At 62.4% G+C, this 45,180-nt stretch carries 38 protein-coding genes, 2 tRNA genes and 4 pseudogenes; 23 read left to right on the top strand and 21 right to left on the bottom strand.

Annotated elements, in window-relative coordinates; all coding sequences use genetic code 11:
* The first annotated feature begins 432 nt into the window (after positions 1-432).
* The 3 genes from IEX32_RS16620 to IEX32_RS16610 are packed head-to-tail and all read left to right on the top strand — an operon-like array spanning position 433 to position 2,728.
* Complete coding sequence (locus IEX32_RS16620) at positions 433-885, top strand: VOC family protein (RefSeq protein WP_229736434.1); 453 nt, start codon at positions 433-435, stop codon at positions 883-885.
* Positions 882-1,295, top strand: a complete 414-nt coding sequence (locus tag IEX32_RS16615) for an ester cyclase (protein WP_188772668.1) — start codon at positions 882-884, stop codon at positions 1,293-1,295. Before IEX32_RS16620 ends, IEX32_RS16615 begins: the two co-directional genes overlap by 4 nt.
* A 35-nt stretch (positions 1,296-1,330) precedes the next feature.
* Positions 1,331-2,728 (top strand): amidohydrolase family protein, encoded by a 1,398-nt coding sequence (locus IEX32_RS16610; protein ID WP_188772667.1) that lies wholly within the window; start codon positions 1,331-1,333, stop codon positions 2,726-2,728.
* 137 nt (positions 2,729-2,865) lie between these two features.
* Here IEX32_RS16610 and IEX32_RS16605 read toward each other — a convergent pair.
* Positions 2,866-3,027: pseudogene (locus IEX32_RS16605) on the bottom strand (phage integrase N-terminal SAM-like domain-containing protein); the annotation flags it as partial.
* Between the two features lie 147 nt (positions 3,028-3,174).
* Positions 3,175-3,564 (bottom strand): annotated as a pseudogene (locus IEX32_RS16600) (ArdC-like ssDNA-binding domain-containing protein); the annotation flags it as partial.
* 578 nt (positions 3,565-4,142) lie between these two features.
* Between IEX32_RS16600 and IEX32_RS16595 the strand changes: the two are divergent.
* A complete protein-coding gene (locus tag IEX32_RS16595; RefSeq protein ID WP_188772666.1) occupies positions 4,143-4,361 on the top strand; it encodes a helix-turn-helix transcriptional regulator in 219 nt (72 codons plus the stop codon).
* Here IEX32_RS16595 and IEX32_RS16590 read toward each other — a convergent pair whose 3' ends face one another.
* The 6 genes from IEX32_RS16590 to IEX32_RS16565 form a co-directional block, all read right to left on the bottom strand.
* Complete coding sequence (locus tag IEX32_RS16590) at positions 4,362-7,439, bottom strand: type I restriction endonuclease subunit R (RefSeq protein ID WP_188772665.1); 3,078 nt, start codon at positions 7,437-7,439, stop codon at positions 4,362-4,364.
* A gap of 139 nt (positions 7,440-7,578) precedes the next feature.
* Positions 7,579-9,042, bottom strand: a complete 1,464-nt coding sequence (locus tag IEX32_RS16585) for an ATP-binding protein (RefSeq protein ID WP_188772664.1) — start codon at positions 9,040-9,042, stop codon at positions 7,579-7,581.
* Positions 9,039-10,940 (bottom strand): restriction endonuclease subunit S, encoded by a 1,902-nt coding sequence (locus tag IEX32_RS16580; protein ID WP_188772663.1) that lies wholly within the window; start codon positions 10,938-10,940, stop codon positions 9,039-9,041. The genes IEX32_RS16585 and IEX32_RS16580 overlap by 4 nt, the downstream gene beginning before the upstream one ends.
* A gap of 80 nt (positions 10,941-11,020) precedes the next feature.
* On the bottom strand, positions 11,021-12,841 hold the full coding sequence (locus IEX32_RS16575; RefSeq protein WP_188772662.1) for a type I restriction-modification system subunit M: 1,821 nt from the start codon (positions 12,839-12,841) through the stop codon (positions 11,021-11,023).
* 154 nt (positions 12,842-12,995) lie between these two features.
* A complete protein-coding gene (locus IEX32_RS16570) occupies positions 12,996-14,228 on the bottom strand; it encodes a tyrosine-type recombinase/integrase (protein WP_188772661.1) in 1,233 nt (410 codons plus the stop codon).
* Between the two features lie 195 nt (positions 14,229-14,423).
* Positions 14,424-14,497 (bottom strand) — tRNA-Gly (locus IEX32_RS16565).
* 380 nt (positions 14,498-14,877) lie between these two features.
* Here IEX32_RS16565 and IEX32_RS16560 point away from each other — a divergent pair.
* Positions 14,878-15,309, top strand: a pseudogene (locus tag IEX32_RS16560) (IS5 family transposase); the annotation flags it as partial.
* A gap of 318 nt (positions 15,310-15,627) precedes the next feature.
* On the opposite strand, the gene IEX32_RS16555 reads toward IEX32_RS16560, so the two are convergent.
* Positions 15,628-16,353 carry an RES family NAD+ phosphorylase gene (locus IEX32_RS16555; RefSeq protein ID WP_188772660.1) on the bottom strand — a complete coding sequence of 242 codons (726 nt, stop codon included), beginning with the start codon at positions 16,351-16,353 and terminating at the stop codon, positions 15,628-15,630.
* Positions 16,325-16,699: an MbcA/ParS/Xre antitoxin family protein gene (locus IEX32_RS16550; protein ID WP_188772659.1), complete on the bottom strand. Its 375-nt coding sequence runs from the start codon at positions 16,697-16,699 to the stop codon at positions 16,325-16,327. The genes IEX32_RS16555 and IEX32_RS16550 overlap by 29 nt, the downstream gene beginning before the upstream one ends.
* A 169-nt stretch (positions 16,700-16,868) precedes the next feature.
* Between IEX32_RS16550 and IEX32_RS20730 the strand changes: the two genes are divergently transcribed.
* The gene (locus IEX32_RS20730; protein ID WP_229736433.1) at positions 16,869-17,009 is read left to right on the top strand and encodes a hypothetical protein; all 141 of its coding nucleotides are present in this window, start codon (positions 16,869-16,871) and stop codon (positions 17,007-17,009) included.
* 180 nt (positions 17,010-17,189) lie between these two features.
* Positions 17,190-18,611: a methyl-accepting chemotaxis protein gene (locus tag IEX32_RS16545; RefSeq protein WP_188772658.1), complete on the top strand. Its 1,422-nt coding sequence runs from the start codon at positions 17,190-17,192 to the stop codon at positions 18,609-18,611.
* Positions 18,612-18,647: 36 nt separating this feature from the next.
* On the opposite strand, the gene fumC is transcribed toward IEX32_RS16545, so the two are convergent.
* From fumC to IEX32_RS16530, 3 genes are all read right to left on the bottom strand, one after another.
* A complete protein-coding gene (fumC, locus tag IEX32_RS16540) occupies positions 18,648-20,027 on the bottom strand; it encodes a class II fumarate hydratase (RefSeq protein ID WP_188772657.1) in 1,380 nt (459 codons plus the stop codon).
* Between the two features lie 72 nt (positions 20,028-20,099).
* Positions 20,100-20,864 carry an enoyl-CoA hydratase/isomerase family protein gene (locus IEX32_RS16535; RefSeq protein ID WP_188772656.1) on the bottom strand — a complete coding sequence of 255 codons (765 nt, stop codon included), beginning with the start codon at positions 20,862-20,864 and terminating at the stop codon, positions 20,100-20,102.
* A complete protein-coding gene (locus IEX32_RS16530) occupies positions 20,861-21,661 on the bottom strand; it encodes an enoyl-CoA hydratase-related protein (protein ID WP_188772655.1) in 801 nt (266 codons plus the stop codon). The genes IEX32_RS16535 and IEX32_RS16530 overlap by 4 nt, the downstream gene beginning before the upstream one ends.
* 71 nt (positions 21,662-21,732) lie before the next feature.
* On the opposite strand from IEX32_RS16530, the gene IEX32_RS16525 reads away from it, so the two are divergent.
* From IEX32_RS16525 to IEX32_RS16510, 4 genes are all read left to right on the top strand, one after another.
* Entirely contained in the window at positions 21,733-22,149 is a 417-nt protein-coding gene (locus IEX32_RS16525) for a secondary thiamine-phosphate synthase enzyme YjbQ (RefSeq protein WP_188772654.1), read from the top strand.
* Between the two features lie 24 nt (positions 22,150-22,173).
* Complete coding sequence (locus tag IEX32_RS16520) at positions 22,174-23,046, top strand: cytochrome b/b6 domain-containing protein (RefSeq protein WP_188772653.1); 873 nt, start codon at positions 22,174-22,176, stop codon at positions 23,044-23,046.
* Positions 23,043-23,810, top strand: a complete 768-nt coding sequence (locus tag IEX32_RS16515) for a molybdopterin-dependent oxidoreductase (protein ID WP_188772652.1) — start codon at positions 23,043-23,045, stop codon at positions 23,808-23,810. Before IEX32_RS16520 ends, IEX32_RS16515 begins: the two co-directional genes overlap by 4 nt.
* Before the next feature lie 117 nt (positions 23,811-23,927).
* Positions 23,928-25,439, top strand: a complete 1,512-nt coding sequence (locus IEX32_RS16510; protein WP_188772670.1) for an alanine/glycine:cation symporter family protein — start codon at positions 23,928-23,930, stop codon at positions 25,437-25,439.
* A 9-nt stretch (positions 25,440-25,448) separates the two neighbouring features.
* On the opposite strand, the gene wecC is transcribed toward IEX32_RS16510, so the two are convergent.
* Together wecC and wecB are read right to left on the bottom strand one after the other, a co-directional pair.
* On the bottom strand, positions 25,449-26,750 hold the full coding sequence (gene wecC / locus IEX32_RS16505; protein WP_188772651.1) for a UDP-N-acetyl-D-mannosamine dehydrogenase: 1,302 nt from the start codon (positions 26,748-26,750) through the stop codon (positions 25,449-25,451).
* A complete protein-coding gene (gene wecB / locus IEX32_RS16500; RefSeq protein ID WP_188772650.1) occupies positions 26,734-27,867 on the bottom strand; it encodes a non-hydrolyzing UDP-N-acetylglucosamine 2-epimerase in 1,134 nt (377 codons plus the stop codon). Before wecB ends, wecC begins: the two co-directional genes overlap by 17 nt.
* Before the next feature lie 142 nt (positions 27,868-28,009).
* On the opposite strand from wecB, the gene dcd reads away from it, so the two are divergent.
* From dcd to IEX32_RS16480, 4 genes are all read left to right on the top strand, one after another.
* Entirely contained in the window at positions 28,010-28,564 is a 555-nt protein-coding gene (gene dcd / locus IEX32_RS16495) for a dCTP deaminase (protein ID WP_188772649.1), read from the top strand.
* 78 nt (positions 28,565-28,642) lie between these two features.
* A complete protein-coding gene (locus tag IEX32_RS16490; protein ID WP_188772648.1) occupies positions 28,643-29,140 on the top strand; it encodes a nuclear transport factor 2 family protein in 498 nt (165 codons plus the stop codon).
* Complete coding sequence (locus IEX32_RS16485) at positions 29,137-29,916, top strand: SDR family NAD(P)-dependent oxidoreductase (RefSeq protein WP_188772647.1); 780 nt, start codon at positions 29,137-29,139, stop codon at positions 29,914-29,916. The genes IEX32_RS16490 and IEX32_RS16485 overlap by 4 nt, the downstream gene beginning before the upstream one ends.
* Positions 29,913-30,383, top strand: a complete 471-nt coding sequence (locus IEX32_RS16480; RefSeq protein ID WP_188772646.1) for a nuclear transport factor 2 family protein — start codon at positions 29,913-29,915, stop codon at positions 30,381-30,383. The genes IEX32_RS16485 and IEX32_RS16480 overlap by 4 nt, the downstream gene beginning before the upstream one ends.
* A gap of 31 nt (positions 30,384-30,414) precedes the next feature.
* Here IEX32_RS16480 and IEX32_RS16475 read toward each other — a convergent pair whose 3' ends face one another.
* On the bottom strand, positions 30,415-30,687 hold the full coding sequence (locus tag IEX32_RS16475) for a LexA family protein (protein WP_188772645.1): 273 nt from the start codon (positions 30,685-30,687) through the stop codon (positions 30,415-30,417).
* Positions 30,688-33,958: 3,271 nt separating this feature from the next.
* Between IEX32_RS16475 and IEX32_RS16470 the strand changes: the two genes are divergently transcribed.
* A complete protein-coding gene (locus IEX32_RS16470; protein ID WP_188772644.1) occupies positions 33,959-34,816 on the top strand; it encodes a hypothetical protein in 858 nt (285 codons plus the stop codon).
* Positions 34,817-34,893: 77 nt separating this feature from the next.
* On the opposite strand, the gene IEX32_RS16465 is transcribed toward IEX32_RS16470, so the two are convergent.
* Positions 34,894-35,433, bottom strand: a complete 540-nt coding sequence (locus IEX32_RS16465; protein WP_188772643.1) for a nuclear transport factor 2 family protein — start codon at positions 35,431-35,433, stop codon at positions 34,894-34,896.
* Between the two features lie 328 nt (positions 35,434-35,761).
* Here IEX32_RS16465 and IEX32_RS16460 point away from each other — a divergent pair.
* The 5 genes and pseudogenes from IEX32_RS16460 to IEX32_RS16440 all read left to right on the top strand — a co-directional run.
* Positions 35,762-35,895 (top strand): annotated as a pseudogene (locus IEX32_RS16460) (IS3 family transposase); the annotation flags it as partial.
* A gap of 371 nt (positions 35,896-36,266) precedes the next feature.
* Positions 36,267-36,342 (top strand) — tRNA-Val (locus IEX32_RS16455).
* A gap of 106 nt (positions 36,343-36,448) precedes the next feature.
* Positions 36,449-36,709: an Arm DNA-binding domain-containing protein gene (locus tag IEX32_RS16450; RefSeq protein ID WP_188772642.1), complete on the top strand. Its 261-nt coding sequence runs from the start codon at positions 36,449-36,451 to the stop codon at positions 36,707-36,709.
* A gap of 33 nt (positions 36,710-36,742) precedes the next feature.
* Complete coding sequence (locus IEX32_RS16445) at positions 36,743-37,375, top strand: DUF1326 domain-containing protein (RefSeq protein ID WP_188772641.1); 633 nt, start codon at positions 36,743-36,745, stop codon at positions 37,373-37,375.
* Between the two features lie 191 nt (positions 37,376-37,566).
* Positions 37,567-38,199, top strand: a complete 633-nt coding sequence (locus tag IEX32_RS16440) for a DUF2182 domain-containing protein (protein WP_229736431.1) — start codon at positions 37,567-37,569, stop codon at positions 38,197-38,199.
* 9 nt (positions 38,200-38,208) lie between these two features.
* Here IEX32_RS16440 and IEX32_RS16435 read toward each other — a convergent pair whose 3' ends face one another.
* Genes IEX32_RS16435 through IEX32_RS16420 form a run of 4 tightly spaced genes read right to left on the bottom strand, consistent with a single transcriptional unit; the run spans position 38,209 to position 43,958 of the window.
* Entirely contained in the window at positions 38,209-39,636 is a 1,428-nt protein-coding gene (locus IEX32_RS16435; RefSeq protein ID WP_188772639.1) for an efflux transporter outer membrane subunit, read from the bottom strand.
* 31 nt (positions 39,637-39,667) lie between these two features.
* On the bottom strand, positions 39,668-40,849 hold the full coding sequence (locus IEX32_RS16430; protein WP_188772638.1) for an efflux RND transporter periplasmic adaptor subunit: 1,182 nt from the start codon (positions 40,847-40,849) through the stop codon (positions 39,668-39,670).
* Between the two features lie 3 nt (positions 40,850-40,852).
* Positions 40,853-43,216: an ABC transporter permease gene (locus tag IEX32_RS16425; protein ID WP_229736430.1), complete on the bottom strand. Its 2,364-nt coding sequence runs from the start codon at positions 43,214-43,216 to the stop codon at positions 40,853-40,855.
* A gap of 7 nt (positions 43,217-43,223) precedes the next feature.
* Positions 43,224-43,958, bottom strand: a complete 735-nt coding sequence (locus IEX32_RS16420; RefSeq protein WP_188772636.1) for an ABC transporter ATP-binding protein — start codon at positions 43,956-43,958, stop codon at positions 43,224-43,226.
* A gap of 371 nt (positions 43,959-44,329) precedes the next feature.
* Between IEX32_RS16420 and IEX32_RS16415 the strand changes: the two genes are divergently transcribed.
* Positions 44,330-44,671 carry an ArsR/SmtB family transcription factor gene (locus tag IEX32_RS16415; protein ID WP_188772635.1) on the top strand — a complete coding sequence of 114 codons (342 nt, stop codon included), beginning with the start codon at positions 44,330-44,332 and terminating at the stop codon, positions 44,669-44,671.
* Between the two features lie 17 nt (positions 44,672-44,688).
* On the top strand, positions 44,689-45,180 hold a 492-nt coding region (locus IEX32_RS16410), incomplete at its 3' end, for an MBL fold metallo-hydrolase (RefSeq protein WP_188772634.1).

Here is a 45,180-nt window from a genome sequence, read left to right as displayed (position 1 = left end):
CGTCCAGCTACATCGGCCGGGCGCCTGATGCGCCGCTGATCGAGGATGCCGAAGTGCCGGATAACTTTTCAGGCGGGGAGATCAAGAAAGTCACCATCAGCCTGATCCCAAGAAAGCCATGAGAAGAAGCAGTTGCCCACGACACATGATGTGCGGGTGCGCACGCGGGTGCAGACCATCCTCGTGGCCGCAGAGCAGCGCCTGGTCAGGTCCATCTGAGGGTGCGTTCCAGTGGATCCTGCGCAAAGCCCCGAGACATTGTCTCCGGCAACAGGGTCCATCGGAAACGATACGGCCGTTTGGACTGCGACGCCAGAAAACTTGTTCCCAGGATCGATCGGATTGACCGCCTTACATCTGGCCACATACGCTGGCCGCAGCCGATAGCACGAAGGAGCTTCAATGATGCGATCTGGTTCCCCCGAGAGGCCGATGTGGACGCACCTTGCGTTCCAAGTATCTGACCTCGAAAGATCACTCTCATTCTACACTGACGTGGCACCGTTGGTCGTCGTCCAAAGGCGGGAAAGCGAAGGAAACAAGATCGGATGGCTATCGAACGACAAGCAGGTCGAGACACCGTTTGTTCTCGTTCTTGCCCAGTTCGGGCCTGAACTGAGCCAGCGCTTCAACTTCGAGCCCGGAAAGCCGCTCCCTACGCTGGCACCTTTCGCGCATATTGGTATCGAGCTGCCGAGCAGAGAAGAGGTCGACGCGATCTCGGAACTGGGCGCTGAACGGGGCATTTTGCGCTCCCCTGCCTCCCAGCGCGACGAAACGGTTGGTTACGCGTGCTCGATCTTCGATCCCGATGGGAACGTCGTCGAGTTCTCCTATGATCAGAAGGTCTACAGCACTATTCGAGAGTTATGGGGCAGTCCATGACCGACGAGAAGTTGACACGCGACAATGACACTCGCACCGCCGTCATTGCCTATATATCGACCTTGAATGCGGGAGATGCGGATGCCATTGCTTCCCGCGTGGCCCCTGACTTTGTTAACGAGCATATCGCCGAAGATGGCCTCAGTCTTGCAGGTCGCAATGCTTACCGCCAGCGGCTGCAGGGCTTCCTGGCCGAGTTTTCGGAGCTCCACTATGAGATCGTCGACATGATTGTCGAGGGCGATCAGGCGGCCGTGGCGTATCGAATGCGTTACAACTGGAAGGGAAAACAGCCTTTTAGGCGTATCGAAACTCGTGGCATGTTTCACTTTAAGGTGCAGGACGGATTAATCGCGCGCCGAACCGATTATCGTGACAGCGCCGTATCGCGCCGGCAGATGGAAGGTTGATCGCCGTACCACGGCGAGTCGAGGAATTGGTGTTAATGACCGAAGCCGTACCATCGCCCGCTGACCTTTTGATCGTCAACGGCGACATCGTGACGATGAATCCTGAACGCGAAGTGCTTGTCGGCGGCGCAATTGCCGTATCTGGCGATCGGATCGTAGCTGTAGGTTCAACGTCCCGATTGCGCGGGGCTTACCGCCCGGCTGTGGTCGTCGATGCTGCTGGGGGCGTCGTCACGCCCGGTTTCATTAACGGCCATCAGCATCTTACCATCGACACTCTCGTCGGTAGTTGCGTCCCAGACGCTTGGACGTCAGCGCAGGCGATCCGGGATTGGGCTATCCCGATGGGCCGCATGCATACCGGGGACGATGAGGAACTAGGCGCCACGCTGACGGCGGTCTCGAGCGCGCTTAATGGCGTGACAATGGTAGTCGAGGCCGGCTCGGTATCGAATCCTGAGCGTCTTGCGCGAGGGGTGGCGAAGGTCGGAATCCGAGCGACGACGGGCCTTTGGGGATCGAGCATCAAGGGACGACCATTCTCAGGGAGCGCAGACGAGGTACTCGCACACCAGTGCGCGGTGTTGGACGCATTCCCACCCGGCGGAATGGTCACCGGCTGGGTGACGCTGATTGGACACGGAACGGCTGACGACGATCTCATGGCGGGTGCGGCGGCGCTGGCACGATCGCGCAAAGTAGGCATGACGATGCACATGTCCCCGACCAATGCCGATCCTGAACTTTATCTGGAACGCCACGGTCGCAGGCCTATCCAGCATCTAAAGGATATCGGTGTGCTTGGTCGCCACTTGCTGATCGCTCATGGCGTCTGGCTCGACGACTCGGAAGTCGATCTGGTTCTCGATACGGGGACAGCGATTGCCTATTGCCCCTGGGCTTATTTCCGGCTCGGACAGGGAGTCAGCCGAGCGGGGCGACATGCAGAAATCTTCTTGCGTGGCGGTCGCATCAGCCTCGGTTGTGATTCCGCCAATGCTGGAGATCAAACGGACATTCTGCGCCAGGCCACGCTCGCAGCCGGGCTTGCAAAGGACACCCGAATAGATCCTTCTTGGTTCGGTGCGCATGAGGTTCTGGAAATGGCGACGATCCGCGGCGCTGAAGCTGTTGGCATGGCGCACGAGATCGGATCGATTGAGGTGGGTAAGGCTGCCGATATTGTCATTCATGACAATTCCGCGATGAACTGGTCACCGAAGGGCGATCCGGTGACCCAGCTGATCTGGGGCACCGATGGGCGTAGCGTACGCGACGTATTCGTTGCCGGCAAAGCGGTCGTACAAGCTGGCAAATGCGTGACGGTGGATGTCGATTTGCTGCAACGTGCTGTCAGCGAGGGCTCGCTCGACCTGCTTCGGCGGAGCAACTTAACCGTTCCGTATCGCTGGCCAATGATACCTTCCACCTAGCAGTGAATTAGGTGTTTGGTCGGCGAGGAAGCCGATCACGGCGGCGGTGAATTCTTCCGATTCTCGATATTGGACAAGTTCAGCGGCAGAAGCGGTTTTCCATGTCCCCGATCGCCGCGCAGCAGCCAGCATAGTGCGCCAATGCCGGTCTCGGTCTGCTCGATCTGGTAGCGGCGCAGATCCTCGTCGGTCGCGGTGTCCGGCGGCCGGCCCAGCCACGTCGCGAACCGCGACACGTCGCGCAGGTAGTTGCGCTGCGTCGCACGGGAGAGGCGGTGCAGGTTCATGTCCTCGATCATCCGCTCACGCAGAGACCGGGGCGGGAGATTGAGGGGCTGTATTTGTCATCGTTCGTCTCCTCGGTTGAAGGAGCCGAAAGAGTCTGCCTCCAGGCTGCGGCACTCAATCGTAGCGCGTCGTACGCCGGACTTTCACAACATCTGGCCGTTGAACACGGTAAAGCGCTTCAGGAACGCAATCGTCCGTGCCTCGCGATCCTCGCCCCGCGCCTTCTCTGCCTCGTCCCGAGGTGTGAAACGGTCGGCATAGCAGATGACCGTTCCCTTCTCCCCGCGCCGGACATGACCGCCTGCCTTTTCGGCCTGCCTGTAGGTAAGCCAGCGCTGCGATGCGTAACCCTGTTCGATCCCGGAGGCCCAAAGGATCAGAATATTGATGCCGGAATAGACCCGGCCCGATACCCCATTGTGCGGCATCGTGCAGGGACACCGCGTGGCATCCCACGGCTGCACCCATGGAAGCCTTCCTTCCTCCAGCTCTGCGATGATCTTGGCGGTAACCTCGCCATAGAGGCTCTGACGGTCTGACGTGCTCATGGTCCTTCACTCCTTCCTTCAACCGCCATTGACCGGCGCCAGGGTGGCGGGGGGCGGCAGGAGCGGACCAACAGCCCCGCCGGCTAAAGGCGGGGCGCACCCGAAGGGGCGGAACGAAGAGGAGCACCCGGGAGCAAAGCGGACGGGTTGCGCCCCGTCGAGGCGGGGCTACGGGTCCGTGACGCCCCCCCGCCACCTTGACGCCGAAGGCACCACGCCGCCGCGCCACCAGCGCGGCGACCGCCAAAGGGATGCAGCGCATCCCGACCGGACCGCTCAAGGCGGACCGGAACGCGTCACGCGATCGTCACGGCCATGCCGACGAGACGCCGAAGGCGGCTCGGCTGGAGCGCAGCGCAAGTAGAGCGCGGTCAGGCCGAGACGGCCTGAGACGCCTTCTTGAACTCTCGTGGAAATTTATTTTTCGCAAAGAAGGGGTCGCGTGGGTTCTCCACGGATATCCTGGCGTAAGTGCGGCTCAGAAGGGCTCATTTGGGAGCCTTGACCCTGAGAAATTTGGTCTCAATTCTTGGCTTATTGCAACAAGACGACCGATCATAACTCAGGACATTCGCATGATGACTGACCAGCCTCCCGACCGCATCCTACGCCTCAACACCGTACTCGATCGCACCGGGCTCAGCCGCGCCACCCTCTACCGGAAAATCCAGGATGGCACCTTTCCCAGACAGGTGCGCATCGCCGCCCGCTGCGCCGGATGGCGGGAGTCAGCGGTCAACGAATGGATGCGCAATCCTATGTTCTATCAGGTTGACGATGTCCGATCGTGGCCGTGATCATGCTCTGCGCAGGGTCTCATAGAGTTCGCCTGGCCCGAGGAGGATTTCCTTCAACCCATCGCGAACCTTCTGGCTGTGCAGAGCCTGGCTGCTCATTGTCTCATGCGCGACGAGGGCATCCATCACAGCGTTGAGGATTTCGTTCGACAATGTGGGCGAGGCGGAAAACTGAGCCTTTGTGTTGTTCTGTGCCTGAACCCGCAAGGCTTCGGACTCCAGCAGCTTCCCCTTGATCACGTTGTTCACGTAGATCAATTGATCGTCGTCGGTGAGTTCGCCCTCGAAGAGATCGTTTACCTTGGCGATGATTTCCGCCAGCAGGGCCTTCTCCTTGTCCTGAACGCTCCCCGAGCCGACGCCGGTGATCGGCGGCAACGGGACACGCTCACCGGTGATCGAAAGGTTCCGCTTGCCCTGATCCTTGAGGTTGTGATGTGTCAGCTTTACGCTGGACAAATCCACGCCTTCACGCTCACGACCGAATTGCAGCAGCGGAATAAGGCGCTTGTAGAACAGAAAGCGTTTTTCAATCTCGGTGCTGGCGTAATCGAAAATCTGCGACAGGAAGGTGTAGATACGAACGAACCCGCCCAGATCGTTGCGGAACAGGATCAGGGCGTTCATTTCGTCGCGGGCCTCGTCCTTTTCCGCCTTGTCCTGCGCCACCTTGTATCGCTCTTGGGCATCCTTGAACAAATGGAGGAGGCGTTGAGCCACTGGCTCAAGTGCGGCGATCAACTGGCCTTGCGTCGCGGAAGGATCGAGTTCCACCTTCACCAGCCGGTCGATCTCATATTGATCATAATGGCCAGAGGCATCCAGCTTGGCACGCAGATCGAAGATCAGATTGGGATCTGTTGCGGCCTCGATCTCGGCCGTTTCGTAGTATTGCCGGAAGGCTTGGAGCACCTCTTCCGAACTGTTCACGAAATCGAGGATATAGGTTGTATCCTTGCCCGGATGGGCGCGGTTGAGGCGCGATAGCGTCTGCACTGCCTGAATACCGGCCAGTCGCCGATCAACATACATCCCGCAAAGGAGTGGCTGGTCGAAGCCGGTCTGGAACTTGTTGGCGACGAGCAGAATCTTGCAATCTTCGTCAGTGAAGGCATCGCGGATGTCACGGCCCCTCAAGCTGGGATTGAGCTTGGCACTGGTTTTTGACAGCGCCTCCCCAGCGCCACCGGGTTCGTTGATTTCCCCGGAGAAAGCCACCAGCGTGGCCATCTTGTATCCCTGCGACTTGATATATTTCTCGATGGCCATCTGCCATCGCACAGCCTCAAGCCGGCTGCCCAGTACGATCATCGCCTTGGCCTTGCCTTCCAATAGTGATGCGACGTTCTCGCGGAAATGCTCGACGACGATCTGCACCTTCTGCGCGATGTTGTAGGGATGTAGGCGAACCCAGCGCATGATGCCTTTCATGGCCGCGCTTTTCTCGACTTCCTGCTCATCCCACTCCTCGCCGCCATTGGCCAGCTTGAAGGCCAGCCGGTAGGGGGTGTAGTTTTTGAGCACATCGAGGATGAAGCCCTCCTCGATCGCCTGACGCATCGAATAAACGTGGAACGGAGCAGGTTTGTTCGTCTCGTTAACGGGAAGCGCGGGGTCAGGTCGGCGGCCAAACAACTCGATGGTTTTCGTTTTCGGCGTCGCGGTGAAGGCAACATAGGTAACGCCGTCGGCAGAAGCGCGGGCGGCCATCTGCGCGGCCAGCAAATCCTCGGTGCTGATTTCTCCGCCGTCGGTAATATCCTCGATTTCCTCCGGCGTTAGAACGGCCTTGAGCTTGGCGGCGGTTTCGCCGGCCTGGCTGCTGTGGGCCTCGTCGGCGATCACGGCAAAGCGCTTGCCCAGCGTGGCCGCGCGTTCTCGCACTGCTTCCAGCGCGAAGGGGAATGTCTGCATGGTGCAGACGATGATCTTCTTGCCCGCGTCCAACGCCTCGGCCAACGCCGCGCTCTTGCTGCCGCTATCGCTGGTGATGGTGGCGACAACGCCCTTGATGCGCTCGAACTCGAACAGGGCCTCCTGCAACTGGGCATCGATCACGTTGCGGTCGGACACCACGATGACGCTGGAGAAGATTTTGGTGTCCTGGTCATCGTTCAGATCAGCGAGGAAATGGGCTGACCAGGCGATGGAGTTGGTCTTGCCCGATCCGGCGCTGTGCTGAATCAGGAAGCGGCCGCCAGCCCCTTCCGACTTGACCTGAGCCCGCAGTTGGCGAGTAGCGTCGAGTTGATGGTAGCGGGGGAAGATGATCCCGCTGATCTGCTTCTTCTTGTCGCGCCGAGCGATCATGTAGCGGCCAATGATTTCCAGCCAGCTATCGCGCTGCCAGACCTCCTGCCACAGATACGAGGTTGGATGGCTGGGCCCGCCCACCGGGTTACCCGCACCGCCATGGTTACCGCGATTGAAGGGCAGGAAGCGTGTGGCACCCCCGTCCAGCTTGGTGGTCATCATCACGTCGCGGTTGCTGACCGCGAAGTGGACGAGCGCACCGCTCGCAAAGGCCAGTAGCGGCTCGCCCCGAGGGGAACGGTCAAACTTGTATTGGTCGATCGCATCGCCGACTGACTGTGTGAAATCGGTTTTCAACTCGGCGGTGGCGACAGGAATTCCGTTGAGGAACAGGCCGATGTCGATGCAGTTCTCATTGGCCTTGGAATAGCGCAGTTGCCGCACCACGCGCAGGCGATTAGCCTGATAGCGCGCCACGATGTCCGGGTTCATGCCGGAGGCCGGCGCGAATTGCGCCAGGCTGACCAGCCCCTTTACCCCGATCAGTTCCACGCCATAACGCAGGACATCGAGCGTGCCACGATCGTTGAGCGACTTGCGCAGCCGATCGCACAGCACATCGATGGCCGCATGGCCGTGTGCTTTGGTCAGCGCCTCCCATGCCTGCGGCTGGGTCGTTTCCAGCCAAGTCTGCACATCTTCAGGAAACAGCGCCCGCATCCTGTCGTAGCAAACGGCCGAACCCTGATCATAAAGCCAACCCGCCGCGTCGAGGTCCGCGCAGATTTCGTCCTCGAAGCTGATTTCCCGGTGCAGCGCGTTCATGCCCATCCTTTCCTGGGAGCAGACCCGCTGCAATTGGCCGTCAAATAAATGGCGTCCCCAAAAGCCCCGGAAAACCGCGATTCCCCCCACCCCCTCCCCCCGGGGGGTGGGGGTGCAATCAAATACCCATCAAAGAAACTCACGCCCACCACGGCAGGTAGCGGGCATTCTTGTTGGCCTGCCCCTCTTCGTAGGGTTTGATCAGCCCAGCGCCGAGCGTATCCTTTATGATCCGTGAAACCGTGGCGGCATTGCCGGGAGCCACGCCGAAACGCTCTCGCAGCGAGGAATTGGTGACCAGTTCGCGCATTACATGACGCAGGCAGGCATGGAGATAACAGGCGTGTATCTTCTCCTGCCGATCCATGTCGCGCAGCGCTTTGGGTGCAAAGAGCGTAACCCGGAAAGCATGATCCTGCTGTTCCCAGACCGGCGCCGGTAGCTGGTGGACTTCTGTTTCAAAAACCACCTTGTCGATGCCGCTGCCCCGTTCCTCGCAAATGCCGATACGGCGCATGAAGCGGGCGAGCCCTTCGTTGCGCGAACGGGGCGCATGATCGAGCAGCCGATCCAGATCGATCAGGGGAGCGCCAGGATTGGTAATCTCAATCCGACCAGCGAATATCTCCACCGTAGGACCGGTGCCGTCGATGCTGAAGTCCTGATGGATCAGGGCATTCGCCACCAGTTCGCGAACGGCCAGTTCGGGATAGAGCGGCACCTCCTGGCGCAGAGCTTGTCCGATCTGTTCATTACGCGGCAATTGCCCATCTATCCATTCCATCAGACCCTCGAAGCCGGCGGCATAACCGCGACCACCTTCCTGTTCGCGCTCGGTCTGAATTCGATCCCGCCCGCGATAGACGATCACACGGACGGCTTTGCGGGAGATAGTGGGAAAATCCCCCAGCCGCCGGGCATAAAGGATCGCCCCCAGATTTGTGATGTCGAAATGCCCCGCCTCGTTAGGCGCAATCAGGCGATCTTCCGCTAGCCGATCGAGGATACGGGCGCGATCCTCGGGCAAGGGCACCTTCACGCCGTCGAAATAGGCCCGGTAATCCAGCAGATCGACCACCTGCGCGCCGTCGCAATCGGATTTGGCGATCAGCGTTTCAAATGGCCGACGATCGAATTGCCGCCAGAGTTCCGCTTCCTTGTCGCCAAGGTCACCAAGCGGCTGGTTGGTCGAGCCGACCCTGACCCATTCGCGCCCATCAAACTTGGTCGGTTCATTCGCAGCGGCGGGAATTTCCAGAAGCACCACGGAGAGGTCATCAATGGCCAGCGAATGAAAGCGGATGTTGAGGCGCGGCCTCAGGCAGCGAACCAGCCAGGCTTCAAGATTTTCATTGCCCTTCTTGGCGGTGCCTGGAACGAAATTCGTGCCGACGATGGCATGATCGGCATCGCGCACGCCCCAGACCAGATAAGCCTTGTCCTGCCCTTCCAGCGTGGCAGCGTTGGACAACGCGGAGATGGTCTTGCCGATCCTTTCGGGTTCGGCATTGTTTTCCTTGAACTCCAGCCATTCGGTTTCGGCGGGCAGGCGCGTGAGTTCGCGGACCAGCCGTTCCAGATAGCCGGGCTGTTCCTCGTTCATGCGAACAAGTCTCCTTGGTGGTGGGTGCTCGGTGCCGTGCCATCGGGCACAAAGTTATTGCGGTGCATCCACGCCAGCCAGTGATCGAGATCGGCGCGCTTGAACTTCTTGGTCTTCTCAGGGTGCCAGTCGTTGAGGACGCCGTTGCAGATGGTATCGCTATCAGCAGTTTTGCTGGCCGCGAGCAGATCGTTCCACACCGCATAGAGCGTGGCGACCGCTTCTACGCCGTCCCTGCCGATGCCCTTGAGCAAGGACAGCAACGCGAGAAATCGCCGCGCCCGGTCTTCCCCCACCAAAGCCGACAATGCGTTGAAGGGAGGCTGATAGTCCTTGGGAACATTGTAAGTGACCGGCTTGCCCTCGTCTCGGGGTTCATTGGTCAAAATGCCGTAGCTTTCCCAAGCCCCGTTCTGCATCGCCTCGATCAGGCTTGAGTCATATGGACCAGCGGCGTAGCGCTCATATCGCCCGTTCAGATCGCCAAACCCGGCGTGCCCTTCGGCAAGATAGCCCGCCTTCATCACAGCCATGCGCCCCATCGGTCCAAGTTCGCGGATGGCGTAAGCGCCAACCACGGCGCGCAATGTTGGTAAATTCGATGCTGGGCGCACGTAGTCGATGGAGATGACATTGCTCTGCGAGGTCACCCCGCGCACGTCGATCTTGCCGGTGACGGCGGCGGAGATCAGCGCGGCACGGCGTTCTTGCAGGAGGAGGATGGCGGATTGGGCTTCACCTGCAAGTTGATCGAATCGGCGTGCTAGGCGATCAAGATAAGCGATGATTTCTGTTTGTTCGTGGCGAGGAGGAAAACCAATCGCAAAATTGCGCACAAAATCATCTGGCACGCGTTTCTGCCCTCCGGCTCCATACATCGAACCCTCGCCTAGAGCGCGAAAGGGCTGAGATCTGAAAATCCAATCTAGATAGGCCGATGACATAAAATCTTGATGAGGACGGACAACGATAAGTTCGGTCGTCCCAAATCCGACCCCTTGCACCAACTGTTGCATGACCGCCCCTTTGCCGTTCTCAAAGCATGGGGTGATTTTGGCAACCGTCACATCGCCTTCGTGAAAATATGTGTAGCCGGTCAGGACATCCGCGATCGGGCGGGTTCGTTCCAGTGACAAGCCACCATCCTCGCCGATTGCTTCCATGGGGAGAAATGAAACTTCGGTTTCGGGTTCCCAATCGGCAATTTCGCTTTTGGAGGGGTTCAGGGATGCGACATGACGCAACCGCTTGACATCCCAATGGGCTGGGATTTGACCCAGCCATTCGATACCGCTGCCTTTCATCGGGGCGTGGGGGTTCAGGCCCTTGGTGACGGCGTGGGAGATGACCGCCTGCCGCTTTTCCTTCAGCAGCGCGATCAACCGCTCCTGCTCGGCCACCAACGCATCAATCTTCGCCGTTTCCCGGTCGAGGAAGGTGGCGATGGAGTTGCGTTCGGCCGATGGCGGCCATGGCACTTTGAATGAGGCAACAAACGATTCTGGAACGCGCTTCAGTCCACCTGCGCCCTGCATCTCGCCAGTCGCAGGGTCACGGAATATCCGAGACACTGTGAGCCAACGCAAGAAGTGTGCGTCGCTTGCTTGCTTGGGGCGAAGCACCGTTACTTCAGTCGTTCCAAACCCTCGGCCGCCAATGAGCCCCTGGATCAAGGCGCCTTTGCCATTCTCGAAGCAGGGTGTGACCTTCGCGAATACAACATCGCCATCCGCAAAGTACGAATAGCCATTGCTGACTTCACCAATTGGGCGTGTACGAGAGAGGTCGAGTTCGCCACGTTCGCCAATCGCCTCCATGGGCAAGAACGATAATTCCGTGTCCTCCGGCAGGTAAGTAACCTCATTCTTCGAAGGGTTCAGTTCGCACACCGCTTTCATCGGTGGGCAATCCCAATGGCTCGGCACCACACCCAGCCACGCAACCCCGCTTTCCTTGTACTCTGGATAAGCAGGCACACTCACGCCGCCAGGTCCGCCAGCATCGCCTGAATCCGCGCCGTTACCACCGCCAGCTCGCCGTCGATCTCAGCCAGAGGCCGGGGCGGCTCGAACACATAGAAATGCCGATTAAACGGGATCTCATAGCCGATCTTGGTCTTGTCGTGGTCGATCCATGCGTCGGGCGCGTGGGGTTGCACCTCGCGGGCGAAATAGGCCTCGACGTCCTCGGCCAGCGGCACATTCTCGGTATCGCGCAGGCTGCTGTCCGGCTGGGGCTTGCCCTTCGCCTTGCCGCGCTGGCCCAGCACCACCTTGCCAGCCTCATCGCGCAAGGGGCGCTCCACCGTGATAGTGCGATAGCCGAAGCTCTTGTTACCGAAGATGCGGGAGAGTGGGGCCAGCTTGACCTTGCCGCCTTCCGGTGCGGATGGGAGCTGATCACCGGCAGGGACGATCTCGCGCGCCAATTCCTTGCCATCGGCATCCAGCACGATGGCCAGGTCAGCCTCGACAAAGGAACCGAACAGGCGGGTGACATCGGCGATCTGTCCCTCGCTCATCTCCTTGCGCTTGCTGCCCAGCGATTTCCGCATCTTCCGCCAGAAGGAACTGGCGTCGATCAACTGCACCTTGCCCGCGCGTTCGGCTGGCTTCCTGTTGGACAGAATCCAGACGTAGGTGGCGATACCGGTGTTGTAGAACATGTCGGTGGGCAGGGCGATGATCGCCTCCACCAGATCGCTCTCCAACACATGGCGACGGATTTCGCTTTCCCCGCTGCCAGCCCCGCCCGTGAACAGGGGTGATCCATTCAGCACGATACCGAAGCGACAACCGCCCTCCGTCCACGGCCGCATCTTGGAAAGCAGATGCATCAGGAATAGCAACGAGCCATCGGACACACGCGGCAGGCCGGGGCCGAAGCGGCCGGCATGGCCCAGCCGCTTGTGCTCGTCCTCGACCTCCTTCTGCACCTTCTTCCATTCCACGCCGAACGGTGGATTGGAGAGCATGTAGTCGAACGTCTGACCGTGATGACCGTCGTCGGACAAGGTGTTGCCCTGAACGATCCGGGTGATGTCCTGCCCCTTGATCAGCATGTCAGCCTTGCAGATCGCGTAGGACTCGGGGTTCAGTTCCTGGCCCGACATGGTGAGCTGGGCGTCGGGGTTGTGTTCGAGCAGATATTCCTCTGCGATTGAAAGCATCCCGCCCGTGCCAGCCGTTGGATCATATATGCTCCGAACGACGCCGGGCTTTGACAGCACGTCATCATCTTCCACAAAAAGGAGGTTCACCATCAGCCGGATGACCTCGCGAGGCGTGAAGTGGTGACCGGCCGTCTCGTTCGAGATTTCGGCGAACTTGCGGATCAGTTCCTCGAATGCGAGACCCATCTGGTTGTTGCTCACCCTGGCGGGGTGGAGGTCAATCCGGGCAAAGCGCTCAGTCACCTGATAGAGCAAGCCGTTCTTGGCCAGCCGATCAATCTGCGCCGCGAATTCGAACTGTTCGAAGATGTCTCGCACCTCGGGCGAAAAGCCCTGAATGTAGGAAAGCAGGTTGGTGCCGATGTTGTCCTGATCGCCGACCAGCTTGGCGAGATCGAGCGGACTACGATTGAAAAAGTTTTGCCCGGCCGCGCGCAACAGGAACGGATCGGGACGGCCTGCCTCGGCTTCCTTGAGGACGGCGGCCTTGGTCGACTCCAGCACGCAATCCAGCCGCCGCAGGACGGTGAAGGGCAGAATTATCTTGCCGTAGTCTGACTGCTTGTAGTCACCGCGCAGCAGATCAGCGACTGACCAAATGAAAATTGAAAGCGATTGATGGTTCAAGCCGGTGACTCCCCTGAGGCCCTGATGCATCACCGAAGTTCGCCGAGCAACATTCTCGCTCACCTTTGGTGGAACGCCGAGAGCTGGGCCGGCCCGTCGGTCCAGCTACTGCTCACCCGCTAGGCTGTGAAAATGGTCGCGAGGAAAGTTCGGCTCAGCCAGCCATTACCCCCGGAAAGGGAAGGACGGTGGCTCCGCTCCGCAATGAGTCCAAGAGATCGGACCACCATTGCGCCATGGCAACCCGCTCCTTCCAATGCGCGCCGCGATGGTAGGCGGCGCGCACCTTGTCGCTGTCCCCATGCGCGAGCGCGCGTTCGATGGCATCGGGGGACCATTTGCCCGATTCGTTGAGCAGAGTGCTCGCCATCGCCCGAAAGCCGTGCCCGGTCATTTCGTTGCTGGCATAACCCAGACGGCGCAGCGCCGCGTTGAGGGTGTTTTCCGACATTGGCCGCGTTCGGGACCGCATCGACGGAAAAACGTAGCCCGAAGACCCGGTGATGGATTGGATTTCCTGCAAAATTGCGATCGATTGACGCGAGAGCGGCACATGATGCGGCTTGCGCATCTTCATCTTCTCGGCCGGGATGGTCCATAGTGCCGCTTCGAAGTTAATCTCATCCCATCGCGCATGGCGCAGCTCGCCTGGGCGCACAAACACGTGTGGTGCCAGTTGCAGTGCCCATTTCGTCATGCCCAGGCCTTCGTAGCCATCGATGGCCCTGAGCAGGTCGCCAACCTCACTGGCATCGGTGATTGCCCCGTAATGTGTAACCGTTGGGGCGGTCAGCGCCCCGCGCAAATCACGTGTGGGGTCTGACCGCAGCCGGGCTGTGGCGACGGCATAGCGGAACACGGCGCCGGCCAGTTGCAACGTGCGCCGCGCGCTTTCGAGCTTGCCCCGCTTCTCGATCTTGCGGATTGCAGCAAGGGCGTCGATCGGCTCGATCTCATGAATCGGCATCTTGCCGATCGAGTTGTCCAGCAGGCTGAGCAGATATTCGCAGCGCGCAGCGGTGGCCGGTGCCCACGCTCTATCACCATCGCGGCGCCGCTTGCGGCAATATTCGTTAGCGATGCTGGTGAAGGTGTTTTCCGCCAGCGTGCCCGCTCTGAGTTTATCGCGCCGCCGCTCAAGGGCGGGGTCCTTGCCTTCTGCGAGCAGGTCGCGTGCGTCGTCTCGCAATTTGCGCGCGTCGCGCAGGCTCACCTGGGGGTACGCGCCGAAGCTCAGCTTCTTCTCAGATCCGCCATGACGGAACTTCATTCGCCAGAGTCGGGAGCCTGACGGGGAGATCACCAGAAAGAGGCCCAGCTCATCATACAGCTTGTAGGGCTTATCACGCGTCTTGGCTCTGCGAATTGCTATATCAGTCAACGACATAGATCGGGCCTTTCATGCCGAGGCCCCCACCCTTGGGGGCCTCGTGAAATTTTTGGCCCGCTATTTTCAGAAAAGGCCCCACTTTTGCCTGAGCTTCCACGGCATGAGGCGAGATTTCACGAGCCGGTTGACCCGAAAAATACCCCAGATTTCCTAGGGTTGCAAACGCGTCTGGGATGTCGTGAGATCGAAAATTGGAGCGGGTGAAGGGAATCGAACCCTCGTCGTAAGCTTGGGAAGCTTCTGCTCTGCCATTGAGCTACACCCGCATTTCAAGCACTTATCTGGTACGAAACAACAGCTTTTACACTCGTTTTTACCGTGCTTGCGCGCGAGCGCTTTGGCACACGGCATGGAAACGGTCAATTCAGGGAATGAGCTCAAGTGCCAGCCAACCAGCTTGATGGGAGGTGGGCTGGCTGAGCACTTCCTGACCCGCAGGGAAAATATCTGCCTTGCGCCCACTTACCTGCTTTTTCGATCCCACCAACTTCCCGTTGCCCATCAGCAGACCTCCCGTGACCGCGACGGTTTCCAGTCCAAACGGCTTAGCTTGGAACACTCCGGAACAACTCCTTTGAGGAGCGATGATTGGGAAAGCGGACGCTTCTGCCCACATAACCTATCGCTTCAGCCTTATCCTTACCGCAGTCGGGTCGGTGATGCTCCCATGTTGCCTGAACTGCTGGGGCAGATCCCAAAGGATCAAGCCATTGCCACGGTCAGCGCTGACGGAGCTTACGACACAAAAGGCTGCCACGAAGCTATTGCAGCACGCGATGCCTGCGCCGTCATTCCCGCCCGTCGGAACTCCCGGTCGTGGCCGGAAAACACGCCTGGCGTCCAGGCTCGCAATGAAATCGTCCGCGCTAGCCGCCGCCTCGGCAGGACAATCTGAAAACGCTGGAGCGGCTATCACCGGCGAAGCCTCGTCGAGACCAAAATGCATTGTTTCAAGCTGCTGGGCGAGCGGGTCATGGCGCGCGAATTCGATCGCCAGGTTGCCGAACTGCAAATCCGTGCCGCCATCCTCAACCGCTTCACGGAACTCGGAAATCCCGAAACTCAACGCGTTGCGTAACCACCTACCATCAAGCGGGGACCTTAATCCCAGATCGATTTGCGCAACAACGCCTCGCTGACGACAAGGATCCACGTTGACGTGAGTTCAAGAACAGCGGGCTTGCCGAATGGCCGCCCTATTTCGCGGCGGACAAGATCGCCGAGGATGAGGTCGATGACAACGGCGACGATAAGACTGCCAAGCGCTGATGGAGTGCCGGGTGGATGCACTCCACCCGGCCCCGATCATACATGGGCTGGCTTGGCTGATGCGCCAGTCCCGGGCAGCACCTGCAGTGGCGGAAGGGCCCGGCCGATCCGGGCAACGGCGCAAGCTTCATCCACCGAGACCAAAACTGGACGCTGCGAATACGAAGCGCTCGTCCGAGGGAAAGGCAGCCAGCGCGGTCAACTGCCCCGCCTCGAATCGCAGGTGCCAGGTCTTGCCGCGTCTGGGCGCCCGTTCGGCAAAGGCGCCCGGATCAAGGACAACGACATTGCAGCCATGCGCGGGATCGCGGACCGATAAACTGCGAATGAGCTGCGTTCCGGCCTCGCGCGCAGCCCCGGCCATTTCCTGGCACGCGGTATAGTCGTCCGGGTCGTTCCAGCAATCCGCGGAAAGCGCAAAGGGAGGCCTGGTCAAGTCGAGCGCGCAATCACTGCGCAGCTGAACCGAGAAGCTCGTATACTCGCTGGTAGTCGAAGGCGGTCTGAATCCGGGCGAGCGCGAGAAGAAGCGCAGGCGCCAATAGGCCGTCTCGGCAATCGCGGTGCTTTCCCTTTCGCTGGCGTAGAAGATCCCGGGGCGCTCGCCCGCACGGCGGAACCGGCTTTCCTGCCGGTGCCCGTAGCGGAACGGTGAGGCGAGCAGAAAATCGAGGCCGCGGGCACTCTCCGGCACTTGCGGCTTCACTTCCTCCGCCAGTTGCTCAAGCAGGAACTGGTCATCCAGATTGGTCGCAAGCCGATTTGTCGAGATCCGGTGCTGCGCCTCGACCACCCGCCAGACCCGCCCGACGTAAGTGATGAGCTCAGACTCTAGCTCGGTAGAAGTCCACATAATCGCAAACCTCGATCAGGCCCCTCATCGTGTTGATCAATTCGATCGGCCGGGCGCCGAGATCGAGATTTTCCGTCGCCAGCCACTGCTTCGCCGCCGTATCGTCACTGCCCAGCAAGGCGTCCAGGCTGCGAAACAGACGGAGAAGGAATTGCCCGGCCTCGAACGACTTGCTCGTGGGATCAAGCCGGGCCTGGCCGCTGCGCAGCCTCGAAGCTGTCGCCATTGACACGCCGAGAATCGCGCCCAGCTTACCGTTGCTCAGGCTCCAGAGATCTGCAATCCGCGTGATCGCGGCGGTCAGGACCTCGGACTTGTCCCGCTTGGAATTGGCTAGTGCAACCATGGCGAACATCCTTTCAATTGATTAGATTGTCATAAAATCATTCAATTGAATAGGAAAATCTTTCAGCCGTCCGCAGGTGTGATCTTCTCTGGCAACGGGATCCTCGCATCGCGGGACTTCAAGACGCGCGCGCTTTCGAACTGGCCGCTGCGCCTTGATGAGGAAGGTGGTGCAACGACCTCAGACCTTCTTCAGGCTGACGCAGGCGGAAAATTCCATCTCGGGCAAACCGGTCCCCTTCATCAGCCCCTCCCCGATCGAGCCAGTTGACGATCTGCTCCGCGACATCGACGGCGGCACCCCTTTTTAAAGCGCATTCCCGCGTCCGCGACATGCTGAACGATGCCGAAGAGGGCGCTATGTGGTTTCACATAGTGGCCGGTCGCCAAGATTACACCGCTTCATGCTTAAGACGCCGGGAGAAGAAAACGGCTACAACGCGAGTTACCCCGGTGATTTCAGGGTAAATCCAACGCAGAGAGGCACGAAGATGCTCGAGTGGTTCGAGAAAGAGGCATCCATCCGCTCGAAGTTCACGACCCTGCTGGCCGTGCACACCGGGCTTGCCGGCGTCGGAGTGGTCACCACGACGCTCGCGCTGACGCAAGGCTTGCCGGGGGCGGTGCTGCTCGGCACCGTCGGGCTTGCCTTTGCGGGCACCATCGCCACCGTCCTGCTGGCTTCGCGCCTGATCTGCACGCCTTATGTGAACACGGTCGAGCGCATGGAGGCGCTCGCCGCCGGGGATACCCGCAGCGAGATAGCCTACACTGAATATCGCGATTGCGTCGGCCGCATGACCAAGGCCATGGCGACATTCCGCGACAACGCCGCCGAGGCCGAACAGGGCCGAGAGGATCAGCAGGCTCTGGTCGAAGTCCTCAGCCGCGGACTGAAGGCGCTTGCGAGCAACCAGCTCGACTGCCAGATCAGGGCGGCGTTCCCCGCAGCCTATGAAGAGCTGCGGCGGGATTTCAACCATGCGGTGGATTCGCTGGCGGCGGCAATGGCCGCGGTTCGCGGGAGCGCCAGCGCGGTACTTACCGGCGCCTCGGAGATTCACAGCGCCTCGGACGACCTCTCGCAGCGCAACGCACGGCAGGCGGCCAGCCTCGAAGAAACGTCCGCGACGATGGATCAGGTGACGCAGGGCGTGAACCGGTCAGCCGAAGCCGCCGTCGAAGCGCAGAAGTCGATCACCAACGCGCATGTCGAGGCGACCGAGGGCGGTGCGGTCGTCGCCAGGGCGGTCGACGCCATGGGCGCCATCGAGCGTTCGGCCGAGGAAATCAGCCAGATCATCGGCGTTATCGACGGCATCGCTTTCCAGACCAATCTGCTCGCGCTCAACGCCGGCGTGGAAGCCGCGCGGGCCGGGGATGCCGGCAAGGGCTTCGCGGTTGTCGCGAACGAAGTTCGCGCGCTGGCCCAGCGCTCGGCGGATGCCGCGAAGGACATCACCGCGCTCATCACCGCGTCGACCGAGCAGGTCAAATCGGGCGTCGGCCTCGTCGGCGAGACGGGCACGCTGCTGACCAAGATCGTCTCGCGCGTGGGCGAGATCAACGCGCTGGTTTCGGACATCGCATCGAGCGGGCAGTCGCAGGCCGCCAGCCTGCATCAGGTCAACGCCGCCGTCGCCGATCTTGACCGCGTGACGCAGCAGAACGCCGCGATGGTCGAGGAATCGACGGCCGCCGCCCGCTCGCTGACCGACGAGGCGCGCGAGCTTACCAACATCGTCAGCCGTTTCGAAACGGGCCGGCAATCGCGGTCCGCCGATATCGCCAGGCGAGTCAGCCCGCCGCCGCCCGCAAAGGCCGCGCGCCGTCCCAAGGCAGTGCCGCCGGTGAGCGTCGGGGCCACTGCCCTCAAGGTCATTGAACCTCACGAGGACTGGTCCGAGTTCTGAACGGCGGGCGGAGAGCGTGCCGACCGCGACGGCGCGTCAGTCGGGGCCGGTCATCGTCTCCGGCCTGACGATCCGGTCGAAGTCCTCGGCTGAAACGGCCCCGCTGCCTACAGCGACTTCGCGTAGCGTGCGCCCGCTTTCCTGCGCTGCCTTCGCGATCTTCGCGGCGGCTTCGTAGCCGATGTACGGGGCCAGCGCGGTGACCAGCATGAGCGAGCGCTCGACGCCGGCGGCGATATTGTCCTCGCGCGGCTCCAGCCCTTCGAGCAGGTGTTCGCGGAAACTCTGCGCGGCATCGGTGAGCAGCGTGATGGATTGCAACGCGTTATAGGCCATGAGCGGTCGGTAGACGTTGAGCTCGAACTGGCCCTGGCTGCTCGCGAATGTCAGCGCCGCGTGATTGCCGAAGACCTGCGCGCAGACCTGCGTCATCGCCTCGCACTGGGTGGGATTGACCTTGCCGGGCATGATCGAGGAACCGGGCTCGTTGGCGGGTAGCGCCAGTTCGCCGAGCCCCGCTCGCGGACCGGAGCCGAGCAGGCGGATGTCGCTCGCGATCTTGTAGAGCGAGGCGGCCAGCGTATTGAGCGCGCCGTGCATGAAGAGCAGCGCGTCCTGCGCGGCGAGTGCCTCGAACTTGTTGGGTGCGGTGGCGAGCGGGAGGCCGGTCGCCTCGGCCAGTTCCGCCGCGATCGCCTCGGCAAATCCTCGTGGCGCGTTGAGGCCGGTGCCGACCGCCGTGCCGCCCTGGGCGATGTGGCATACGCCGGGCAGCGTCGCCTCGATCCGGTCGATGCCGCCGCGCACTTGCGCCGCGTAGCCGGAAAACTCCTGCCCCAGCGTCAGCGGAGTTGCGTCCTGGGTATGCGTGCGTCCGATCTTGACGATGCCGGCCCACTTCGCCGCCTTGTCCTCCAGCACTTCGGCCATGGCGCAAAGCCGGGGCAGCAGCTTCCTTGTAAGCGCCTCGACCACGGCGATGTGGATGGCGGTGGGGAACGTGTCGTTGGAGGACTGGCTGCGGTTGACGTGATCGTTGGGATGGACCGGCTTCTTCCCGCCCAGCAACTGGCTGGCGCGACGGGCGATCACCTCGTTGACGTTCATGTTGCTCTGTGTGCCCGAGCCGGTCTGCCAGACGGCGAGCGGGAAATGGTCGTCGAGCTTGCCCGCGATCACCTCGTCGGCGGCCGCGACTATGGCGTCGGCGAGTTTCGGGTCGAGCTGGTCGAGGCGCCGGTTCACGCGGGCGGCGGCGCGCTTTATCTGCGCCATGGCGTGGACGATCGCGATCGGCATGCGCTCATCGCCGATGCGGAAGTTCTGGAGCGATCGCTGGGTCTGCGCGCCCCACAGCCGGTCGGCGGGGACCTCGATCTCGCCCATGGTGTCGCGTTCGATTCGGGTCTCGGTCATGGCTGCTCGGTCCTGTCGCGGATGTACCCGGCCGAGATAAGAACGGATTGCCCCGGTGTGAAGCGCGAAGGCTCAGTCGTCCTTGCGGCGGGCGTAGCCTTCGGCCATCAGGCGGGCGCGTTCGGGGCGATCGGTTGTCTCCAGGTGCCGGGCGGTTTCGATGTCGATGTATTCGCCGATCGGCAGCCGTTCGGCGGACAGGCTGTTCGCCTTGATCAGCCTGAGCGCCAGCGGATCGCGCGCGGCCAGATCCCCGGCGATCGACAGCACCGCTTCGTGAAGTTCGTCGGGCGCGAAAAGCCGGTTGACGAGGCCCATGGCCAGCGCCTCCTTCCCGCCGAAGCGTTCGGGGAAAAGTATCAGCTCGCGTGCTTTGGCGCCGCCGACGATGTGATGCAGGCTCCAGGCGAGTCCCATGTCGCCCGACACGCCGACGTTCAGGAACGCGGTGGAGAACCGCGCGCGCGCCGCCGCGAAGCGCAGGTCGCAGGCCATGGCCCAGCCCATGCCCGCGCCCGCGCATCCCCCGTCGATCGCGGCGATGGTTACTTGCGGCATGGTGTGGAGCAGTGTCGCCGCGTGGTAGAATTCTCCCGGCTCGCTGCCCGGCCGCGCCCGGTTCTCCTCGGCCGAGGCTTTCATGTCGGCGCCCACGCAGAAGTCCTCGCCCGCCCCGCGCAGCACGAGGACGCGCGCATCGCTTTCGGCGACCTCCTTCACTGCCGCGTAGAGATCGGCGCACACCGGCCGGGTCACGGCATTGCGCCGTTCCGGCCGGTTCAGCGTGACAAGCGCGATCGCCCCGCGTCGTTCGACGAGGACGGCGGGCTTGCTCATTGCGGGTCCGCCCAGACCGGCTTGCGCTTCTCGGCAAAGGCCTTGCCGCCTTCGCGCGCGTCGGGGCCCGTGAACAGCGAACGCACTTCGGGCAGTGCGAACATCTCGCGGTTCGAGGCTTCCATGCCGAGATCATAGTAGGACTGCATTACCGCCTTGGTCGCCATGATCGAGGCGGGCGAACAGGCGGTGATCTCTTCGGCCCAGCGCCGCGCGCAGACCATCAGTTCGCCGTCGGGCACGACTTCCGCCACCATGCCCCAGTCGCGGGCCTGCGCCGCGCCGATCTTGCGCGCGGTCAGCAGCATGGCATGGGCGCGCTTGGGGCCGAGTTCCTGGATGATGCGTTGGATACCCCCGCCGAGCGCCGCAAGGCCGACCTTGGGCTCGGTCAGCCCGAAGCTGGCGCTTTCGGCCGAGACGATGATGTCGCAGGCAAGCGCGGCCTCGAACCCGCCGCCGACGGCAAAGCCGTTTACCGCCGCGATCACCGGCTTGCGGCGGTTGAAGCGCCAGACCAGACCCGCGAAGCCGGTTTCCGGCACGGGCATGCCCTTGAAGGCGCGCGGATCGTTCTTGTCGAAGGGCGTGCGCAGGTCCGCACCCGCGGAAAAGGCCTTGTCGCCCGATCCGGTGAGGATCGCGACCCAGAGCTGCGGCGTCGCCTCGAAATGGTCGAACACCTCGCCCAGCTCGAAATTGGCATCGCCGTGAAGCGCATTGCGCATTTCCGGGCGGTCGATCGTCACGGTCATGATCGGGCCGTCGATTTCCACTTTGCAGAACCGGGTGTCCATACTTCTCCCTTCCTCTCTTGTTGCCGCCAGCAGTTGAAAGCTGCGTGCCATGCGATCAGGATTGTGGGACCATGAGACAAGTCTGTACAATCCTCACTTTCGATACTCCGGGCCGCGGCTTCACCGATATCACTCGAGCGATAGCCGGATGGGCCGCCGAAAGCGGAATCGGCGAAGGCCTGCTGACCCTCTTGTGCCGCCATACCTCGGCTTCGCTGCTGATCCAGGAAAACGCCGCGCGCGAAGTGCGGCAGGACCTTGCCGAATGGCTCGATCGTCTTGCGCCGGAAGATACCCGCTATGCCCACGACGACGAGGGGCCGGACGACATGCCCGCGCACCTGCGCGCGACGCTGACCGGCGTGAACCTCTCGATTCCCCTGATCGGCGGGCGCATGGCGCTGGGAACGTGGCAGGGAATTTACCTTGCCGAGCACCGGCGAATACCGCACCGTCGCCAAGTGGCGGTCCATCTGATCGGGCAGTAGCGAGCGAGCGCGAAGGAGGGGATGATGAGCGTCGGGCAGCCCGAATGCGACAGTGCCGCCCCGGACCGGCCTCGCGGAGGCGCGCTCGTCAGGCGCCATCGGCTCTCGACCCGGGTGTGGCACTGGGTCAATGCGGTCACGCTGCTCGTCATGCTGATGAGCGGACTGATGATCTTCAATGCCCATCCCCGGCTCTACTGGGGAGAATACGGGGCGAACTTCGATGAGCCCTGGCTCAAGATCGGCACCTTGCGGAATACACGGACCGGGGAGGACAGCGGCTTCCTGCAGGTCGGCTCGCGGCGCTTTGACACGACGGGGGTGCTGGGGCTGTGGAAGGATGCCGAGGGGCGCGAACGCCGCCATGCCTTTCCCTATTGGGCGACGATCCCTTCGCAATACAGCCTCTCGGTCGCGCGCATCTGGCACCTTGCCTTCGCCTGGGTGCTGGCGCTGGGGCTGCTGTTCCATCTCCTCTGGTCGCTGATCAACGGCCACTTGCGCCGCGACATCCACGTCACCCGCGCCGAGTGGAACCCGCGCCACCTGTGGCACGAGATCTGGCGGCACGCGCGCCTGCGGTTCCCGACGGGCGCGGCGGCGCTGAGGTACAATTCGCTGCAGAAACTCTCCTATGCGGGAGTGCTGTTCATCCTGCTGCCGCTGATGATCGTCACCGGGCTTGCCATGTCGCCCGCCACCGACGCCTGGGCGCCGATCGTCACCGAGGCTTTCGGCGGCAGGCAGTCCGCGCGCTCGGTCCACTTCATCGCCGCGTTCCTGCTGATCGCGTTTTTCCTCGTCCACATCGTGATGGTCGTGCTGGCCGGTCCCTTCAACGAGGTGCGCGCGATGATTAGCGGCAACTATCGTCTGCCGAAGGAGAAGGGCGAATGACGGAGAAGCTCATCCTTTCGCGCCGCAGGCTGATCCGCGCAGGCGCCGTGGGCGCGGGCGGGCTGCTGCTGACCGGCTGCGACCGGCTGTTCGAGAATGCCGCGTTCCGCTCCGTGCTGGAGAGCGGCGAGGACCTGCACATGGCGACGCAGCGCGCGCTGGGCCGCGATGCGCTGGCGCGCGAGTTTTCGGTTCACGAGATGTCGCCTGTGTTTCGCGCCAACGGCAGCCGCGAGGGCTCCGGCGAGGCGTACAAGAGCCAGCTCGCGCAAGGTTTCGCCGACTGGTCGCTCAAGGTGGACGGCCTTGTCGAACGGCCGCTGGCGATGCCGCTGGACGTCCTCAAGGCGCTGCCGCTGCGCAGCCAGATCACCCGCCACGACTGCGTCGAGGGCTGGAGCGCCATCGGCCAGTGGCGCGGACCGAGGCTTGCCCATCTGCTCGACCTCGCGCGGCTGAAGCCGCAGACGCGGTATATCGTGTTCCACTGCGCCGACGTGCTTCACGGCCATCCCTATTACGAATCCATCGATCTCGTGGACGCCTTTCATCCCCAGACCATCCTCGCCTGGGAAATGAACGGGCGGCCGCTCGAGGAAAAGCACGGCGCGCCCTTGCGGCTGCGGGTCGAGAGGCAGCTCGGCTACAAGCATGCCAAGTTCGTTACCCGCATAGAGGCCCGGTCTTCGCTCGAGGGCCTCTACGGCGGGCGGGGCGGGTACTGGGAGGATCAGGGCGCCTACGCCTGGTACGCCGGGATTTAGCCACCGGACCTGTCCACACAGCCTCTTTCGCGTAGCCTTTCTTTCGTCCACCATCGCGCATCGCCATCGCATGGCGAGCAATCAGGGGAACGCCAACGAATGACAATCACAGCCATGATGGCCGCAGCCGCACCGGGAGATCCGGAGCCGGGCCTGATCGACGACATCACCAATGTTTCGGACTTTATATGGGGCGGAACCTGGGATGGGGCGGTGATCGTGCCCTTCCCGCCGATGGTGATCATGCTGCTGGGCATCGGCCTGTATATGATGGTGGGCCTGCGCTTCTATCCGCTGCGCCAGCTCGGCAATGCCTTCGCAGGTTTGTTTCGTGGCCGCCAGAAAGGCGGTTCGGGTGAGATCAGCCCCTTCGCCGCGCTCTCGACGGCGCTTTCGGGGCAGGTCGGCACCGGCAACCTGGCGGGCGTCGCCACCGCCATCGCGCTGGGGGGGCCGGGAGCGATCTTCTGGATGTGGATCACCGCGCTGATCGGCATGGCACTGGCCTTTGCCGAGGGTTCGCTGGCGATCCGCTTTCGCCAGAAAGGCCCCAATGGCCACTGGCGCGGCGGCCCGATGACCTACATCGTACGCGGCCTGGGCCCCAAGTGGACCTGGCTCGCCGTGATCTTCTGCCTCGGTACTCTGTTCTCGACGCTCATCACCGGCAACGCGATCCAGTCAAACGCCGTGGCGGACGGCATGAACGAGCTGTTCGGCATCGAGGAATGGATGGGCGGCCTGATCACCGCCATCGTTGTCTTCATCGTCATCATCGGCGGCATCAAGTCGATCGGCGCGGTGGCCGAGAGGATCGTGCCGTTCATGGCCGGCGCCTATATCCTGATGGCGTTGATCGCGATCCTCCTCGACATCCGCGACATCCCGGAGACTTTCGCGCGCATCTTCGGCGGGGCCTTCAGTGCCCAGTCCGCGACCGGAGGCTTCGTCGGCGCGGGGATCATGCTCGCCCTGCGCGCGGGCGTGGCGCGCGGCCTGTTCTCAAACGAGGCCGGCCAGGGCTCGACGCCGATGGCCCACGCCGTCGCCCAGACCGACGACCCGCAAGTGCAGGGGCGCATGGCGATGATGGGCACGTTCATCGACACCATCGTCATCTGTACCATGACCGCGCTCGTCATCCTGACGGTGGAGGGTGACTTCACCGGCGGCGGGCAAGCGGTGCAGCACGCCTGGCAGTCGGACCTCACCGGCTTCGCCATGACCTCGGGCGCCTTCGCGGCGGCGTTTCCGGTGTCGATCGGCGGCGTGGCGATCGGCAGCATCATCGCCTCGACGGCGCTGATCCTCTTCGTATTCACGACGCTGCTGACCTGGAGCTACTACGGCGAGCGGGCGATCACTTTCCTCTACGACCGGATTCCGGGCGCCAGCGCGCGGGGCGAAAAGGCGCTGCACCTGATCTGGCGCGTCCTGTGGTGCCTGGCGGTGATGGTCGGGGCGAGCCAGCCGCTCCAGCTCGTCTGGCGCCTGGGCGACATTTCCAACGCCTCGATGGCCCTGCCCAACCTGATTGCCCTCGCGCTGCTCTCGGGCGTGGTCTTCAAGCTCGCGCGCGGAGAGAAGGACGCCGGGCACGATCATGACGTGCCGACGGTGGAGAAGTAGCCGAAGGCGTCAGCTCGCCAGCCGCAGCGCCGCCTCCTGCTCGCGTACCGCCTGCGGCTGGTCGGGCCAGATGCCGCGCGTGTCGTAGACCAGCTTTTCGGCGCGCTCGGCCAGCGGTACGACGCGGAACACGTCGTGGTCGACCAGTACGATCAGGATGTCGCAGGTCTCGAGCGCGTCGTCGATGTCGATTTGGGTGGCGCCGGTGTCGGTGAACTCGATCGGCAGCTGCGCGGCATAGGGCTCGACGATGTGGATCTGGCTGCCGAACTTGCGCGCAAGGCGGCTGGCAACGAAGCGCGCCGGGCTTTCGCGGAAGTCGTCGATATTGGCCTTGAAGGCGAGGCCGAGGCAGGCGACTTTCGCCTTGGGGTGCGCTTCGACGAGCGCCTCGGCCCTGGCGACCACATGGTGCATCTTGCCATCGTTCACGCCGCGCGCGGTGCGGATCAGCGGGGTCTGCTCGGGCGCGCCGTGAACGATGAACCACGGGTCCACCGCGATGCAGTGGCCGCCCACGCCCGGGCCGGGCGACAGGATGTTCACGCGCGGGTGACGGTTGGCGAGGCGGATCACTTCCCACACGTCGAGGCCCATTGTGTCGGAGACGATCGACAGTTCGTTGGCGAAGGCGATGTTGACGTCGCGATAGGCATTCTCGACCAGCTTGGTCATTTCCGCCGAGCGCGCGTCGGTGGTGACGCACTCGCCGCGCACGAAGCGCTTGTAGAAGGCCAGCGCCTTCCTCGCGCAGCGCGGGGTCACGCCGCCGATCGAGCGGTCGTTGTTGGTCAGCTCTTCCAGGATGCGGCCGGGCAGCACGCGCTCGGGGCAATAGGCGATCGAGATATCGGGGATCTCGGCGGTGCGACCGGGAACCTTCAGGTCGGGGCGCAGCTCGGCGAGGAGGTCGCGAAGCTGCTCGGTGGTTCCGACGGGCGAGGTGGACTCGAGGATCACCACGTCGCCCTGCTTCAGAACCGGGGCGATAGTACGGCCGGCGGAAAGCACATAGGAAATGTCGGGCGCATGATCCTTGTCGAAGGGTGTCGGCACGGCAATGACGAAGACATCCGCCGGCGCGACTTCGGTCGATGCGGAAAGCAGGCCGCGCGCGACGACTCCGTGGACGAGGCCGTCGAGATCGACTTCCTCGATATGAATTTCGCCGCGATTGATCGTGTCGACGACCTTTTGCGAGACGTCGAGGCCGAGCACCTTGCATCCGGCGCGGGCGATGACGGCCGCGGTGGGAAGTCCGATATAGCCTAGTCCAACGACACAGACGGCGGGTTTAGTGTCCGATTTCACGTGCAAGCAGCTCCACGATTCGGCGCGCGGACTGCCCGTCCCCGAAGGGATTGTGGGCGCGCGCCATGGCCTCGTAAGCTGCTGTATCGTCGAGCAAGGTTGATATTTCGGTAACGATTGTCCCGGCCGATGTTCCGACCAGCTTTGCCGTGCCGGCTGCGACGCCTTCGGGTCTTTCGGTGGTCTCGCGCATCACCAGCACCGGCTTGCCGAGGGCGGGGGCCTCCTCCTGCACGCCGCCGCTGTCGGTCAGCATGATCTCGGCAATGTTCAGCAGGCGCGCGAAGTGCGGATAATCAAGCGGTTCGATCAGCGCCACGTTGTCGAGGCCGGAGAGGCGCTCGTTCATCACCCGCCTCACGTTGGGGTTGAGGTGGACCGGAAAGATCACCGCCGTGTCGGGCCGTTCGGCAATGCGGCGGATGGCGCTCGCGATCTGCTCCATGCCCTCGCCGAAGTTCTCGCGCCGGTGGCTGGTGACGCCGATGATTCGCCTGCCGGCGAACCTGGCTTCCAGATCGGCAAGGCCGGCGGCCAGGGAGGGCCGGGCCTCGATCTTCGCGGAAACCCAGTGCAGCGCGTCGATCACCGTGTTGCCGGTCACGTGAACGCGCGCGGGATCCACGTTTTCCCTGAGCAATGCCGCTTCGCTTGTAGTGGTGGGCGCGAAGTGCAGGCTGGCCATGGCGCCGATGATCTTGCGGTTAACCTCTTCCGGCCAAGGGTGATGAATGTTGCCCGAACGCAGCCCCGCTTCAACATGATCCACCGGCAGCTTGCGATAATAGGCGGCAAGTGCGCCGGCCATGGCCGTGGCGGTATCGCCCTGCACGATCACGCGGTCCGGGCGCACCTGGTCCATCACCTTGCCCAGCCCGGTGAGCAGGTTGGCGGTCAGCGCATCGAGCGTCTGGTCCGGCTGCATCACGTCGAGATCGTGATCGGGCACGATCCCCGCGATCTCCAGCACCTGGTCGAGCATCTGCCGGTGCTGTGCCGAGACGCAGACCACGCATTCGAAACGCGGGTCGGCGTCCAGCGCATGGACGACAGGGAAAAGCTTGATCGCCTCGGGACGGGTGCCGAAGATCACGAGAATGCGGGCGGGCCGGGTCATGGCGGGGTGCGTATCACGCCAGTGTTAAGCTTGGAATAAAGTACTCCCCGTCCTGGTACGGGGAAGGGTGCTTCGCCGGGGACTGGTGGACAAACCCCGCTCATCACTTGCCCCGACGCCGCGCTTGGGGAATCAGCTTGGCATGGCGATTCTGAGCGACAAGTGGATCCGCAGCCAGGCGCGGGCTAACGGCATGATCGAACCTTTCGTGGAGGCGCAGCGCCGCGACGGGTGCATTTCCTATGGCCTTTCCTCCTACGGCTACGACGCGCGGGTGGCGGACGAGTTCAAGATCTTCACCAATGTCGACTCTGCGGTGGTTGATCCCAAGGACTTCGCCTCGAACTCCTTTGTCGATCGCAAGACCGACGTTTGCGTGATCCCGCCCAATTCCTTCGCGCTCGCCCGCACGGTCGAATATTTCCGCGTGCCCCGCGACGTGCTGGTGATCTGCCTGGGCAAGAGCACCTATGCGCGCTGCGGCATCATCGTGAATGTCACCCCGCTCGAGCCGGGCTGGGAAGGACACGTCACGCTCGAATTTTCCAACACGACGCCGCTGCCCGCGAAGATCTATGCCAATGAGGGCGCCTGCCAGTTCCTCTTCCTCGCGGGCAACGAACCGTGCGAGACGAGCTATGCTGATCGCGCGGGCAAGTACATGGGCCAGCGCGGGGTGACGCTGCCGCGCCTTTGACCTCCCCAAACGGGGATTGACCCTCTCCCGCCGCGGGCGTTCAACTCGTGTTCGACAAGACAGGCGAACGGAGAGGACATGCAGGACATCGAAAGCCGGATCGCCGCGCTCGAGGCGCGCTGCCGCAAGGCGGAGGATCATCTGGAGATCCTCAACCTGCTCAATACCTACGGCCCGCTGGTGGACAGTGCCACGGCGCGGCCCGCCGGCGAGCTGTGGGTAGAGGGCGGCGGCTACAGCTTCACCTTGCCGGACGGCGGGACGAAGCGCCTGACCGCGCCCGATGAGATCGCGGGCATGTATGGCTGGCAAGGCCATCTCGACCTCGTGGACACCGGCTGCGCCCACCTCACCGCCACTCCGAAGATCAGCATCAGGGGCGATGAGGCCGAAGCGGTCGGCTATTCGCTGGTGGTGCTGAAGGAAGGCGAGCGCTGGGTCCTCTGGCGCGCGGCGGTCAATCACTGGACCTTGCGCCGCACCGCCGAGGGCTGGCGCATCGTCGAGCGTTTCAACCGCGCGCTCGATGGCTCGGAAGAGAGCCACGAGACCATGCGCAAGGTCATGGCGATATGAGCGGGCGCTTCACAGGCAAGGTCGCGATCATCACCGGCGCCAGCACCGGTCTCGGCCCGGTCATGGCGCGGATGATGGCGGAGGAGGGCGCGAAGCTGGTGCTCGCGGCGCGGCGGCTCGAACTGGTCGAGGAGGTCGCGGCGGCTATCGGCGAGAACGCCGTCGCGGTGCGCGCGGACGTGACCGACGAGGCCGACGTCGCGGCCATGGTCGAGACGGCGATGGGTTGCTGGGGCCAGGTCGACGTGATGATGAACAACGCCGCCGTGCCGGGCGTCGACAAGTACATCTGGGAACAGACGGTCGACAATTTCCTCGACACCTACAAGGTCGACTGCATGGCCGCCATGCTGTGCAGCCGCGAAGTGCTCAACCGCTCGATGCTGGAGCGCAGGACCGGCGCGATCGTCAACTTCTCCTCCAGCGCCGGTTGGGACGGGATGGTGAGGAAGAGCCACTACAGCGCCGCCAAGGGCGCGCTGCGCATCCTCACCAAGACCATCGCCCGCGAGGTGGGCGAATACGGCATCCGCTGCAATTGCGTGGTGCCCGGCGCGATCGGCACGGATCTCATGCTGAACTACATGAAGCGCATCGCCGAAGAGCAGGGCAAGACCGTGGCGGAGGTCGAGGCGGGCATCGTCGCGCCCCTGCCGCTCAGGACGTTCTCCACGCCGGAGGACGTGGCGGGCCTCGCGCTGTTCCTCGCCTCGGACGAGGCGCGCACGATCACCGGGCAGTCGGTGAACGTCGACGCCGGGCTGGTGATGTCATGACGCTCGAAGACCTCCTCGCCCGCGAAGCCATCCGCGACACGCTGGCCAGGTACACCACCAGCGGCGACCGCCTGAAGATCGACGCTTTCGTCTCCTGCTTCACCGAGGACGGCATCATCGAGGCCGAGAAGGTGCGCCGCGGGCAGGCGTTTCGTTTTGAGGGCCGCGCCGCCATCCGCGCCTGGCAGGAACGCTGGCTTGCCGGAGAAGGCGCAACGCACGGCGCGACTTTCGTGCGCCACCACCTTTCGACCTCGAAGATCGATCTGACCGGCCCCGACAGCGCCAATGCCCGCACATACTGGGTCGCCTGGACCGACATCGGCCCCGATCATGCCGGCTACTACCTCGACATCTTGCGCAAGGTGGGCGAGGACTGGCTCATTGCCCACCGCCGCGTGCGGCTGGACTGGGAAGCGGAAGCCAGCCTGTTCAAGGCGGCGATCGTCCGTTCGCGGGGAAGCTAGTACCGCGCCACAGAGATTATAACGGTTTGGCTTATCGCAGGACGGGCAGCGCTTCGGGGGCGACCAGGAGCTGAATACTTCGGGCGGCGCCCGGCTCACGTTTGATGAGACCGGCTTTTTCCAGGGTGATCACCATTTGGTGGACGGAGGGTGCTGTGACCTGGAAGTGTCGCCGCATGTCCGCTTCAGCCGGGGGGCGTTTGAAGATCCGGCTATAGGCATGGATGAAGGCCAGATACTGGCCCTGGAGCTGGGTGAAGCGCGGCGCTTGTGGCTCTGCTTTTTCGGCAAGTGTCGGTCTCATCTACGATTCATCTTCCGGGATTCATCTGCGTCTCACCGCTGAAGGAGGCTCGGATGAACATAAAGTATCGCGTGGAACTCAGCCAGTCGGAACGGGATCAGCTTGACGCCATGGTGAGCGGCGGCCGTCACGCGGCGTTTGAAGGTGTGGGGAAGCGTGTACCAGTTCCTACGTCGGCATTTTGGGATAGCCTGGAATAAACTGACCCAATTCCGAAAAATCCGGAATAGGAGCAGGCAAAACAATGCCAAACCTCGGTGCCGATTGGATCGGAATCCGCAGCGTGCCAGCGCGGAGACTTCAAGCTTTGACCGATGGTATCCGCTGCCCCAGGGTTCCGACGGGGGCGGCAGGGCCACCTCTCCGTGATTGACACAGCAAGCGTTGAGTCGCTTCAGGAAACTAACGGAGATGGCATTGGCTGCGAACCTTACCGCGGACGATGACGAGACCAGGTCAGCCTCAGTCGAAACTGCACTTCTTTCCATCGAAAGGCCCAATGGCGTTGTCCGCGCTGGGCGGCCGGCTGCTGAGCCCCGCTATCGCAACTCGCGAGCAATCAAGGGTTTGGATCGCTAGCCCGTATGCCTTTGGTACCACGCCATGACCCGTTAGTTGCCGGGTCCGGAACGGCGGGTTTTGGACGACGGTGGCGGTGAGCCGCCTTTCGTTCATCGGAAAATGCTATGTCGATTCACGCCAACTCTTAAGACAACCACTTGTCCAAATCGGCTTGGTGCATCACCATGTTGAGGTGAAACGAAAGCCACCTTCTCGAGCGACAATGCTCAGCCTATCGATAATGGGGGCAGGAATCCTCATCGCGCTGGTCGCCTCGGTGTTACCGCGCTTTGGTTTGGAAATAGCAGCTGGAGTGGTGTTCATTGCCGGAATGCTGCTGCTCTGGATAAGCTCTCTCGGCAACCTTGCAGGCCGGGCCTATCAGAGATTGAGACGACGTCTATAGTGTCCGCTCCCCCCAACTTTCCAGTCGATCCCGCGTGGCGCGACCCCGAAAATCAAAATTGAGAAGCTGCCGTTCCGGACACGACGACATTGCGGACATGCTGATCGGTGGTAGAACCGAGCATGCTTGGTCGTTTGGTCGCCATTCTCGCGGGCGTTGCAGCTATTGTCGCCACCCCCAACGCGACCGCCCAGACCGCCGACGATTCGCCTCGCGACGAGTTCATCATGAACGCATGGTCGAACCCAGCCGACTGCAACCGTTCTAATGCTAAGCGTGTGCCCTTCGCCGCTTTAGCTGCCGACCCAAATGGACTGATTGGCGAGTGCGTCGCAGTCGAAGGATATTGGTCAGGGCGAGCGATATTTGGCTCGACGCGGGACGCTAAGGCTCGCCGATCAAACATAACCGATCGGCTCCGCAGGAAGCGCATCGGGATTTACGCTCAATGGGAGATAGTCGGCGAACCGCCAGTTAGGCCCACTCGCACGACGTTTGTCGGACGCGTTGGACAATGCGAAACCCAATGGCCCGGTGCCATGATGGTGATGGGTTACTGCCATTACACTGGCGGCCCGATCCTTCTTGTGTCTCAGGCTTTTCCAAGCTGAAGCGAGACGGCAGTTTTCCCCAACTTCTCCGCCAAAGCAGCCCGTCAGGACACGCCAACATTGCTGCCAAAACGATAACCACCATAAGTAGGCGGGGATTGTCTCTGCTGGTACGAAGCTTATAGTCTTGCGATGAACTTTTCCCGCCCAATCATACCATCGCGTTGGCCAGAACTGCTTTGTTTCACAATCAGTGCATGCGTCGGATTTGCCGCGCTCGCATATCTCATCAGCGCGCATTTCAGAGGTTTAATCGAGCTTCAGGACGTGCCGATTGTTTGGCTGGCCTTTCTGGTCGGTGCCGCACCGATAGTGATCTTCGGCTTTCTCTGTCGCCGTCGTCGCGTTCATAAGGCGGCGCAACTGAACGAGTACGAGAGGGTTCTGGCTTTGGGGGCAACAGACACATAACAGTCCGCTCCCCCCAACTTTTCGGTCATAGCCCTACTTGAAAGGTGCTGGAAAGCAGACCGTCAGCTTTCAGGGAAATGCGAATCGCCCTCGAATGACCGAAAAGCCCCGCGGTTGCTGCCGGTGCCGTCGGCATCATCGCAGCTCTCGGCCTCCAGCAATTTTATGCCGAAAGCTGGAAACAGATCGGAAGGCGAGGTCGATTGGTTTAGTCCCGAAGGGAAATTGCGGCATTTGCGCAAGGGCACGAGATTGGCATGTGGAGGCGGCGTTGAACTCTCCCCACACCCCACCGGTTCAGTTCCGCCTTCACCAAAGACGACGTTATCCTCTAACGAACCAATACCCGCTTCTCGGCCTCTGCCGCAGAAAAGCTGCCGGTCCGCTTTTGCGGAGCCGTCCTCGACGCTCGAACGACAGGAAAGTCGGGCGCAACTGCCGATAGCACTGACCCATGGCAGCGGGCGCCTTGAGCCAGGAGCGGACATTCTGGACACGTCCACATTGACGACATTTCAAAGTGACGAGAAACGGGCTGGAGGGCGGCGGCGGTGCAACGAAAGTCGCGTCAGCGCCAAGTGCGCACATAAGCCGCCATTCATCGACTAGGTGCAATACCGGAACCCATGAAACCGTGGACTTTCTCGCTTCCGCTCGCCGTGCTGGCGCTCTCAGCACCCGCCCATGCAACGGGCGGCCTTGTTTGCACGACTGCGGGACCGCGGCCTATCGAAGTAACTCTAGGCTTCGGGCATGTTCCCAGCGCACCGCTTTTTCTGGCGCGGCTCGTCGACGCCGGGCGGGAAGTGCCTGTGATTGCTCCGCAATGGTGGATGCGCTCGCCGGAGCTTCGGCTGGCACTCACCGCGAAGAGTGGGCACCGCGAACTCATATTGAGCGCACAATGGAACCCAGACACTCAGTCTTATGACGGGTCGCTGTGGCGGTCCGGCCGCAAGCGGTGGGTTCGCTGCCGAGAAGATTGATACACGTCCAATTTGACCCGTTCACCGGATGGCTGCTTACTAAGCGCGCCCAAGAGGACTGGTCCGTTTCCCACCAATTCCAGTTATAGGCGCGGGCACCAGACTGGGGAAAAGCGGACGGTCGGCTTTTGCGGTGCCATCCTCGGCTCGCGAATGCCCGAAATGCCCCGCGAAAGCTGCCGGCTTTCTCTTTGGCAAAAGCGCTGCCATGTTCCGATCGGAGGCTTTCCGGCTGAGCCCTGGAACAGGTGCCATTCGTTCAGCGGGGGGAAAGCACTCCAGGCAGATAATTATTCATGTTCAAGGTCCTATCCCTGCTAGGGTTATGCGTCGCGTGTTCTCCTGCAAGCGACAATCGTGGAGATACTGTCACGCCGACAGCGCGCAACTACGCTACGCAGACCCGCGCACCGTCGCCTGACTACCGCGCGTTACTCAATCAGTCCTCGCAGGCTGCTGATGGGGGTAGGCAACGCGAAGCCACATCGCCTCTGCCTCCTAATGCAAAGCGCATCGGTGAAACGTGGGTCGCGCGGCTGAAAAAGCGCGGTGCACTACTTGGTTTCGGCCTTGCGGGAAAGAGTTCTGACGGGCCGGTCGATATGATTGATACCGGGTTGACTGAGGAGGAATTCGTACGCTGGACAAATGAGAACAACTGGGATGTGCCTACGCACATCCGCTGGCACTTTGTGCCAGTAATGAACCTTCCACGCGTGAGCGATGCGGCAAAGAAGACCATTCGAGTATGGCCCGCTTCTATTTCTCGGACGGGTCTACAGCACCAAGCGCTTTATCGTGGGCGAGTGGAACTGCGGAACGGATGTTTCTTCGTCGGCGAGTTCGAACAGGCTACCGACAAATTAGCATGGTTCCATGCGGAGATGGGATTGGATATTGATGACTCCGGCTACTTCATTCTGCGCGACCGGATCAGTGGCAGAACGCTTGCGCGACTTGGCGAAGAAATGAATTGGGGTGGGCCTGCAAGTGCCGACATTGACGCGGAGATTGAGCGCGTTTTGCAAGATGCATGTGGCCCCGCCGAAATCTACGTCGTCGGCTCGCCCGAAGCGAGAGAGCGCTTCCTCACACAGTATCCTCACCTACGCGAGTCGCAGGTATCGCCGCCCCCGCCACCACCTGGAATATGAAGCAGGACCAGAAGTGCGCTTTTGTGCTTCCGTCTCTTTGAAGCGGACGGTCGCGACCCAATTTCCGACGTTATGGGTCAATCATCGGACAAGATGGTTTCGGTGTGAAGTGCGCACTTCCATTCGTCGCCAGCACGCACCCAGGTGGAGCTGTCCGCGCATTGGAGATCCATTCGATTGCCTTTCATTGTTCCTTCCTGATGCACCTTGTAGGCAATAACAGCCACATCATCTGATGGGCGAATGACCTTCACATCTGAAAATTCGAACTTTGCCAAATTCCACTGGCCTTCCTCGGTCATGGCGGCATACTTTTCGGGGTCAATTTTCATAGTACCCATCGGGCCAGTCACGAGGCAATCGTTTGCAATCATCTTTTTGGCTCGGTCGGCATCCTTATCGACCATGGATTGCCAGAATGCCGTTTCCAGTTCCACGATGTCGTTGTCGCTGTCGCTCATCTTCGCTTCTCCTTTGTCAGGACCAACGAAAAGGGCGTCCTCAAGTTGCCACTGTCGCCGCGTGCACAACATTATTTCTCGTTGCTCTCCCGAAAATGCAGGCTGTCCGAAATCAGCAAGTTCGTCGTTGCTGGCAATGGCCGCAATGTTGCGCAAACCGGCCACATTCCCAAACAGCAGGGTTCCTGTCGCGCAGTGAGTCGCTGGAACCCCAAGAACCTTGCCCCTGACAGCGACCTGCGCGGTTTCGCGTGGAAAAAGCAGACGGGGCTGGGCGTTTGTTGATCCGTTCGATGATCTCCCGCCCAGCGATTGATCGTGTAAATCCGCAATGCCCCAACCGGGTCGACATGTTGGTCGACTTGGTGCCAATCGAGGACGTCCTAGGATTGGAAGGGGCACAAAACCCGGATGGACCGGATGTGTCGAGGTCCGGGAACGGGAGAGCTTTTCATTGAACTTCGTATCGTACCGAAGTCGGCAGCTTGGCTATGAGACCCCGGCGGCGTTCGCCGCCCAACTGCAAAGCAATGGGCTGCTTCGCCACGCCCTACGGGCGCCGCTACGCAGCCCATTGCTTCAACCGCGCTCATGCGCAAAACAACCGCCCGGCTCTAATCACAGCCGGAGGAAAGCTGGGGGTCACGTCACAGGCATGCCAGATTCACAAACTCTGCAGTGAGAGCCTGGGTCGATTGGCGAGGGCCGCGTGACGTGCCTAGGCTTCCAACTTCATGCCACTGAAGCTGGGCCGCTCTGCGGCGACCTGTTTCTGGCAGAAGCCGCCGAACCAAGTCATCTCAGGAGCCCGCAAGGCTTGGTCACGTCGATGAAATTCAAGAACTTGAATGGTCGAAACTGGCGAAGCCATTCCTGCACTATTCCGTGATTCTGCATTCCCATCGGGGGCATTCTTTGCCGGAACTGTCCGCTACAAACCCATTGACGAAGTGCCGAAAAGCCAGCATTAGCGCGGCTTCCCGGCACAGGGGCGGTTAGCTCAGTTGGTAGAGCATCTCGTTTACACCGAGAGGGTCGGCGGTTCGAGCCCGTCACCGCCCACCACGGATCATGGCCCATCACGTCCCACTGAGCGCCGTAACCCGCAGAAATTTGCGGTATTTTCAGGGCCTGGCCTCGCCGAGTCCAATTCGGGGAAAGGCCCCCATTCATGGCGCTCACCGATTTTGCGATCGAAAATGCAATGCCGAAAGCCAAGGCATACGAGCTTGGCGACGGAGGCGGTCTTTATCTTCAGGTCAATCCGTCCGAGACCAAGCTGTGGCGGATGAAGTACCGTTGGGAGGGGCGCGAGAAGAAGCTCGCGATTGGGCCCTATCCGCTTGTCTCACTCGCCGACGCGCGGACCAAGGCCGCTTGGATAGGAATGGCGGGGGTGATAGACTGTTGGCTGTGGGGTTCCGCCGCCTGATCGGGGCTGGCTGACATCATACAGGAGGCATTTATGGCTTACTGGGAATTCAAGGGCCGTGAATTGGTCAATTGCACCTGCGACTATGGCTGCAACTGTCAGTTCGGCGGCTTGCCCGACAAGGGGCATTGCCACGCAGTGTTCGGAATGATCATCGACGAGGGCAGGCACGGCGAAACGGATCTGTCGGGCCTCAAGATCGGCGCGATCTTCAAATGGCCTGGTCCCATCCACGATGGCCATGGCGAATGCGTCGCTTTTGTCGATGAACGCGCCAGCGATGCCCAGCGCGCATCACTACTGACAATTATGACGGGCGGCGACACCGATCCCATGGCCACGTTCTTTGCGGTCTTCGCCTCGACGGTGGAAACCATGCATGATCCGCTTTTTGTTCCGATCGAGTTCGAAGTCGATATCGAAGGACGCAAGGGCCGTCTGCGCATCCCCGGCCACGTCGACATGGAAGGGGAGCCGATCAAGAGCCCGGTCGACGGCAGCGAAGTCCGGGCGCGCATTCACTTACCTGACGGCTTTGAATATGAGTACGCCGAAGTCGGCTCGGCTACCAGCACAGGCACCGATCCGGTACCGATCGAACTGGCAAGCAGCTATGCGCAGTTCGCACACCTGCACCTCGATAGCCACGGAGTCGTTCGCGCATAATGGCATCTGGCATCGCGCGGATCCTGCGCGCTTCCAGCTTCGTCACGATTGGGGGGCTTGTCCTGCTGACCAGCCTTGCGTGGCTCTGGTTGGCAAGTGGCGCCGGCATGCCGCATGGCGCTCAGTTTTCCCTTGCGCCCTTCGACCCCGGCGGGGCGCCGACAGCGCATGCGACTTCCGGGGCGATGGCGATGGCGATGGGAGACTGGTCGCCGCGCAATGTCGCACTGACAATTTCGATGTGGTGGATCATGATGGTGGCGATGATGCTGCCGGCCGCAGCACCCGTCGTGCTTCTCTATGACCGTTCCTATCGCGCCAGCTATGCAGCTGCGGCTTCGCCGATATGGTCATTTCTGGCAGGCTATCTTGTGGCCTGGGGAGTGTTTTCCATCGCCGCCGCGTTGGCTCAGATCCTGCTCGACCGAGCGTCCCTGCTGTCTCCGGCGATCATGGCGTTCGATGAGCGTATCCTGTCGGCAATCGTTCTCATTGCCGCCGGACTGTACCAGTTAACGCCTGCCAAGCAGGCATGCCTGAGGCAGTGCCGCAACCCGGCCGAGTTCATCGCGCGCTATCATTCTCCCGGCGCGGCCGGAGCATTTCGGCTCGGCCTTATCCACGGTTCCTACTGCCTTGGTTGTTGTTGGCTTTTGATGGTCCTGTTGTTCGTCGGCGGTGTCATGAACCTGGTTTGGATCGCAGTACTTTCGATGGTCGTCGCGGTCGAGAAGCTCCTTCCCCGAGGGAAGATTGCGGGGCTGGTGTTTGGCTATGGATTCATTGCCTGGGGCGGCTGGTTGCTGTTCTCAGCCTGGCCGTAGCCGAAGCCATCACTTTTCGCTGGTCGTACCCGCGCTTTCACCGGCTTGCCCGAATCCTCCTCCGAGAGCGAGATGCAGGTCCACGCGGTTCGCCAGGCGCAGCCTTTGCACCGCGAGCAGGCTTGACCGGGCGTCGAGGGACCGTCTCTGGCTTTCGAGCAGGGTCAGCAAAGGCTCCTTTCCCAGATCGTAGCGATTGCGGGCAATCTCCACCGCCCGCTCGGCGGCGGCCACGGCCCCGGCAAGCTCCCGCTCTTGGCCGCCGAGGAACTCCTCCACCGCCAAGGCGATCTCCACCTCGGACAAGGCGGTCAGGACCGCGTCGGCATAGCTTTGCAGCGCTTCGTCGCGCTCGCCGGCGCGCAATTCGAACTGGGCCCGCAAACGGCCGCCCTGGAAGACCGGCTGGAGCAGGCGTCCCGCGACCGACCAGATGAAGGCCCCCGGATCGAACAGATTGGACAGCTCGGTGGTGGAGGTGCCGGCCGAGGCGGTCAGGGTGATGCCCGGCAGGAAGGAGCGTTCCGCCGCGGTCAGGCGGAAGCCGGCCGCCCGCAGGTCCAGCAGCGAAGCGGCAATGTCCGGCCGGCGGGCCAGAAGCTCCGCCGGGATGCCGGCGGGCGGCGGGGGCGGAACGGTGGGAAGGGCGTCGGCGACGGCGACCTCGCCATCGGGATAGTTGCGCAACAGGATGTCGAACTCGCGGGTCAGCATGGCGAGCGTCTCCCGTCGTTGCGCGAGATGGGCGCTGGCGGAGCGCAGATTGGCATCCGCCAGTTGTCCCTCGATGGGCTGGGCGGAGCCGACGTCCACACGATTGCCGATCTGCCGTGCCACCTCGGTGTAGTTCTCGACCGTCCGTTGCGCCAGCTCGACCTGCTCGCGCGCTTCGACGACGGCGAAATAGGTCCGGGCGGTCTGCGCGGCGATGACCTGGCGCACGGCCTGCAGGCTGGCTTCGCTGCCGAGGAATTCAGCGCGCGCCGCGGCGGACTGGGCGGACAGTCTGCCCCACAGGTCGATCTCCCAGCTCACATTGGCCGACAGGTCGTAGGTCTCGATTGTGTAAGAAGAGGGTCCGGCTCTCGGTTCGTCCCCTGGCACGACGATGCCGAGGCTTTCCAGAGACAAGTGCTGTCTGGTCGCCGAAAGCGAGGCGTCGACCTGCGGCAGCCGATCTGCTCCGGCGATGCGCGCTCGCGCCCGCGCCTGCCGGACACGTGCGATTGCCTGGCCGATCGCGGTGCTGTCCGCCACGGCCCTTTCGACGAAGGCGTCGAGTTGCGGATCGCCGAAGTGCGTCCACCACCTCTCGTATACGGCGCCCTGGGCTCCGTTCGCCGCGGCGAAGCCGGGTGGGATAGTAACGCCGATCTCGGGAGGCTCGTCGCCCGGCACCGTGCAGGCGGCGAGGGACAGGCAGGCGGCTGCCGCCATGGACGTTGCGAACTTCGCGCTCACAGCCGCTCTAGCCGGCATCGCGCCGCTCCACCCTGGTTCCGTCCGTTATTTCGGAAGCGGGATAGAGAATTACCGTCTCCCCCTTCCGCAGCCCCTCCAGAACCTGCGCCTGGGCGCCGTTGTTGCGGCCGATCCTTACGCTTCTGCGTTCCGCCCTTCCGTCCGCGACGATGAAGACGGCCCAGTCTCCCTGCTCCCTGAACAGCGCACTGGATGGGACGACGATCGCATCGTCGTCTTCCCACACGACAATGCGCGCCTCGACACGAAAGCCGCTTCCGAGGCCGATCTGGCCGGTGTGTGGGTCGGTGAGCCGGACGATTGTGTTGACGCGCTGCTCTTCGACGCCCAGCGCGGAAACCTTGGTGAAGCCCTGCGGCTCGATCCGCGCGACCTCGCCCCGCAGCGGCTCGCCGCCGCCCCAGTTGTCGATCAGCACCCGGTTGCCCGCCGCGACCTGCACCGCATCGGTCGAAAGCAGTTCCACGAGCACTTCAAGGTCGCCGTTGACATTGCCGATCTCCAAGATCGGCGCGCCTGCGTCCAGCGTGGCTTCGCTCTCCTGCTCTACGCTGAGCACGCGCCCGGATGCGGGTGCGACTATGGAGATGGCCCCGCCGCCGGCCAGCTCCGCACGGGCACGCTCCAGGTCCGCGCGCCGCGCTTCAATGATAGAATTTGCCGCGCCGGTGGCAGCGGCGGCGGTGGCGGCATCGCGCTGTGCTGTCTCGAGCGCTTCACGGCTCGTGGAATCGAGTTCCCACAGCTTCTGCTCTCGGGCCAGGCTATTCCCGGCGAGCTTCTTCTCCGCCGCCGCCCGGACCGCTTCGTCCTGTGCCGCGCGCAAGGCCGCCTGCGCCGCGGCCACGTCGGCGTGTGCCTGTGCCCGGGCGCGCGGGTCGAGCGGGGCGGGCAGCAGACGCGCCACGATGGTCCGGCCGCCAATGACGCGGTCCCCCGGCGTCACTTCCACGCGTTGCAATCGCCCGGCAGCGGGCGCGGACACGACATAGCTGTCGCCGACCCGCGTGCGCCCCTCCTCATCGATCGTCAGTTGCATGGCCCCTTGAGTGACCTTGCCCATGTCGACCGCCGCGGCGCTCGGCCAGAAGGCGAAGATCAGCAGTATGAGGATCAGTACCGCCCCGCCGACCATCAGATGGAAACGCGTGATCTTCTTTCGAGCCATCGGTTACTCTCTTGCTTTCAGCGCGCTGACGAGTTCAAGCCTGTCGACGTCGCGTTTTACCAGCCACCCTGAGGCGACTGAAGCAGCCAGTACGGCAAGCACGGCAGTGCCGAAGTCGGATCGACCGAAGGTCGCAGGGATCTGGTAGAGGTCGCTGCTGAACCCGGCGGCGATGCCGAAGGACAGCGCATAGCCCAGCAGCGCCCCCACCGGCAGGGCTACAAACATCACCACCGCCAGTTCCCCGAGCAGCACGAACGCCGCCTCCCCCTTTGTGAAACCGAGGACACGCAGGCTGGCGAGATCACGTTCACGCTCAGCCTGTGCGATGCGCGCGGAGTTGTAGACGATGCCGAAGGTGATAACGAAGGCGATGCCGGCCATCACATAGCGCATCGCGCCGGCGCCGCTGTCCATCAGCTCCTGCAGGGATTCGCGCGTTTCGTCCTTGAGGCTGACGCTGGCCACGGCTGGCATGTCCTTGAGCGTACGATAGATTTCGTCGCTGCGCGCGGAATCGATCCGCAGCGCCGCGCCCGAGACCCGGTCCGGTTCGCGTAGCGCCCGGTTGAGCGCGTCGATTTGCATATAGGCTGGCGAGCCGAGCAGGCTTTCGGTGGTGCCGAAAACCGGCAGTTCGAGCACCGGCTGGCGTCCTTCCCGCACCTCGACGGTCAGCGTCTCGCCGGGGCGGATCTGGAGCTTGTCGGCCAGTGAAGTGGAGAGGATGACGCCCTCTTCGCGCATGTCGATAGCGTCCATTTCACTGGTTACCGCTCGGTTGAGGCGAGGCGTGGCGATCCGCCCTTCCACCGCGCCGCGATGGGTTCTCAATCCGTTGCGCAGCACGGCCGATACGTTTCGCACCGGTTCCACCTCGATCACGCCCGGCAGGCGCTGCAGTTCGAGGATGGTCTTGTCTGATTTGGGGTCGGTGAAGCTGACCGTGAGATCGCTGCGATCGATCACGTTGAAATTGACATCTATCGTCCGGTCGAACCCTGACATGACCGAGGTCATCGCGGCGGCGAGCGCCATGCCCGCGCCGATGCCCAGCACCGCTCCGCCCATGAGGGCGGGCTGGCGCGTGACGCGCCGCACAACCATTCGGCCAGGCTGATCGAGTATGCGGGTCAGTTTCCGGACGACGCCCCCCGTGCGGCTGTAGTCCGCCGGTGCCGGGGGGCGCATGGCGACGGCCGGTGTCAGCGCGAAGACTCTGCGCAGCACGAGCAAGCCGCCGGCCGAGGCGGCGCAGACGCTGACCAGAATGCCCAGAACGAACGAGGACGACCGAAGTTCGAACAGCAGAAAGGGAAACTTGTAGAACTGGAGATAGAGCACCACCATCGCCCGCCCGGCGGCGATGCCGGCAAGGCAACCGAGGATCGCTCCGCTCACGGCGATAAACAGGATCAGCTTGAAATAGTGCGCGCCGACTTCGAGATCGGTGTAGCCGAAGGCCTTCATCAGTCCGATCTGTTCGCGCTCGGCCTGCACCATGCGCGAAATGACGATGTAGAGAAGGAACGCGGCCACGGCGAGGAAGAGCGGCGGGATTATCGCGCTCGTCGCGCGGAGGCCGTTGATCTCCTCGCTGACATAGCGATCCGAGAGATGGTCTTCGCGCCCATAGGCGCCGAGCCCGCCATAGGGTTCGAGAATACGGTCCACCGCTTCGAGCACTGCCGGTTCGCGGGCGTCGCGCGTGAGCGAGAGCAGCGCCTCATTGAAGGCGCCTTCCATGTCGAAGGCCGCGCCCGCGGTGGCGCGACTCATCCAGATCACCGCGTAGCGCTCGTCGTCGGGCGCAAGCTCACCCGGCGCAGTGACATAGAGAAACTCGGGTGCCTGAACCAGACCGACGACGCTGAACGCGCGCTGCGCGCCGCGGATCGTCACGCGCAGGGCATCTCCCGGCCTGATGTCGTGGGCATCGGCGAAGCTCTTCAGCAGCAGGATCTCGTCCCGATTGGCCGGGTCGAGCCGGCGCCCGGCGATGAGGAAGATGTCGTTAAGCCGCGGCGCCTCGAAATCGGGCAGTGAGACTATCCGGGCCTGGATCGGCAGGTCGACGCTGTCCAGATCGACCAGCGCATAGCCGGCGACCCTGCCTTCAGTCGCCGCGACGCCGGGGATCGCCGGCAGGTCGCCGATAACATTCTCGGGCGCGCGCGTGACCGGCGCGAAGACTTCGGCGAGGCGATAGCGCTCGTAATAGGCCTGGCGTGTCTCGTCGAGCGACCTGACGAGGCCGGTCATCATTACCAGCAGCAATACGCCGACGGCAATCACGGCGCCGATGGCTGCGGCCTGCCCTTTTATGCGCCACAGGTCGCGCAACAATTTGCGGTCCAGCGGATTCACTGCGCGTTCACCAATCAATCTTGTCGGGGTCGAGCCGGGTTTCGTTTTCCCTGATCTTGCGGATCTTTCCGTCGGCGAAATGGATGACCCGGTGCGCCATGCCGGCGGTGGCCGCCGCATGCGTGACTATCAGGACTGTGGTGCCCAACGTCTCGTTGACACCCTTCAGTACCTTGAGCACCGCGCGGCCGGTCGTGCTGTCAAGCGCGCCGGTGGGTTCGTCGCAGAACAGGACCCTGGGTCGCTTGGCGACAGCCCGGGCAATCGCCACCCGCTGCTGCTCGCCGCCCGAAAGTTGCGCGGGAAAATGATCGAGGCGCGCGTGGAGGCCAACCAACGCGAGGGCCTCCTCCGGCTCCATCGGGTCTTTGGCGATCTCCGTCACCAGTTCGACATTCTCGCGCGCCGTCAGGCTCGGCATCAGATTGTAGAACTGGAACACGAAGCCGACGTTGTCGCGCCGGTAGTGCGTCAACTCCGCGTCGCTCATCGCGCTCAGTTCCTGGTCGCGGAACCAGATCGTGCCATCGGTACCCCGGTCGAGCCCGCCGATGATGTTCAGTAAGGTGGACTTTCCGCTTCCTGACGGGCCGAGCAGGACCACGATCTCGCCGCCCGGCAACGCCAGGTCGACACCGCGCAGCGCATGGACTGCGGCCGGTCCTTCACCATAGACCTTGGTCAGGCCTTCGGTACGGTAGACACAGGCAAGCGATCCGGTCGTCGGGTCGACATTGGTCATGCGGCTCCAATCTGACTGGCTTGCGAAACTATGCCACCACTCTTTGGATTGGCAACCGGCCCGGAAGGTCGTTCGTCCAGGTACTGCGTGATAATCTCCCGCACACAGCTTGTTGGGCTCTCCGCCGATCGGCGAAGAACGCCTCCTTTTCGTGCTCATGACAGTTTTAAAACTTCAGCCGTTCTGCCCCCGTGCGTGGCGGGCCAATTCACGCTGCCTGCAGCGATTGCGGGTGATGTGGCCCACGCCCCAGCCCGACCCCAAACCACCGCCTGGCGGCCCGTCGCCGGATAGCGCGGGTGTGGCGATACCTCGGGAAAACCCAAAGGGACTTGACATAAGATTAGAGTTATCTAAATTAGAGTTACCTTATGAAAAAAGTTGTAACATCATCATCGTTCCCATTTGAGGAACAGGCCGCGGAAGCCGCTGCGCTGCTCCGTACGCTGTCGAACGAGAGCCGCCTGCTCGTGCTGTGCCATCTGGCCGAGAGAGGGGAGTTGGCGGTGGGTGATCTGGTCGAGCGGATCGGGCTCAGCCAGTCGGCGCTGTCCCAGCATCTCGCAAGGCTGCGGGAGGAGGGTCTCGTGGCGACCCGCAAGGAGGCGCAGAGCGTATATTACCGGATATGCGATCCGCGCGCGCAACAGATACTCGTGCTGCTTCACGACATTTTCTGTCCGGACCTGGGTCACGGACCCGTCAAAGCCTAGGCAATCGGAGACGAATTATGACCAACGACACCGTCATCGAGCAGGCGATCGTCCTCGTTCGCGCGGTTCGAGCCGGGGAGGTGCGCGCGCCGCACGTGAAAGCGTTCTTCCACGAGCCGACCTTCACTGCGAGCTATGTGGTCAGCGATCCTATGACGAAGCGGGCAGCGATCGTGGACAGCGTGTGGGACTTCGATCAGCCCTCGGGTCGGACCAGCTTCGAGTCCGCCGATGAGATCATCGCCTACGTTCAGGCGCAGGGCTTCACGGTTGACTGGATCCTGGAGACCCACGCCCATGCCGATCACTTGTCAGCCGCTCCCTACCTCCAGGAAAAACTCGGCGGCAAGCTCGTCATTGGCCGGGAGATCGTCACCGTCCAGGACGTGTTCGGCAAGATTTTTAACGAAGGTACCGAGTTCGCGCGCGACGGTTCGCAGTTCGACCGGCTCGTTGCGGACGGCGAACAGCTGATGGTGGGAGAGATCCCGCTCATCGCGCTGCATGTG

This window comes from Novosphingobium endophyticum (assembly GCF_014640675.1).
Taxonomy (GTDB): Bacteria; Pseudomonadota; Alphaproteobacteria; order Sphingomonadales; family Sphingomonadaceae; genus Novosphingobium; species Novosphingobium endophyticum.
Note: the sequence above shows the minus strand (reverse complement) of the source record. Positions and strands in the feature narration are given on the sequence as shown.

Coding starts and splice junctions, on each gene's coding strand:
- IEX32_RS16580 (WP_188772663.1), bottom strand. CDS start 10,940: ATGAAAGCGGTGTGCGAACTGAACCCTTCGAAGAATGAGGTTACTTAC.
- IEX32_RS16490 (WP_188772648.1), top strand. CDS start 28,643: ATGCAGGACATCGAAAGCCGGATCGCCGCGCTCGAGGCGCGCTGCCGC.
- IEX32_RS16470 (WP_188772644.1), top strand. CDS start 33,959: ATGTTCAAGGTCCTATCCCTGCTAGGGTTATGCGTCGCGTGTTCTCCT.
- IEX32_RS16415 (WP_188772635.1), top strand. CDS start 44,330: ATGAAAAAAGTTGTAACATCATCATCGTTCCCATTTGAGGAACAGGCC.
- IEX32_RS16595 (WP_188772666.1), top strand. CDS start 4,143: ATGACTGACCAGCCTCCCGACCGCATCCTACGCCTCAACACCGTACTC.
- IEX32_RS16430 (WP_188772638.1), bottom strand. CDS start 40,849: ATGGCTCGAAAGAAGATCACGCGTTTCCATCTGATGGTCGGCGGGGCG.
- IEX32_RS16570 (WP_188772661.1), bottom strand. CDS start 14,228: ATGTCGTTGACTGATATAGCAATTCGCAGAGCCAAGACGCGTGATAAG.
- IEX32_RS16585 (WP_188772664.1), bottom strand. CDS start 9,042: ATGAACGAGGAACAGCCCGGCTATCTGGAACGGCTGGTCCGCGAACTC.
- IEX32_RS16610 (WP_188772667.1), top strand. CDS start 1,331: ATGACCGAAGCCGTACCATCGCCCGCTGACCTTTTGATCGTCAACGGC.
- IEX32_RS16440 (WP_229736431.1), top strand. CDS start 37,567: ATGGCGATGGGAGACTGGTCGCCGCGCAATGTCGCACTGACAATTTCG.
- IEX32_RS16515 (WP_188772652.1), top strand. CDS start 23,043: ATGACGGAGAAGCTCATCCTTTCGCGCCGCAGGCTGATCCGCGCAGGC.
- dcd (WP_188772649.1), top strand. CDS start 28,010: ATGGCGATTCTGAGCGACAAGTGGATCCGCAGCCAGGCGCGGGCTAAC.
- fumC (WP_188772657.1), bottom strand. CDS start 20,027: ATGACCGAGACCCGAATCGAACGCGACACCATGGGCGAGATCGAGGTC.
- IEX32_RS16475 (WP_188772645.1), bottom strand. CDS start 30,687: ATGAGACCGACACTTGCCGAAAAAGCAGAGCCACAAGCGCCGCGCTTC.
- IEX32_RS16545 (WP_188772658.1), top strand. CDS start 17,190: ATGCTCGAGTGGTTCGAGAAAGAGGCATCCATCCGCTCGAAGTTCACG.
- IEX32_RS16445 (WP_188772641.1), top strand. CDS start 36,743: ATGGCTTACTGGGAATTCAAGGGCCGTGAATTGGTCAATTGCACCTGC.
- IEX32_RS16525 (WP_188772654.1), top strand. CDS start 21,733: ATGAGACAAGTCTGTACAATCCTCACTTTCGATACTCCGGGCCGCGGC.
- IEX32_RS16590 (WP_188772665.1), bottom strand. CDS start 7,439: ATGAACGCGCTGCACCGGGAAATCAGCTTCGAGGACGAAATCTGCGCG.
- IEX32_RS16520 (WP_188772653.1), top strand. CDS start 22,174: ATGAGCGTCGGGCAGCCCGAATGCGACAGTGCCGCCCCGGACCGGCCT.
- IEX32_RS16620 (WP_229736434.1), top strand. CDS start 433: ATGTGGACGCACCTTGCGTTCCAAGTATCTGACCTCGAAAGATCACTC.
- IEX32_RS16535 (WP_188772656.1), bottom strand. CDS start 20,864: ATGAGCAAGCCCGCCGTCCTCGTCGAACGACGCGGGGCGATCGCGCTT.
- IEX32_RS16480 (WP_188772646.1), top strand. CDS start 29,913: ATGACGCTCGAAGACCTCCTCGCCCGCGAAGCCATCCGCGACACGCTG.
- IEX32_RS16435 (WP_188772639.1), bottom strand. CDS start 39,636: ATGGCGGCAGCCGCCTGCCTGTCCCTCGCCGCCTGCACGGTGCCGGGC.
- IEX32_RS16550 (WP_188772659.1), bottom strand. CDS start 16,699: ATGGTTGCACTAGCCAATTCCAAGCGGGACAAGTCCGAGGTCCTGACC.
- IEX32_RS16615 (WP_188772668.1), top strand. CDS start 882: ATGACCGACGAGAAGTTGACACGCGACAATGACACTCGCACCGCCGTC.
- IEX32_RS16530 (WP_188772655.1), bottom strand. CDS start 21,661: ATGGACACCCGGTTCTGCAAAGTGGAAATCGACGGCCCGATCATGACC.
- IEX32_RS16555 (WP_188772660.1), bottom strand. CDS start 16,353: ATGTGGACTTCTACCGAGCTAGAGTCTGAGCTCATCACTTACGTCGGG.
- wecB (WP_188772650.1), bottom strand. CDS start 27,867: ATGACCCGGCCCGCCCGCATTCTCGTGATCTTCGGCACCCGTCCCGAG.
- IEX32_RS16450 (WP_188772642.1), top strand. CDS start 36,449: ATGGCGCTCACCGATTTTGCGATCGAAAATGCAATGCCGAAAGCCAAG.
- IEX32_RS16485 (WP_188772647.1), top strand. CDS start 29,137: ATGAGCGGGCGCTTCACAGGCAAGGTCGCGATCATCACCGGCGCCAGC.
- IEX32_RS16420 (WP_188772636.1), bottom strand. CDS start 43,958: ATGACCAATGTCGACCCGACGACCGGATCGCTTGCCTGTGTCTACCGT.
- IEX32_RS16510 (WP_188772670.1), top strand. CDS start 23,928: ATGGCCGCAGCCGCACCGGGAGATCCGGAGCCGGGCCTGATCGACGAC.